Source organism: Paenibacillus sp. 1-18 (assembly GCF_000520755.1).
Taxonomy (GTDB): Bacteria; Bacillota; Bacilli; order Paenibacillales; family Paenibacillaceae; genus Paenibacillus; species Paenibacillus brasilensis.
The window spans coordinates 1-51437 of sequence record NZ_ASSB01000042.1; the positions used below are offsets into that span (position 1 = coordinate 1).

Annotated in this window: 44 protein-coding genes and 7 pseudogenes; 35 read left to right on the forward strand and 16 right to left on the reverse strand. The window is 44.5% G+C overall.

Annotated features, from left to right (window positions below; all coding sequences use genetic code 11):
- A partial coding sequence (locus tag L693_RS0102480; protein ID WP_025715911.1) for a DUF2161 family putative PD-(D/E)XK-type phosphodiesterase occupies positions 1-549 on the reverse strand: 549 nt, incomplete at its 3' end.
- 241 nt (positions 550-790) lie between these two features.
- Between L693_RS0102480 and L693_RS0102485 the strand changes: the two genes are divergently transcribed.
- Positions 791-2686 (forward strand): PrkA family serine protein kinase, encoded by a 1896-nt coding sequence (locus L693_RS0102485; protein ID WP_025715912.1) that lies wholly within the window; start codon positions 791-793, stop codon positions 2684-2686.
- 353 nt (positions 2687-3039) lie between these two features.
- Positions 3040-3243, forward strand: a complete 204-nt coding sequence (locus L693_RS30960) for a hypothetical protein (protein WP_025715913.1) — start codon at positions 3040-3042, stop codon at positions 3241-3243.
- A gap of 81 nt (positions 3244-3324) precedes the next feature.
- Here the strand turns inward: L693_RS30960 and L693_RS0102500 are convergent, their stop codons facing one another.
- The 3 genes from L693_RS0102500 to L693_RS0102510 all read right to left on the reverse strand — a co-directional run bounded on the left by L693_RS0102500 (position 3325) and on the right by L693_RS0102510 (position 6374).
- Positions 3325-4197 (reverse strand): arylamine N-acetyltransferase family protein, encoded by an 873-nt coding sequence (locus L693_RS0102500; protein ID WP_025715914.1) that lies wholly within the window; start codon positions 4195-4197, stop codon positions 3325-3327.
- A gap of 254 nt (positions 4198-4451) precedes the next feature.
- Positions 4452-5348: a phosphotransferase gene (locus tag L693_RS0102505; RefSeq protein WP_025715915.1), complete on the reverse strand. Its 897-nt coding sequence runs from the start codon at positions 5346-5348 to the stop codon at positions 4452-4454.
- Positions 5349-5366: 18 nt separating this feature from the next.
- Positions 5367-6374 (reverse strand): aminoglycoside phosphotransferase family protein, encoded by a 1008-nt coding sequence (locus L693_RS0102510; RefSeq protein WP_025715916.1) that lies wholly within the window; start codon positions 6372-6374, stop codon positions 5367-5369.
- A gap of 374 nt (positions 6375-6748) precedes the next feature.
- On the opposite strand from L693_RS0102510, the pseudogene L693_RS0102515 reads away from it, so the two are divergent.
- From L693_RS0102515 to L693_RS0102555, 9 genes and pseudogenes are all read left to right on the forward strand, one after another.
- Positions 6749-8349: pseudogene (locus L693_RS0102515) on the forward strand (OPT/YSL family transporter).
- Positions 8350-8359: 10 nt separating this feature from the next.
- Positions 8360-9427 (forward strand): DUF917 domain-containing protein, encoded by a 1068-nt coding sequence (locus L693_RS0102520; RefSeq protein WP_025715917.1) that lies wholly within the window; start codon positions 8360-8362, stop codon positions 9425-9427.
- A 22-nt stretch (positions 9428-9449) separates the two neighbouring features.
- Positions 9450-10393, forward strand: a pseudogene (locus L693_RS0102525) (DUF1177 domain-containing protein).
- A gap of 85 nt (positions 10394-10478) precedes the next feature.
- A complete protein-coding gene (locus L693_RS0102530; protein WP_025715918.1) occupies positions 10479-11291 on the forward strand; it encodes an AroM family protein in 813 nt (270 codons plus the stop codon).
- Between the two features lie 14 nt (positions 11292-11305).
- Complete coding sequence (locus L693_RS0102535) at positions 11306-11965, forward strand: aspartate/glutamate racemase family protein (RefSeq protein ID WP_025715919.1); 660 nt, start codon at positions 11306-11308, stop codon at positions 11963-11965.
- A gap of 224 nt (positions 11966-12189) precedes the next feature.
- Positions 12190-13722, forward strand: a complete 1533-nt coding sequence (locus L693_RS0102540; protein ID WP_025715920.1) for a PucR family transcriptional regulator — start codon at positions 12190-12192, stop codon at positions 13720-13722.
- A gap of 35 nt (positions 13723-13757) precedes the next feature.
- Entirely contained in the window at positions 13758-14444 is a 687-nt protein-coding gene (locus L693_RS0102545; RefSeq protein ID WP_025715921.1) for a response regulator transcription factor, read from the forward strand.
- Entirely contained in the window at positions 14441-16015 is a 1575-nt protein-coding gene (locus tag L693_RS0102550; protein WP_025715922.1) for a sensor histidine kinase, read from the forward strand. The genes L693_RS0102545 and L693_RS0102550 overlap by 4 nt, the downstream gene beginning before the upstream one ends.
- 127 nt (positions 16016-16142) lie before the next feature.
- Positions 16143-17324, forward strand: coding sequence for a PD40 domain-containing protein (locus L693_RS0102555; protein WP_025715923.1), 1182 nt, complete (start codon positions 16143-16145; stop codon positions 17322-17324).
- 62 nt (positions 17325-17386) lie between these two features.
- On the opposite strand, the gene L693_RS0102560 is transcribed toward L693_RS0102555, so the two are convergent.
- On the reverse strand, positions 17387-18832 hold the full coding sequence (locus L693_RS0102560) for a SpoVR family protein (protein ID WP_025715924.1): 1446 nt from the start codon (positions 18830-18832) through the stop codon (positions 17387-17389).
- Entirely contained in the window at positions 18829-19995 is a 1167-nt protein-coding gene (gene yhbH / locus L693_RS0102565) for a sporulation protein YhbH (protein ID WP_025715925.1), read from the reverse strand. The genes L693_RS0102560 and yhbH overlap by 4 nt, the downstream gene beginning before the upstream one ends.
- Before the next feature lie 289 nt (positions 19996-20284).
- Between yhbH and L693_RS0102570 the strand changes: the two genes are divergently transcribed.
- The 7 genes and pseudogenes from L693_RS0102570 to L693_RS30965 all read left to right on the forward strand — a co-directional run bounded on the left by L693_RS0102570 (position 20285) and on the right by L693_RS30965 (position 25195).
- Positions 20285-20983, forward strand: coding sequence for an ABC transporter ATP-binding protein (locus L693_RS0102570; protein ID WP_025715926.1), 699 nt, complete (start codon positions 20285-20287; stop codon positions 20981-20983).
- 233 nt (positions 20984-21216) lie between these two features.
- Positions 21217-21807: a radical SAM protein gene (locus L693_RS0102575; RefSeq protein ID WP_231503507.1), complete on the forward strand. Its 591-nt coding sequence runs from the start codon at positions 21217-21219 to the stop codon at positions 21805-21807.
- A gap of 135 nt (positions 21808-21942) precedes the next feature.
- Positions 21943-22305 carry an SPASM domain-containing protein gene (locus L693_RS0102580; protein ID WP_197029824.1) on the forward strand — a complete coding sequence of 121 codons (363 nt, stop codon included), beginning with the start codon at positions 21943-21945 and terminating at the stop codon, positions 22303-22305.
- 152 nt (positions 22306-22457) lie between these two features.
- Positions 22458-23297: a hypothetical protein gene (locus L693_RS0102585; protein ID WP_155983749.1), complete on the forward strand. Its 840-nt coding sequence runs from the start codon at positions 22458-22460 to the stop codon at positions 23295-23297.
- Positions 23298-23474: 177 nt separating this feature from the next.
- Complete coding sequence (locus tag L693_RS0102590; protein ID WP_025715930.1) at positions 23475-23870, forward strand: ABC transporter ATP-binding protein; 396 nt, start codon at positions 23475-23477, stop codon at positions 23868-23870.
- A gap of 21 nt (positions 23871-23891) precedes the next feature.
- Positions 23892-24269, forward strand: a pseudogene (locus tag L693_RS0102595) (ABC transporter transmembrane domain-containing protein); the annotation flags it as partial.
- Between the two features lie 119 nt (positions 24270-24388).
- A pseudogene (locus L693_RS30965) lies at positions 24389-25195 on the forward strand (ABC transporter ATP-binding protein).
- A 35-nt stretch (positions 25196-25230) separates the two neighbouring features.
- Here the strand turns inward: L693_RS30965 and L693_RS0102610 are convergent.
- Complete coding sequence (locus L693_RS0102610; RefSeq protein ID WP_025715934.1) at positions 25231-25560, reverse strand: AzlD domain-containing protein; 330 nt, start codon at positions 25558-25560, stop codon at positions 25231-25233.
- Positions 25557-26282, reverse strand: a complete 726-nt coding sequence (locus tag L693_RS0102615) for an AzlC family ABC transporter permease (RefSeq protein ID WP_025715935.1) — start codon at positions 26280-26282, stop codon at positions 25557-25559. Before L693_RS0102615 ends, L693_RS0102610 begins: the two co-directional genes overlap by 4 nt.
- Positions 26283-26449: 167 nt before the next feature.
- Between L693_RS0102615 and L693_RS0102620 the strand changes: the two genes are divergently transcribed.
- Positions 26450-26998, forward strand: coding sequence for a helix-turn-helix domain-containing protein (locus L693_RS0102620; RefSeq protein WP_025715936.1), 549 nt, complete (start codon positions 26450-26452; stop codon positions 26996-26998).
- Between the two features lie 78 nt (positions 26999-27076).
- On the forward strand, positions 27077-27592 hold the full coding sequence (locus L693_RS0102625) for an acyl-CoA thioesterase (protein WP_025715937.1): 516 nt from the start codon (positions 27077-27079) through the stop codon (positions 27590-27592).
- A gap of 129 nt (positions 27593-27721) precedes the next feature.
- Here L693_RS0102625 and L693_RS0102630 read toward each other — a convergent pair whose 3' ends face one another.
- The gene (locus tag L693_RS0102630; RefSeq protein ID WP_025715938.1) at positions 27722-29047 is read right to left on the reverse strand and encodes an RICIN domain-containing protein; all 1326 of its coding nucleotides are present in this window, start codon (positions 29045-29047) and stop codon (positions 27722-27724) included.
- A 227-nt stretch (positions 29048-29274) separates the two neighbouring features.
- Between L693_RS0102630 and L693_RS0102635 the strand changes: the two genes are divergently transcribed.
- Together L693_RS0102635 and L693_RS0102640 are read left to right on the forward strand one after the other, a co-directional pair.
- Entirely contained in the window at positions 29275-29973 is a 699-nt protein-coding gene (locus tag L693_RS0102635) for a 4'-phosphopantetheinyl transferase family protein (RefSeq protein WP_025715939.1), read from the forward strand.
- Between the two features lie 45 nt (positions 29974-30018).
- A complete protein-coding gene (locus L693_RS0102640) occupies positions 30019-31608 on the forward strand; it encodes an amidohydrolase (protein WP_025715940.1) in 1590 nt (529 codons plus the stop codon).
- A 71-nt stretch (positions 31609-31679) separates the two neighbouring features.
- On the opposite strand, the gene L693_RS0102645 is transcribed toward L693_RS0102640, so the two are convergent.
- The 3 genes from L693_RS0102645 to L693_RS0102655 form a co-directional block, all read right to left on the reverse strand.
- Positions 31680-33305: an S-layer homology domain-containing protein gene (locus tag L693_RS0102645; protein ID WP_025715941.1), complete on the reverse strand. Its 1626-nt coding sequence runs from the start codon at positions 33303-33305 to the stop codon at positions 31680-31682.
- Between the two features lie 155 nt (positions 33306-33460).
- A complete protein-coding gene (locus tag L693_RS0102650) occupies positions 33461-34312 on the reverse strand; it encodes a DegV family protein (protein WP_025715942.1) in 852 nt (283 codons plus the stop codon).
- A 33-nt stretch (positions 34313-34345) separates the two neighbouring features.
- Positions 34346-34819: a hypothetical protein gene (locus L693_RS0102655; RefSeq protein ID WP_025715943.1), complete on the reverse strand. Its 474-nt coding sequence runs from the start codon at positions 34817-34819 to the stop codon at positions 34346-34348.
- Between the two features lie 219 nt (positions 34820-35038).
- Here L693_RS0102655 and L693_RS0102660 point away from each other — a divergent pair, with 219 nt between their 5' ends.
- Entirely contained in the window at positions 35039-35422 is a 384-nt protein-coding gene (locus tag L693_RS0102660) for a DUF423 domain-containing protein (RefSeq protein ID WP_025715944.1), read from the forward strand.
- A 105-nt stretch (positions 35423-35527) separates the two neighbouring features.
- Here the strand turns inward: L693_RS0102660 and L693_RS0102665 are convergent, their stop codons facing one another.
- The 3 genes and pseudogenes from L693_RS0102665 to infC all read right to left on the reverse strand — a co-directional run bounded on the left by L693_RS0102665 (position 35528) and on the right by infC (position 37139).
- Positions 35528-36076 carry a hypothetical protein gene (locus tag L693_RS0102665; protein WP_025715945.1) on the reverse strand — a complete coding sequence of 183 codons (549 nt, stop codon included), beginning with the start codon at positions 36074-36076 and terminating at the stop codon, positions 35528-35530.
- Between the two features lie 414 nt (positions 36077-36490).
- Positions 36491-36586: pseudogene (locus L693_RS32255) on the reverse strand (ANT(4')-I family aminoglycoside nucleotidyltransferase); the annotation flags it as partial.
- Positions 36587-36623: 37 nt separating this feature from the next.
- Positions 36624-37139: a translation initiation factor IF-3 gene (infC, locus tag L693_RS0102670; RefSeq protein ID WP_025715946.1), complete on the reverse strand. Its 516-nt coding sequence runs from the start codon at positions 37137-37139 to the stop codon at positions 36624-36626.
- 229 nt (positions 37140-37368) lie between these two features.
- Here infC and L693_RS0102675 point away from each other — a divergent pair, with 229 nt between their 5' ends.
- The 9 genes and pseudogenes from L693_RS0102675 to L693_RS0102715 all read left to right on the forward strand — a co-directional run bounded on the left by L693_RS0102675 (position 37369) and on the right by L693_RS0102715 (position 47121).
- Positions 37369-38364 carry an ABC transporter substrate-binding protein gene (locus L693_RS0102675; RefSeq protein ID WP_025715947.1) on the forward strand — a complete coding sequence of 332 codons (996 nt, stop codon included), beginning with the start codon at positions 37369-37371 and terminating at the stop codon, positions 38362-38364.
- Complete coding sequence (locus L693_RS0102680) at positions 38361-40409, forward strand: iron ABC transporter permease (protein ID WP_025715948.1); 2049 nt, start codon at positions 38361-38363, stop codon at positions 40407-40409. The genes L693_RS0102675 and L693_RS0102680 overlap by 4 nt, the downstream gene beginning before the upstream one ends.
- Before the next feature lie 131 nt (positions 40410-40540).
- Positions 40541-40852, forward strand: coding sequence for an ArsR/SmtB family transcription factor (locus L693_RS0102685; RefSeq protein ID WP_025715949.1), 312 nt, complete (start codon positions 40541-40543; stop codon positions 40850-40852).
- A gap of 77 nt (positions 40853-40929) precedes the next feature.
- Positions 40930-42105 (forward strand): MFS transporter, encoded by a 1176-nt coding sequence (locus L693_RS0102690; protein WP_025715950.1) that lies wholly within the window; start codon positions 40930-40932, stop codon positions 42103-42105.
- Between the two features lie 377 nt (positions 42106-42482).
- The gene (locus L693_RS0102695; protein WP_025715951.1) at positions 42483-43172 is read left to right on the forward strand and encodes a VOC family protein; all 690 of its coding nucleotides are present in this window, start codon (positions 42483-42485) and stop codon (positions 43170-43172) included.
- A gap of 143 nt (positions 43173-43315) precedes the next feature.
- Complete coding sequence (locus L693_RS0102700; RefSeq protein WP_025715952.1) at positions 43316-43771, forward strand: GNAT family N-acetyltransferase; 456 nt, start codon at positions 43316-43318, stop codon at positions 43769-43771.
- A 178-nt stretch (positions 43772-43949) separates the two neighbouring features.
- Positions 43950-45349, forward strand: a pseudogene (locus L693_RS0102705) (helix-turn-helix domain-containing protein).
- Positions 45350-45885: 536 nt separating this feature from the next.
- On the forward strand, positions 45886-46464 hold the full coding sequence (locus tag L693_RS0102710) for a hypothetical protein (RefSeq protein ID WP_231503506.1): 579 nt from the start codon (positions 45886-45888) through the stop codon (positions 46462-46464).
- 36 nt (positions 46465-46500) lie between these two features.
- On the forward strand, positions 46501-47121 hold the full coding sequence (locus L693_RS0102715; protein ID WP_025715954.1) for a hypothetical protein: 621 nt from the start codon (positions 46501-46503) through the stop codon (positions 47119-47121).
- A 49-nt stretch (positions 47122-47170) separates the two neighbouring features.
- Here L693_RS0102715 and L693_RS0102720 read toward each other — a convergent pair whose 3' ends face one another.
- A complete protein-coding gene (locus tag L693_RS0102720) occupies positions 47171-47590 on the reverse strand; it encodes a hypothetical protein (RefSeq protein WP_155983752.1) in 420 nt (139 codons plus the stop codon).
- Between the two features lie 314 nt (positions 47591-47904).
- On the opposite strand from L693_RS0102720, the pseudogene L693_RS0102725 reads away from it, so the two are divergent.
- The 3 genes and pseudogenes from L693_RS0102725 to L693_RS0102735 all read left to right on the forward strand — a co-directional run bounded on the left by L693_RS0102725 (position 47905) and on the right by L693_RS0102735 (position 51390).
- Positions 47905-49215 (forward strand): annotated as a pseudogene (locus L693_RS0102725) (transcriptional regulator).
- Positions 49216-49389: 174 nt separating this feature from the next.
- The gene (locus L693_RS0102730; protein WP_025715956.1) at positions 49390-50169 is read left to right on the forward strand and encodes a TetR/AcrR family transcriptional regulator; all 780 of its coding nucleotides are present in this window, start codon (positions 49390-49392) and stop codon (positions 50167-50169) included.
- Positions 50170-50226: 57 nt separating this feature from the next.
- A complete protein-coding gene (locus tag L693_RS0102735) occupies positions 50227-51390 on the forward strand; it encodes a glycosyltransferase (protein ID WP_025715957.1) in 1164 nt (387 codons plus the stop codon).
- Positions 51391-51437: the final 47 nt, after the last annotated feature.

Below are 51437 nucleotides of genomic sequence, written 5' to 3' on the forward strand. Positions count from 1 at the left end.
CCCCAGAACCTGCAAGGCTGCGGCTACACGCAGCGCTTTTTCCCGGTAGGCCGTGACCAGCTTGAGCCGGGTGCTGCCGCCTGTGTTGTAGTCACCGCTGCGCGCGTGAAATTCCCGCAGCAGTCTCTCCTTGCGCGAGCCGGGGCGGATCGCTGTCGTTTTGCGCTCATCACGGTTAGGGCCTTCAGGCTTGCACAGTACCTCAACAAGCGGTGGCTTGGTCTTAAACAGGGTGACGGTAAGCAAGCCAAGTCCCAATTGACGGCATAATCCAACCAGCTCGTTCCAGCGTTGATTCACAGCCCCTTTTTTTGCACGATTTCGTTCTACAGCCACATATACATTGCTGGTTAGCTTCAAACGCTGCATGCCTTGCAGCACAAGCGACAGATTAAACGTCTTTTTGATCTCCACAATCAGTGGCTCCTGCTGCTCTGGCTTGATACCCACCAAATCGCAGTTGCGCACCTCTCCTTTAATTTCATATCCCAAGCTTTCAAAAAAGGCTTTGATCGGAGCATATAGCTCCGTCTCATGCCGAACCGCCATTGCTTCTCCCGCTCCTTTATCCCCTTATTCCGAGCTTATATTGTACCATAATGCGTCAGGTCCGCGTTGTTGTTGTATATTTTAGCACACAAAAAATAGGTCAATTCTGAAATCAATCTGCATAGGTATGTATTACACTTTTTTTAGGGGGATTAGATCATATCCTGAAAGTCGTGACGAGTGTAGCCATTACCATCAGGAGTGGAGGATAGTCATTACGCAGTCATGGGAGGAACCGAGCATGAATATTTTTGAACGCGTTGCGGAGTACCGGGCGGAAAACAACCGTCTGGCCTGGAACGGCACTTTTAGAGAGTATATCGAGATACTCAAGAAAGACCCGACGCCGGCGATGACTGCTCATGCACGGGTTTATAAGATGATTGAATCTTTTGGTGTAGAAGAGGTTGGGGGACATAAGCGATATAAGTTTTTTGAGCAGGAGATTTTTGGGCTGGATCGTGCGTTGGAAAAGCTGGTAGAGGAATACTTTCATTCCTCTGCCAGACGGCTCGATGTGCGCAAGCGTATCCTGCTTTTAATGGGACCCGTCAGCGGGGGCAAGTCGACGCTGGTCACTTTGCTGAAACGTGGGCTGGAGAAATTTTCGAGAACGGATCAGGGAGCCGTGTACGCCATAGAGGGCTGCCCTATGCATGAAGATCCGCTTCATCTTATTCCGCATGAGCTGCGCCCTGAATTTGAAAAGGAGTTGGGGGTACGTATTGAAGGTAATCTCTGCCCCTCCTGCCAGATGAGATTGCGTACGGAATTTGATGGCGATATCGAAAAGGTGCGAGTGGAACGGGTATTTATATCGGAAGAAAACCGGATTGGCATAGGTACGTTCAGCCCTTCTGATCCAAAATCTCAGGATATTGCTGATTTGACAGGCAGTATCGACTTTTCCACGATTACGGAGTATGGTTCGGAATCCGATCCGCGTGCTTATCGTTTTGACGGAGAGCTGAACAAAGCGAATCGCGGACTGATGGAGTTTCAGGAAATGCTGAAATGCGATGAGAAATTTTTGTGGAATTTATTGTCTCTGACCCAAGAGGGAAATTTCAAGGCCGGACGGTTTGCACTCATCAGTGCGGATGAATTGATCGTGGCTCACACCAATGAGTCGGAGTATAAAAGCTTTATTGCGAACAAAAAGAACGAGGCATTGCAGTCGCGGATGATTGTAATGCCGATTCCTTATAACCTGAAAGTGTCGGAGGAAGAAAAGATTTATGCCAAGCTCATTGAGCAAAGTGACATGCGGCATGTTCACATCGCTCCTCATGCGCTGCGAACGGCTGCCATTTTCTCCGTGCTTACCCGCTTGAAAGAAACGAAGAAGCAGGGGATGGATTTGGTCAAAAAGATGCACATGTATGACGGTGAAGAGGTCGAAGGCTATAAGGAAGCCGACCTGAAGGAGATGCAAAATGAATTTCTCGAGGAAGGCATGTCCGGGGTAGATCCACGGTACGTCATTAATCGTATTTCCAGCGCACTAATTAAGCAAAATGTGGAGTCCATCAACGCCCTGGATATTTTACGAGCGATCAAGGATGGTCTGGATCAGCATGCTTCCATTACAAAGGAAGAGCGGGAGCGCTATCTGAATTTTATTTCCGTGGCCCGTAAAGAATACGACGAGTTGGCGAAAAAAGAAGTACAGAAGGCCTTTGTATACTCTTTCGAGGAATCAGCCAAGACGCTGTTCGACAACTATTTGGATAACATCGAAGCCTTTTGCAATTGGTCTAAAATCCGTGATCCGCTCACGGATGAGGAGCTCGACCCGGATGAACGGCTTATGCGCTCGATTGAGGAGCAGATCGGGGTGTCCGAAAATGCGAAAAAGGCATTCCGCGAGGAAATATTAATCCGGATTTCTGCGTATTCGCGTAAGGGGCGGAAGTTTGAATATCATCATCATGATCGACTGCGAGAGGCAATTGAGAAGAAGTTGTTTGCGGATTTGAAAGATATTGTGAAGATTACGACCTCGACCAAAACGCCTGATGCGAACCAGCTTAAACGGATGAATGAGGTCATTAAGCGGCTGATTGAGGAGCACGGCTACACAGGGGCCAGCGCTAACGATTTGTTGCGGTATGTAGGCAGTCTCTTAAATCGGTAGCTATTTGAGGTAAGCAAGGACAGCAGACAGCACAGTCCGATCAATGTACATCATATGTGGAAATCCGGTAAGCACAGGAAGTTTCAGGTGCTGCCGGATTTTTTTATCAGAGGGGAGGTATCACAAGGGGCTTTTATGATTGTAATGTGTGAAAAATTACAATTGATTCTCTAACTTTTTAACATTTTGTAAAAAGTAAGCCGATAAATATGATAATGTTAAATCGATGTAAACTATTTTGGTTGGAGGAAATTATGATTCATGTCGATGATACTGGCTTTCTCTTGCAGATGGAAAAATAGATGAGCAGCTTATAGCGCACCGTCTTTTTGTGGGGCAGGTGTATTCCCGAATTGCCCAAAATTTTGACCGGAATGATTGCCGAGCTTAGGGAAAATACAGATAATATCGCGGAGAGTGCGTGTAACACGGCTTCTTCCCAGGAACATACAGAGGAATTGGTACAACAATTGGGCGGCGAGATTAAGCAAATTGAGCGGATGAACAGTACGGTGAAGGAGTTGGAAATGCTTCAACATCCCAGCGAAATAATATAGGTGTAAGAGGATGATAGAATGGTGACAGTGCTCTCCCTCCATGGCGGTCCAATCAGCAGCAACCGAGGAAGAGCGTAGTACCTACAAGGAAATGGTCGATTTCTTCCATTCGGCATGAGCCGCAAATACCCTTTTCCATAAATCGTCCCGTTCCTGGCGACTATAATGAACGAGCGGCTCGCCGAAAACATCTGCCAACACTTCCAGCCACTGCGATTTATGATTCAGCTCTATTTTTTCCAATCCGTTCAGCCCGTGTTTTTTCCATATGCAGCCTCTTAGCTCATTCGTCTCTAAGGCTTGTCTTTGCCGAATCAAAAACAGGTTGAACCATGGAGAATCTGCTGAGCGGCTATAGAAATGATGTTTTGGCATAAACTCCTCCAAATTCTGAACAACTGTAGGATCAAAATCAACCCCAACAAATGAAGCAAGCGAATCATGCTCTAACCGCCAGCCTTTTGCAGCAACCCCGGACTCCGCAACCTTATATTGAAGAGGAGCTTGTTCATAAGTACCCATACGGAGTGGGACAGGTTCATAGGGCATATCGCCTAAACCGACATCAACAATCCATACTTCATCTTCGTGCTGCTCATTTGGCAAGTGCACGGTTAGCCCAAGATGAAATGAATTGATGCGTGGCTCTGCTCCCAGAGGTTGAACCCCGGCTCGATGCAGGCAGACCTTGTAGCCCAGTGAATGTAGTAGGGTGCTGAACGCACCATTCAGATGAAAACAGTAACCACTTCTCCCCTGCAAAATCAGTTGAACAGATTCTTGAAAGCCAATAGCTGCCGGTTTTCTTGCAAAAATGTCCAGCGTTTGCCACGAAAGATGCTTCACATGGGCCTTATGCAGCTCAAATAAAAAGGATGGGGTAGGCGGCAGAATGTCTTGAATTCCGATTCTGTTAAGATAAGCCTTTATTTCTTCTTTTGTCATCAAATACATACCGCATTCACCTCAATGATTAGTTTTCAAATTCCCCTCTTTAGAGCAAAGTCCCTTGAGTTATAGCATCATTGTAGTAAGAGAATGTGCTGAGTACAATGCTATAATCTTCAAGTGTACCGGTACAATCAGCAGATACATCCGGTTTGGTGACATACACTTTTCGCGTATATAGATATCAGAGCATAAAAAAACAGACCGTTTGGTTAGGTCTGTTTCTTGCTCTGTTTCTTGCCTGGCTCCAATTGTGCGAATTATAGCAGCGCTCTAAGCACCCGTCGGTATTTGTATAATTGCGCTAAAGATGGAATAACGTGCTTAGCAGAACGGATGCCGCCTATTCTGATGTTGCGGACCACGTGATAAGGAGAGATTAAAAGCGCGTGAAGCAAATGTAAATCACGGGTACTTAATGGGCGAAATCGCTGATAGTAGTCGATCGAGCGCAGCATCTTTGTCCCGTTCCAAAGACAATTTCGATGAAGAAGATGGGACAGGTCTTTCATTCTTACATGCAGGGAGCAATTTTCAAAATCAATTAAATGGATCCTGAGCTGTCTGTCTTTAACCAGATTGGGATAGTTGTAATCGCCATGTATAAAGGCGGCGGCTTTTTGCTCCGAGTCGATTGCTTCTCGAACCTTGGGCTGCTGTAAATAATTCGACACTTCTTCACAGAGAGCTACGAGATGTGCTGTGCCTCTGTAGGGACTAAGGCGTTTTTTGTATCCAGCAATTTCATCACCTAAAGCTTCGTAACGTATTCTGGCTGCCGGAGCTTCGTCGACAGGAAAGCCTACGGCGCTGGAGTGAAATTTGGCTAAGGTGGAAATTCCCTTTTTGAAATCTATTTTTTTTGTAAATTTTGGTCTTCGTCCATCAACCCAATTGGTTAACGTATACGAAATGCCTTCATGGGTCATATAAGCGGCTCGCTGCACCGTCGGATAAACCTTTTGGCTACGGGTAAACCCGCGCTCATCCAGGAAGGACAACACACGTGTAATAAAACGAATTTCCTCTTCAGGGAAATGGTAGGGTTTTAAACAATAAGTCATGTTGGCGGTCTCAATCTTGAGGATGTCCTTCTTTTGACGACTACGTTTAATTTTGATTCCGTACATCTGCTCAACGTTCGATAAAATCGACATTTTGATCCTCACTTTCTCTTATGCTTGGACCCATTCCTGCAAAACATGAATGATTTGCAAACGAAGGGGCCACGATTGATGCCAATGATCCAGGATCTCGCGGTCTCTTGAGCGATTGGGGTGCAGGGAGGCATGCCACGCTTCTCGTGGCAGTTTATACAGGGCTGTTACTATTTTTCGTTCGGTTCGGCTTAGTGGCTTACGTTTTTGGTATCCCTTCAAAAATGATTTCACAAATTCAGGATTGAACTGGGTTGTATTCATAAGGGCTTTTGCCAGATCCGCATAGACTGAGCCGACCTTAACCCGATCCCAATCAATGATTTTGAGCTGACCACCATCAGAAATAATGACATTAGGGATCGTGATGTCACTGTGTATCAAAGAGGGGGAACGGTTTTCCTTCTGAAGCAGCTTAATAATGGAGGTGTCTTGCAAATCCTTCCATGCCCGCCTGGATAAACGTTTGGAGTCTTTGCCGAAAGCATTGTACCAGTTCCGGTATTTTGTGTCATGACGGCTGATTTGTTTTATTTTTCTTTGAAAAAGACGATCCTGGTTTTTCCATACCCGCAACTGCTGAAGTGTAGGGGATTTCACTCTTCCAATCCGATGCACGCCGATGGACTTGGTATGAAGCGTGGCAAGTGCCCATCCAAGCTTTTCAAAATCTTCAGCAGTCTCCAATCCCCGCCCTTTGATCCACTGACTCACATAAAATGGCGTTCCTTGATGTAAAGTCCATAGCTTCCCGGAATGTGTCGGAAGCCACGTGGGCATGTAGCGATACTTTCTCTTTTTCAACAAATTGATCATGCTTGCAGCCTGCTTCATCTGTTGAATCGTATTTGAACGAACCATCTTAGTGCGGCTGAAGGGTTTTAATGCATAAGTTCCCTTTTTCGTTTTCACTTGGATTACTGCATTTTTGCGGTACAGTGACGAGACTAAGCTAGATTTTAACGGAATCAGGCCAAAACGACGGGTAATGTTGCGAATTTGTGCTTTGGTATAGGATTTCGCCATAAGAACCTCACTTGACTTGAGATTAATGAAAAAGATAATCCTCTGTTAGTTATCAGTCTATTCATAATGAGGTAATAGGTGCGGTTTTAAGGGGCTGCACATACCGAATATATACACTTCCACCACCTTGGTTGATCGCCAAACGAAATCCTTGGAGGGAATGTGAAATTTAAATCATGTCATATTTTGTGACATTTAAAAGGGATATAATTCAATGAAAACGCTCTATACTTGTCTTTTTATCGTTAAAGCACAATAAACAAGACATTGTTTTGGTCAAGATGGACATTGTTTATGGGAGGAAAGTTGCAGTAAGATGAGTTAAACCTATTTAAGGGACGAAATACAACATGTCTAAGCCGTAGGAGGGTCATATGGAAAACGAACAAGAAAAGCGTCACCCGACAACGTTTGAGCCTTTTGCATTTATTCTGATTGTAGCTACAAGCATTTTGGGGGCAATTATCGGGATGCAGATTGTAACCAGCCTGGGTGTGACTCCGAATACGGCCATTATCGGAGCATTAGTGGCGATGTTGATTGCACGTATTCCGGTCAACTGGTTTTTACGGTATAAGTCTGTTCATCGTCAAAATCTGGTACAAACCGCCATTTCCTCAGCTACTTTCGGGGCGGCCAATAGCCTGCTGATTCCTATTGGAATCCCCTATCTTATGGGAACGCCTGATTTGGTTGTACCGATGCTGCTGGGAGCGGCGTTAGCCATGTTCGCAGATGCGACGATACTTTATAAAATTTTTGATTCCAAGCTGTTTCCAGCCTCAGGCACCTGGGCTCCGGGCGTTGCAACGGCGGAGTCCATCAAAGCCGGAGATAAAGGAGGCAAACGTGCCGGTTTGCTAGGCATTGGGGCACTAATCGGGGGAGTCGGCTCCTATTTGAGCATCCCGATGTCTGCCTTTGGGGTCGCATTTATCGGCAATATTTGGGCATGTTTGGGGTCGGTCTATTGATTCGCCAATATTCCATGCCATTATTTCAGATTGATGCTAATGCGCTCTACATCGCCCATGGTGTGATGATCGGGGCAGGGATTGTAGCGTTAATTCAGGCTGCTATACTCGTGTTTGGCTTTTCCGGGAAGAAAAAGGGCGGCACAGCCATACTTGCGGATAAAGCCTCGGATGCGGAATACACTCGTCCAATTGCAGAGGCCCGTCGTACGCTTGGACTCGGTTTTATCGCTTATCTGGTTATTTCGCTGCTGATCGCCATTATCGGTGGATTGGTTACACACATGTCGGTAGGTATGTTGATCGGCTTTATCGTATTTGCAGCCTTTGCTGCGTTTGTGCATGAAATTATCGTCGGTATCGCGGCTATGTATTCTGGTTGGTTTCCTGCCTTTGCAGTTGCTTTTATCACTTTGCTTAGCGGAATGATGATCGGGTTTCCACCCGTGGCGCTGGCGCTTCTGGCCGGGTTTAGCGCAGCTACGGGTCCTGCCTTTGCTGACATGGGATTTGATTTGAAAACAGGCTATATCCTGCGTGGCAATGGCAAGGATAAAGAGCTGGAACGGCAAGGCAGGAAGCAGCAGTATATAACGGCTCTGATCGCTTTTGCGGTTGCGCTGGTGACGATCGCTTTGGCTTACCCAAGCTATTTTGCACAAAATCTGGTGCCGCCGATTGATAAAGTATACGTATCGACGATTCAGGCCGGGGCTACGCCGGGGATTGCAAGCCAGCTTTTGCTGTGGGCGATTCCGGGAGCGATTCTCCAGCTCATCGGTGGTTCCAAACGCCAACTGGGCGTCATGTTTGCAACAGGGCTGTTGATTGCGACAGCAAACGCATGCTGGGCCGTGCTGGTCGGCATAGCGATCCGTTTTCTCGTAACTCGTTTTGGGAAAAAGGAGACTGTCTCTTCTATGACGATTCTGGCTGCCGGTTTTATCGCAGGGGATGCACTTTATAACTTCTTCAACTCTGTATTCAAACTAAAAAAGTGAGATGATGCAGATGGACGCTTTAAAGCTGGATGAAAGGATTGTTGAATATGCCGTTTATGGCGGTGCTGTCTTGGGTGGCGGCGGCGGAGGCTGGATCGAGGAAGGGCTGCGGATCGGAAAGCTGGCTCTTGAAGCAGGACAACCGCTGCTAGTGCCCATAGACTTTTTTTCAGACGACGATCTTTTCGTCACTGTAGCTGTCGTTGGTGCCCCGGCTGCGCCGGACAAATATGTAAAGCCCGTTCATTATGTAAAAGCCCTAAATATGGTGTCCTCTATGACAGGAAAGGGCATCCGGGCTTTGCACACGAATGAAAATGGCGGTGAAACGACGATTAATGGCTGGTTTCAGTCAGCCATGACTGGTATCCCGATAGTGGATTTTGCATGTAATGGACGGGCTCACCCTACAGGAACGATGGGCTCGATGAATTTAACCGAGCTGCCGAATTACGTTAGCCATCAGGCTGCCGTAGGCGGACGCGGGGAGCACTATATAGAATTGGGCATTACAGGTTCCCTGGATCATGCCGCTTCGCTGGTTCGTAAAGCCTCGGTGGAAGCTGGAGGATTGGTAGCAGTCGCAAGGAATCCGGTGACAGCTGCTTATGCGAAAGCCAATGGCGCCCCGGGAGCCATTTCCCGGGCAATCGCTGTCGGAGAAGCGATGCTGACTCACCAGGGTGAGGCTGCGATTGCTGCTGTAACCGCCGAGCTGGGCGGTAAGGTTATCGCTACAGGTGAAGTAGCTGAATGCCGGCTCGAAACATCAGGAGGCTTTGACGCCGGGGTGGTTCGCATAACGGATAGCGGACTGACCTATGAAATGACCTTCTGGAATGAGTACATGTTTCTGGAGCTTGACGGGGAACGATTAGCCACCTTTCCAGACCTGGTCATGACACTGGATATGGATACAGCTAGACCTGTAATCACAGCTGCCGTAGACAAAGGACAGAGGCTAGCTGTCATTGCAGTACCGAAGGAACGACTCTTACTGAGCACGACCATGTTTAACAGCAAATTGCTGCAATTGATTGAGCAAATGATCCATAAACCGATACTGTCCTACTTATAAAAAATACAGGAGGAACGGAACAATGGCACTTCAACAAACATTAACGGTATTCGAAGCGCTGGACAGCGCCTATGTGAATGGAGAGCGAGTGAAGCAGCTTTTTGCTGGATACAAGGATATAGAGGTAACTGTAAAACAGGTGACCGGCATGAAGGGCAGCACGGATTTTATCCATGTGCTTATTCCCGGTACAGAAGGTAAAAGCTCGGGAGGTACGGCACCAACATTCGGTATTGTTGGTCGCCTGGGCGGTATTGGCGCACGTCCCTCCCGAATTGGCCTCGTGTCCGATGCCGATGGAGCGATTGCTGCGGTAGCGGCTGCGCTAAAACTGGCAGATATGCAGATTAAGGGCGATAGACTGAAGGGGGATGTGGTTGTCACCACGCACATTTGCCCGGATGCCCCTACGCGTCCGCATGAGCCGGTTGATTTATGGATTCACCTGTGGATATTGTGGAAATGAATCGCTATGAGATTGATCCGGGGATGGAAGCCATTTTGTCCATAGATACAACCAAAGGAAATCGTGTCATTAATCATAAAGGAATCGCCATTTCACCTACGGTGAAGGAAGGCTATATTTTGCGGGTCAGTGAGGATTTATTGCGCCTGATGGAACAGACTACGGCACAATTGCCTGTTACTTTTCCGGTTACGACGCAGGATATCACGCCGTATGGTAATGACCTGTATCATATTAATTCGATTTTACAGCCTGCTGTAGGGACGGATGCACCTGTAGTCGGTGTTGCGATTACAGCACAGGCGGCTGTACCGGGATGCGGTACAGGGGCAAGTCACGAGATTGATATTGCCACTGCCGTAAGATTTTCGATTGAAACCGCCAAGGAATTTACGAACGGAACGTGTATATTTTATGATCCGCAGGAATTTGCCCGAATCACCGAGTTGTACGGCTCTATGAAAATATTGCAGACAGCAGGCAGTGCTCAAAAGTCATAGCCGATGCATAACAGGGCAGGCCGCAGGCTTGCCCTTTAGCGTCAGGAGCGTAAAATAAAATGAAGCGAGGGCAGGGAGGTCGGATGTGGCCCCTATTGTAGAAAGGGCCTTGGAAGGACGGGCAGAGCTGCTGCAGGCAGGTGCGCTGGACGGGCTTTCATTAGACTATATACAACAGCACCTAGCGCCGTCGCCGGGAGAATATGTATTGACCTCGCGTCTGACAACCGGGGAGTCGGTGGTCATTTCACGTGAAAAAATCCTGCCGCTGCTTCAGGACAAAATCACACGTATGGAGGAGCAGGGGGTACGTACTATTTTACTGCTTTGTACCGGTGTATTTCCCGGATTGCATACCCGAACGGCTTTTTTAATCGAGCCGGATCATGTGCTTCCGCCTGTACTTAAAGCCATGTCCAGCGGCAGAAGACTTGGACTGATTGGACCGCTCGAAGAGCAAAAGAATAACCTCAAGTTGAAATTCAGTCCTTACGGATTGAATCCCAAGTTTGCAGCGGCCTCGCCTTACAGTGGCAGTGCGGAGGAATTTCGGCAGGCTGCCTTACAATTCAAAGATCATGCTGATCTTATTGTACTGGATTGCAGATTAATCGCCGCAGAAGGAGAAGCCGGGCAGCCTCTGCTGGATATGCTGGGCGAGGGTAATGGCAGAATGCTGGCCGAGTTCGGTATTGGAACGAATGATAAAGCCCGCATTACGGGCGTTGTATTAGAGGACGAGAAAGTTTACGGCACGATCCATGTCGCTTTTGGCAGCAATAATACCTTTGGCGGAACTGTTGCTGCGGGTGTGCATATTGACGGGGTCGTTCAAAAAACCGATGTATATCTGGATGATCGTCTGATTATGAAGGCTGGTCAATTGCTGGAGAGATAAAGGAGGGAATTATTATGCTTGGAATGATTAGAGTGCTCACCATGCAGGACGAAGCAGCTATCGGCCTCCACGGCCGAGTCATCGAGCAGCGCTACGGGCTGCCTGTTACCAGTGTATGTATCCCCGATCAGCCGAACGGAATCTACGATGATATCACGGACCGGGAGGCCGTGCCCAAAATTGTGCTAGCCGCGCAACAGCTCGTTCAACAGGGCTGTACGTCTATCGGTATTAGCTGCGCGGCTGATCCGGCGCTAGAGGAAACTCGTCAGGCAGTAGCGGTCCCTGTCTATGGACCCGGGTCCTGCGCGGCACATCTGGCACTGACATCGGCCAGCCGTGTCGGCGTATTGACCATTTTGGCCGAGGCTCCACCATTAATTCGCCATATACTGGGCGAGTCCTATATCGGTACGGAGCGTCCCGAGGGTGTACGGACGACGCTGGACTTGAACACTCCTCAAGGCAAAGAGGCTGCCATGGCAGCGGCGCTGCGGCTTCAAGAGAAGGGAGCTGAGGTCATTGTGCTGGCCTGCACCGGTTTTGTAACAATGAACTTTGCACCAGAGCTGGAGCGTACGCTGGGGATTCGAGCCATTGATCCGATTGTAGCGCTTGGTGCGGCTGCTTCGATACGGTGGCAGTCCCATCATGATGAGGCACAGGCAGGATAGATTCTTTAGCTTGTCATAAATAGCTTAATATCGAAACAAACCGTCTTTTAAAAAAGGGCGGTTTATTTGTGTTCCACTAAGCTCTAAAAATAGGAATGGTCTGGATTGGAGACACATGAACCAGTGGTAAAAGGTTCTGTTTTGTAAGCTTTTTTGGTACACTATCCTGAAAAATTAGATGAAGCAAGGATTATGCAAAATAAATAGCAGGGTGGTCTGTCATTATGAAAATACCGGGTGTAACAGTTCAGGAACTCATGGCAATCCCCGAGTTGAAGGAGGCAAAGGTATTAAGTGGAGAACAAGGGCTAAACCGGGTTGTCCGTTTTATTGACATTATGGAGGTACCCGATCTGAAAGGCTGGATTCGGGAAGGTGTATTGTTGATGACAACCGCTTATTCCATTCGTCATGAACCTGAGGTATTGTGTCAAATCATTCAATTGCTGCATCAGGGCGGCGCGGCTGCGCTTGCGATTAAGCCGACCCGCTTTCTCACGGAAATCCCCCGCAGTGCGCTGGAGGCAAGCAACGCCTGCGGTCTTCCTATGATTGAAATTCCAGCCGATATCCCATATACGGATATTACACAGCGTGTCATGGATATGGTGCTCAACCGACAAGTAGAGCTGCTGCGACGCTCGGAAGGAATCTATCGAACCCTAACCACAATGGTTCTGGAGAACAGTGGCATACAGGCTGTTAGTGACAATATAGCGGAATTGCTGAAAGCTCCGGTTGCCTTTGATAATGGAGGTCAAGCTATTATCACTTCACCCCAAGGATGGGATTGGATGAAGGCACAAGATTCTCGTTATTTTCCTATCAATGTGGATAAACGCACGGTCGCCAGGCTGGTCATTGCACGCAATGAGCTGGATGATATGGAGCAGGTTGGCATTGAGCAGGCACGGCTGGTGATGGCGTTGGAATTAATGCGTGAAAAGGCGGTAGAAGATACGGAGAATCGGCTTCGGGGGAATTTCATAGACGAGCTAATGACACCTCCGGTACCGGTGCGCCATGAGGTTGAGCGAAGAGGGCGTCAATTGGGATTTAACCCGGCTTATGATTGGGAGGTTGCTGTCCTGGAAAGTGCGACGGCCCCGCCAGAAGAGATCCTTTCCGGCTTGCTGAGCTTGGAATCGACCCGACGGCGGTTGGTATCTCATATTGAGTTTCGTTCCAATCGGGCGGTATTATTTTTGCCTACGCTGAATTCAAGTGATTATTATGACGGGACTAGCGCTGATCAGGAACGATCCTGGGCTGAAACGCTGAAGCAATGGGTAAGTGAAAAAGCTTTGGGCACGGGTGATTATTATATAGGCATCGGAAGTGCCAAAAAGCTGTGGGAGCTGCTCCAAAGCTACAATGAGGCACGACGTGCAATTACGGTATCGCAGCGGCTGTATCCCGATCAACGTGTATGCACATACGGTGATATAGAGATGCATTATATGCTTGGTGAAGCGATGGACACAGAGGAATTTTCCAATGTATTCGAACGTAAGCTGGGAAAGCTTCAGCAATATGATCGGTCACATGGCAGCGATCTACTTAAAACATTATTTTATTATTTGGAGAGCAGGGGCAGTCTGATAGATACGGCGAATTATCTTTTTATACATCGTAATTCAGTAAAATATAGACTGGAGCGGATTCGCGACATGACAGATTTTGATCTTAACGATCCACGTGAGCAGTTTATATGCCATGCCTGTCTGATTCATTATTATTTGCGGGAACATAAGTAGACGGACGCTTTGCCTTGGGGCGGGGAGGGAAGAGCATGGATAAAAAAATACTGGTAGCGGACGATGAGTCTAGTATTCGGAATGCATTGGCCTATGCGTTAAAAAGGGAAGGCTTTTTGGTGGAAACCGCCGTTGATGGGGAGGACGCATTGGAAAAAGTGCGTTTGTTCCATCCGGATGTGCTGGTATTGGATGTGATGATGCCCAAATTGGGCGGATACGAGGTGTGTCGCCGTTTGGAAAGTCGGAAGGGCATCGGTATTTTATTACTGACTGCCAAAAACGACATCGTGGACAAAGTATTGGGGCTGGAGCTGGGTGCGGACGATTTTATGAGCAAGCCGTTTGACCTGAGAGAACTGCTTGCACGCATCAAGGCGCTGGTACGGAGGCTGGAGCGAGAGGGAGCGCCTGCACCAGAAGGAGCGGAAACGGTGCTTGGCCCGTTACGGGTACGTCCGTCCAGCCGAACGGCTGAAATCGGGGTAACGGCGCTGGATCTTACTCCCAAGGAATTTGATGTTTTGGCGCTGTTGGTGTCTCATGCCGGAAGAGTGTACACCCGGGACGAGCTGCTGGAGCAGGTGTGGGGCTTCGATTATGCGGGCGGAACACGGACGGTGGATATCCATATCCAGCGTCTGCGCAAGAAGCTTGAACCACATCAGGCGATATTGCAGACCGTGTATGGTATCGGCTATAAGGCAGAGAAGATGACGTGAACGAGCCTGCATCCAATCAACGAGGAAGCTTGCCCTCCACTGACCAGCAGAAGCGCAAACGCAAGCGTACAGGCTTGAGTCTGCGTTGGAAATTTCCACTGGTGCTGGCAGCTTTGCTGCTGTTTACGGTCGGTGTGCTGAGCTGGCTGGTCCTTACCGGGATTCGCACCAGCCAGACAAATCAAATGGAGCGTGGGCTAAAGCGTCAGGCTGAAATTGTGGAAATGCGCGTAAAGCAGTCCTATCTGCTGGGAGTAAGCAAATCGCCTGAAGCGTTTATGAAGAAGCAGGCCCCCCAACTCGCAGTCGAGCTGGGCGTATCCAGCAATATGCGCGTTATTTTATATGATCGTAAGGGACATGAGGCTGGCAATTCGCTGCCGCTGGCTTTTAGAACGGATGTCAGTCAGGCGCTTTCTTATGCGCTCCAAGGCAAGATTGCTTACATTACGGAAGGCAGCACCATTATCTATTTGGCCCCGCTCCAAGGCCCGGAAGGCTTGTTGGGAGTGGCGCAGCTTCATAGCTCAATCGAAGCACAGCAGCAGCTCTATCAGGCCATTGCCCGCTTGTTTGTATGGACGGGCGGTGCGGTGCTGGTTTTGAGCTTTATTTTGGGCTTGGGCTATGTCATTCGCCAAACGAGGGACATCGGGCGATTGACTCGCGCTTCCGAGCAGATATCGGAAGGGCATTATCTTGAAACGAGATTACTTCGACGGCAGGACGAGCTGGGAAGATTGGATGAAGGAATGCTCCAGATGAGTCATGTGATCCGGGAGAGCATTACCGCGCTGGAGAACGAAAAGCTCCGGCTGGAAGAAGCAGTTCAGCGTTTGAGGGAGTTGGAGCAGCAGCAAAAATCTTTTATCGGCAATATTAGCCATGAGCTGAAAACCCCGTTAACCTCTATCCAGGCTTACGCTGATTTGTTGGATATGTATGGGGACGACCCTGAACTGGTGCGTGTAGCCAGAGAAAGTATCCATAAAGAAACGAAACGCTTGTACGAGCTTGTAGAGGACTCGCTGCAACTATCTGTGCTGGATAAATATGATTTTGAATTGCATACGGAGGAAGTGGAGTTGCACTCGCTGCTCAAAGATGCTGGGAGCCGAATCCGGGGAAAAGCGGCGAAGCGTGGACTTCGTTTTTCGATAGATACTGTTCCGGCCAAGGTATGGGGCGATCCCAAGCATCTGATGCATATTGTACTGAATTTGCTGGATAATGCGGTGAAGTACAATCGGGACGGAGGCTGGATGACGTTATCGAGTCGGGTGGAACGGGATACCGTGGTCGTGTATGTACGCAATTCCGGTCCGTTGATTCCCAGGGAAAAATGGGAGATGATTTTCGAGCCGTTTGCTACCTTGAGCCGTGATCGTTCCCGTCAGGATAGCGGTACGGGGCTTGGACTTCCTCTGGCGCGCAGACTGGCGGAGCGCATGGGTGGAGAGCTGCATCTTACGGCCTCGGGCGATGGTGCGATAGAGGATGCCAACGAAAATGGGCAAGGGAATGAATTTTCGCTTAAGCTGCCTTTGTTGGTTTCCGATAGCTCGCTGTAAACGGACTAATTGTTAGCTATAAAGATAGAAATGCATTTTGTTTACAACTTGGAAACAATCCGATGTATTCATGAGACGATAAGGTATTAAGCTGGGGATATCGTGAACAAGGAGGTCGTATGACGACATGATAAAGAAAAACAGAATGAACCACGTTCAAAAGAACGGCGTCCCTTGTGGCGATCATCCCCGAGCATGGCTTTTCCGACACAGAATCACGGGACTGCTCACGACGAGCGCAATAGCTCTTGTATTGCTCAGTGCTTGCGGAATGAACGACGCAGGGGAAGCCAAACCATCGTCTGGTACGAAGCCGGAACAACAGCTAACGGTGATTGACACCGATGCAGCCCGGCAACAGGTAACGGACGAACTGGTGGTATCGTCCATCGACAAACTGGGAGATGTCTACGCGAGGTCTTGGTTAAGCGACGAAGAACTGATTGTGGAGAGACAGACCCGGCTGTTGATTCATAATGTAAAGACAGGCAAGGAACGGGCTTTGCTACCGGATCGCAAGGCTCCGCAATTGCTGGTTGTGGTATCACCGGATCAGCGCCATGTCTTTTTTACCGAGGGCAGCACCAGCAGTAAATATGTTATCCGGGGCTATATACTTGAATTAAGCAGCGGTAAGGTTACACCGGTAGGTAAGCTGGATATGTCTAACGAAGTAAGCTGGGGGGATAAAGAACATCTGATTACAGGTGCACCGGACGGCAAAATATATCTGATCGGTCTGGACGGCAAGGCCAAAAAAATGAATTTTCAAGACCCGAACCGCTCTGAGCTGATCGCTCATGTCGAAAAAGTAGGGAACGCCATATTTTATACAGGCCATGATAAGCAAGGGTATCCGGTGCTGAATCGGTTCACCATCGACCACCCTCAAGCTGTAACCATTGCGAATGACGCTATGTCCTTTGCCGTGTCTCCCGACGGTAAATGGATTGCAATTGAAAAGCGAAAATGGAACACATCCGAACCTGCCCGCATGGTCATTTTGAATGGACAGGGTCAAGAGAAGGGGACTGTCGGTCAAGGGACTTTAATGAGCCGTGGAAGCTGGTCCAGCGACGGGTCCAAACTGGCTTTTTCCATTTACGATGAGGATCAGCAGGGGATGAGAGGGTTGTATGTGTTTGATCAGTCTACGGGGAAAACAACTCCGGTCACGACCAACATCCAATCCTATGACAGTCCTACAGTATGGAGCCCGTCAGCTCGGTTCTTATCCATGTACCAGAATATTTCAGAAGGTGGAAAACAGCTGAATCAAAGCTACATCGTTCAATTTAAGGAAAAGTAATAAAAAAAGGTGCACATCCGCTGTCCCGGACTGCACCTTATCTTTAAATCATACCAAACTGGCTACACAAACTTGCGATGATGCTTTTTGCCATCGTATGAAAATAGGGCAAGCTTGCCCTCAACCATCGTTTCCAGATGAACGGCACGGCCCCACAGTTGATACACATATGGGAGTGTGCGCTCCATATATTTTAAATCCAGCTCAATGCCCTCATACTGGTGCTTCAGCTTCAGCTCGCCTGTATGCTGATAATCGCCGTCCTCGACGACGATATAAGGGGAACCCCCATTCACACGCGAAAATACTAGCTGATCCCGTATGTTTTCCCAGGACTTATCGGTGATTTTCCAATCTGGTCCGCGTTTCTCAAACACATATAGATCCAAATCCTCCGTCAGTTTTTTGGTCATGTAATTGCGTATAAAAGAGGTGTCTGAGTCAAACTCCCGTACCTCGAACATTTTAGCGCGTCCTTCGCCCGGTTTGCACCCTTGTCGCTCCTGTTCTTCACGGGTTGGGTTATCCCATCGCTTTTCAATATCCTCAAATATTTTAAGCCCCAAATAGTACGGATTCAGGCTTTGCTTGGAGGGCTGTACGACAGAAGCATTCAGCATCGCAAATTCAACGGTTTCATCCCCGGTCAAATCCAGTTCCCTGACAATTCGTTGATGCCAATAGGAGGCCCAGCCTTCATTCATGATTTTTGTCTCCATTTGCGGCCAAAAATATAGCATTTCGTCCCGCAGCATCGTCATAATATCCCGCTGCCAGTCCTCCAGCACCTCTGAAAATTCCTGAATAAACCAGACGATATCCTTCTCCGGTTCTGGTGGGAACTGTCGAATCTGGATGCCTTCGCTTTCCGTCGAATCCGGCTGTGGCTTCACCGTATCCAGTGACCACAGATCATCATAAGGCCCAGGGGGACGCTGGTGCTTTCCAGGTTCTTTCTGCTCGCGGATTTTGAGCTCCATGTAGCGTTGTTTATCCAGATGCCTTGGTTTGATGAGCTGTGGATCAACATGCTCTTGTATCGCCAGTACAGAGTCAATGAAGGATTCCACGGCCTTTGAGCCGTATTCCATTTCATAGCTGCTGATTCGATCTGCGGTGGCGGACATACTCTCCACCATATTGCGGTTGGAAGCTGAGAAGCGGGCGTTATGCTTGAAAAAATCACAGTGTGCCAGCACATGGGCGACAATCAATTTATTTTGCACCAAAGAATTTCCTTCCAGCAGGAAGGCATAGCAGGGATTGGAGTTGATGACCAGCTCATAGATTTTGCTCAATCCAAAATCGTACTGCATCTTCATCTTGTGAAATGTTTTTCCAAAACTCCAGTGGCTGAAGCGTGTGGGCATCCCATAGGCCCCGAACGTGTATACAATATCCGCCGGACAAATCTCATACCGCATCGGATAGTAGTCGAGCCCGAATCCATCTGCAATCTCCATTATTTCTGATATCGCATATTCCAGCTCCTTCTGGTTGGTGCTCATCCCACCGTTCCCCCTTCCCGTTTGCGAAAAAAGGTACGTAAGGCTTGGTATACCTCACCTTTTTCCTTAATGACATAGTACATAAACTGATCCTTTTTAATGTTCTTGTAGGCTGACATCAGCGTGCTGCTGCGGTTATATTGATTCACTTCTCCATAACCAAACATATTGCTCCGCTTTATAAGTTCCTCGATTAGCTTTACACACCGTTCGTTGTCCGAGGTCAGGTTATCACCATCCGAGAAATGGAAGGGATAAATATTATAACTGGAAGGAGGATACCGCTTGTCAATAATCTCCAGCGCCTTCAAATAGGCAGAAGAGCAGATCGTGCCGCCACTTTCTCCGCGGGTAAAAAATTCTTCCTCCGTAACCTCCTTAGCCTCGGTATGATGCGCGAGAAAGACTATTTCCACCTTTTCATACTGACGACGCAAAAAGCGGGTCATCCAGAAAAAGAAGCTGCGGGCGCAATACTTTTCAAAAGATCCCATCGAGCCTGATGTATCCATCATGGCTATAATCACTGCATTGGATTGGGGAATTGTTTTCTCTTCCCATGTTTTATAGCGGAGATCGTCCGGACTGATATGATGTATGCCTGGATTGCCCTCGCGAGCATTGCGACGCAAATTTTCGAGAATGGTTCGCTTCTTGTCAATGTTCGCCTGCATACCTTTTTTACGTATATCATTGAACACGATAGATTTAACCTCGATTTGATCCTTATCTTTTTGCTGCAAATGCGGCAATTCCATTTCCTCAAACAGCATATCTTCCAGTTCTTCTATACTAACTTCCGTTTCCACAATATCGTGTCCTGGCTGATCGCCAGCTTTCTCGCCTTTGCCTGGCTTCTGGGATGCAGGATCACGTCCGATGACATCTCCCACCTGACTGTCGCCATCCCCTTGGCCCACATGCTTCTGCTTTTGATAATTATAAATGAAACGATATTCGTCCAGACTGCGAATCGGCACTTTAATAATCTGCTGACCGTCCGACATAATAATATTTTCTTCCGTAATCAGATCAGGCAGATTTTGCTTAATCACATCTTTGACCTTCTGCTGATGACGTTGCTGGTCCTGGTACCCTTTGCGATGCAGCGACCAATCTTCGCGGGATACGACGAATGAATATGGCTGACGTGGTTCCGGCATTGTTAGGCACCCCCCAAGTGGATACACGGCACAGTTTGGCCTTGTTGGTTATTAAGTATATTCACGGGGATGTACGATATGTGATGGAACTCGATTTTAAATCGTGAATGTCATGGAATAAGTAAAGCACAGAATTTACGACAAAATTCTGCCAAAAAATCGATATGTTGATTTTTTTAAACAAATAGTACAATACAGTCATAAAGATACTTGTTTTGTTAAATATGAGAGGAAAGGATATCTTATAAGGATTATTGTAAGGATATGATTTAATGAAGGGGTTGAGATATTGGAACACATACTGGATTGTCACGGTGTTATAAAAAAATATGGGAAGAAAAAGGCTCTGGATTCGTTGACGCTTTCCATTAAGCCCGGCACTATTTTAGGACTTCTTGGTCCAAATGGCGCTGGGAAAACAACACTAATGAAATTAATTGTCTCTCTGCTTAGAAATTATAAAGGTGATATACGTATTAATGGTTCCAAACCTAGTTTTGAAACGAAGAAGATCGTTTCTTACCTTCCTGACAGGGAATTTCTTTATCAATGGATGAACGTTGAGCAATCCATTGCGTTTTTTGATCATTCATTCGTTGATTTTGAACGTGATAAAGCCTACCACATGGTAAAGTCATTGGGCTTGAATGTGAATGACAAAATTAAATCTTTATCCAAAGGAATGCAAGAAAGGTTAAGTATTTCCTTGGCTTTTGCAAGAAAAGCGAAGCTGTATGTCCTTGATGAACCCTTGGCCGCTGTAGATCCTTCAACACGGGATAAGATTATACAAATTATAATTGAAAATTTTGATCCAACCAGCGCGATTATTATCAGTACTCATCTCATTAATGATGTTGAAAAATTATTTACTGATGTAGCGTTTGTGAATGATGGGAAAGTTCTGTTACAGGGGAATGTACAAGAAATAAAAAGTGAATATAAACAATCTATAGAAGAAATATTTAAATCCATGGTCAAATTATAAGGGAGGATTAATCTTGCAAATTTCATCTTACAACGAGTACTTGCTATTGGATAAACTGATGGAGAAAAATATTTAATTTACAACAGCTTATCAAGTGGTTTTGGAGAAATACATAAAGAGTTATATAATGCTTTTGTCCAAAAAGACCTTAATTATCTTGCCAATTGTATTGAAAAGATCAGTTATTGCAAGGTAAGTTCATATATAATGAGCCCATAAATGAATTGGATCAAATGGAGAATAGATTCAATGAAACAAGATACCAGAATCAAACGTTGAACCTTACGATTTTACCCACCTTCAGCTGTAATTTTAGATGTCCATATTGTTTTGAAAATTTGACTTCTAAATCAGGTAAGAGTTCCTTTTCTCAAAAAATACAAAATGAAATTTTGACTTTTATAGAAGAGTCTATTAAAAAGCTAAATATTAAACGCATTGTTGTGAACTGGACAGGTGGAGAGCCATTACTTGAATTTAAAAAAATCACTATTCTTATGGAACGGATTAACTTGATTGCCGATGAAAATAAAATAAATGTTGCTCACTTCATGGTAAGCAATGGTTACTTGCTCACTGTCGAACGAGCTAAGATATTAAGTGAGTTAGGTGTTAAGAGAATTCAAATCACAATAGATGGTTCAAAAGCAAGTCACGATCAAAGGAGAATACTGGCTAATCAAGAGGGGACTTTTGATAAAATAATGAGAAATATCGAAGATTCATGTGATTTTATTCACATTACGCTTCGAACAAATGTAGATTTGAATAATATTCAATCTATGGATGAGTATATGGAGTATATGGGAGGACAAATATTTTAAAAAAAGGTGAGTATTTATTTTTCTGCAACTACTGAATATAGCGCGGGTGGGTGTGTCAGCAATAGTTCTTGTTATGCAAATAAAGATTTTTCAAAAGTGATATTGAAACTATACGAGAAGGCATTAGAAAAAAACTTGAATATTTCTTATTATCCTCAATATGAGCCTGTGGCTTGTGCTGCAATTGCAGCTAATTCTATTGTTATTCAGCCTGACGGCGACATTCAGAAGTGCTGGAATACCGTTGGAAATAATGAGTATTTAGAAGGTCATATTAGTGGGAGTTTTAGTATGGATCAGCTTAATTCTAATAGATGGCTTGATTATTCGCCTTATAAATTTGAGAAATGTAGAAGCTGCAATGTTCTACCATTATGTGGTGGCGGGTGTGCTCAACAGGCATTTGAAAGTGAAGAGAAGCAGCCTGTATGCAGGGAATTTAAATATAATTTAGAAGAGATGCTTGAGTTTAACTTTAATCACCAGTCTAATTTATGAATTAAAATGATTTGATAGAACACTATAATAAAAGGAGGCGAGCTACTATGCGGTGGATCGTACAACCCCAACAGGTTAAAAATTCAGTAACTCCTGCGTATTGTCTTGTAGATAATTGGCGTTCTTGTGTTTGGTTTGGCTAAAGTTCTTATGTGTTTACCGCCTGTTTCTTTATTGGACAGGCGGCTAAATTATTTGAAAAGGGGATCATTATGTTACTTTCTCATATATTCAAAGTGGAAGTCAAAAGGCATTTCACAGTGTTTGCGATATTAACGATCTTAAGTGGTATATCTAGCCTTCATTTTTTATTAAATCATAATCAGGAACTTGCCTTTACTTATTTGCTAATCAATATGGTTATTGGAATATTGTTGCCCATCTATATCTTTATGGATTACTATAATGAGTTTTTTATAGGTAAAATGACACTTAATCATATGTTACCGATTAAAACATCCCATCTTTTCTTGATTAAATCAATCGTTTTTTTAATAGGAATTATGATGGTATGGGGCGCGACTCTTATTGAAATTTTCTTCAACCCTCAGGGCTTATATCATGCGCGTGTTATGCATTCAACTAATCTTTTGGAATGTATTTTGTATTTATTTGCTTCCAAGTTTTTTGGTATGTTAAGTGGATTAGCATTGATGGGATTTGCTATTTCTTTAGCAAAATGGATGAGTAAAAAGGTCGCTACAGGTCATGTATTAATGGCGGGGACTATTATTGCTGTCATCGGGATTCAATTTACTCTTATTAGAAAAGGGGCATGGCATTACGCTCTTGGTACCTCCTCATTGGAATCGTTTAAACAGTATGCTAATATGCTCTCGGTCAGTATCTTTTCCAATCAACCAACTTTTCCTGATATCAGTGAAACCATTAATTGGAATTCAGTTGTAATGAATCTCATAGTTTTCATAATTACAGGCAGTTTAGCCGCATTGATGTTGAATTCTAAAAAATATGAAGTGTACGGTAAATAGTTATGATTTTTTATTTGTAGTAGGCAACCTGATAGATATAAAAAAACTATCCTAATCATAGAAAATCAATCTGCTTGGCACATTATACACTGAATTTATTGAAAAAAGCACACAAATAGATTGGAGCCATCTAAGGTATAATTCATGTGGAACATGCTAAAAAATGGAGGCAGGGGAATGACTTCGTATTTATTTAAACATAAGTATAAGTTATGTGCCGCTATTTTTATGATCAGTCTCGCTAGTCTGCTCGATATCTATTTGGCCTTTATATTTAAAAGTTTAATAGACAGCGTGATATCACAGGCTGAAAAACAATTTATTTCCGTTGCTCTGATTGCTCTAGGTTTTATTATTATAAATTCTTTTATAAAGCTGTTGTCTAATTTATTACAAGCTTCTTATCTTCGCAAAACCATGTTGTTTTTAAAAGAAAGCGTTTTTCAACATATTTTATACAAGAGTCATACTCAATTCACTTCCAGTCACAGTGCAAAATACATTTCAATCATGAATAATGACATTAAAATGATTGAAGATGATTTTTTTGAAAAATATGTTTTCTTTAATTAACACAGCAGTTTCGTTTTAGCAGCACTTTTTGCGATGTTTGTTTTGAGTCCTAGTATTGTTATTATGTTACTCGTCATGGCATTAATCTCTTTTTTTATCCCACGTATGTTTGAAAAAAGAATTAGGTCTGATAAAAAAAATATCGCGAATGCTCTAGAGAAGTTTACGATTAAAATGAATGATATTTTTTCTGGGTTTGCAGTTATCAAAAGTTATGGAGTAGAACACCACGTAGAGCAACAATTTCAGCAGAGTAATAAGGCTGTTGAAGATAATAAATACTTATTTTTTAAATTAAATGCTTTTGTCAGCTCGTTGAGTGATATATTTGGAGGGATTATGTTTATTTCTGTATTTTTAATTGGCAGTTTTTATCTATCCAAGGAGCTATTACATTAGGTAATATGATTGCTTGTGTACAGTTAACTAATAAAATTGTTAATCCAGTATATATGAGCATTCAATATATTACTCAAATCAGATCATTGCGTGATATTTCGATCAAAGTGTTAAAGATTATGGATGTTGAACACGTAAGTATCGAATACATAAATAAAACATCAATTGGTCATTCTGTTTGTCTAACTGATGTATCCTTTGGTTATGCTGAGAACCATCTGAACTTACGTAATATTAGCATTAAACTAAATAAAGGAGAAAAGTATGCTCTTGTGGGACCCAGTGGATCTGGAAAATCAACTTTGCTGAAGCTCCTAATGAAACAATATGATAATTATAAAGGAACTATTAATGTAGATGATTTGGATTTAAAGTTCATTTCTGCTGAGAATTGGTGTCAGTAAGAATCGGTTGTGCATCAGGATGTATTTTTATTTGATGGTAGTATAAGAGAAAATATTACAATGTATCAATCATTTCCAGATGAAGTGCTTTCCAATGTGATACGTGCAGCTGGACTTGATGAGCTAATCGACAAGTTACCTTATGGTTTGGATACACAGGTTGGGGAAAAAGGAGGGATGCTATCAGGTGGGGAAAAACAAAGAATTTCGATTGCCAGGACCTTAATTAGGCAAACTCCGTTATTACTTCTCGATGAAGCAACTTCATCTTTGGATAGTGAAACGGCGAATGCCATTGAAGAGGCAATACTAAGTCTGGAAGCTACTACATGCTTGATAGTGACACATCGTTTGTCTAAAGCTACATTACAGCACTATGACAAGATATTTGTTATGGCCGATGGAAAAGTAGTAGAAAAAGGTTCTTTTAATCATTTGATAGAGAATGAAGGTTATTTTTATTATTTATATAAAATTGTAAATGATACTTCGACAAACCAGGCACATCTTATATACACTTGATTTGGTTGTATTTAGTTTTTCACGGTCTTTAACATCTAACCTCCCCACAATAGTCGAACTACAGCCATACTCACAATACCGACAACGACGGTAGCCAGCAGATTTTTGCTCCACAAGGCGGTCACCAGCGTAGGAAGGACAGCTATGAGCACTTGCCCGTTAAGAATAACCGAGTTTTCGGTTCGGACGAGCAGATTTTCCATCACGAGTGCTGTGAAAATACAAATGGGGATATAGGAAAGCCATTGTAGCACTGGCCTGGGCAGCGCCAGCTTTTGCAGCACGACGAAGGGAATGATTCTTGGGATCGCCGTGACGATCATGCCGCCGATAATAATATACAGGACACTTGGATGAATGTTCATTTGTCGGTTAACACTCCAATCGTTGCAGTGATCATCGTAGCTACAATGACCGCGATATGTGATGGCACCCACCAAGACAAAAGGTACATCAGAACAGCCATACACACCACGAGCAGCAGACGGTGCTTGAGCTTGGAGGTCTGTACACTTTGGAGCTGGGAAATAAGCAGGGCAAGAAACATTGCTGGCAGGGCAAAATCCAGACCAAAGGCCTCCGGCCTGGAAATCCAGTTCCCGAGTATCCCTCCCGCCACGCAGGAAGCGATCCAGACAAGATATGCCGTTATATTAAGCCCGTTCATCCAGCGATCGCTTACCTGCCCGCCTTTAGCCAATTTGTCCGACGCTACCCCAAAGGATTCGTCTGTCAAAAGAACGCCGATGCCTATGTTTTTCCACAGTGAATATTTAGTAAAGTAAGGAGCCAGCGACGCACTTAATAGCAGGTGGCGGGCATTCACAATGAAGGTCGTTAAAATAATGACGGATGGAGGACTACCTGTAGCCAGCATGGAACACATAATAAACTGAGACGCTCCTGCGTATACAAGTGCTGACATCAAAGCAATTTCCATCGTGCTAACCCCGGATGAGGCCCCCACAATGCCTGCTGCGAACCCAATGCATACATACCCGAGCAGTGTAGGAATACAATCTTTAATCCCTTGTAAAAAGCTGAGTGAATCGGGCTCCGTTCTGCTCAACTCCGATGCTATGGACATTTCAACCTTACCCCCAGTGTATAAATTTATAACAGTATACAACGGAAGCTCAAAACTAATCAATATATTATACGTATGTATGTTATAGTGAATATCTCCTGTGGCGAACAAGCCGTCTTTTGTGTATTCTTCTTATATAGACTTTTCGATACGAGGAGGCACAGTCTGTGGATTCAATGCAGTATATTATCGGCTCTAATTTAGCTCAAATCAGGAAGACTAGAGGACTTAGTCTGGATAAGGTGGCTGAATTGACAGGGGTCAGTAAAGGCATGCTGGCTCAGATTGAGAAGGGGAAGTCCAATCCTACAGTGACAACACTTTGGAAAATTGCGAACGGCCTACATGTATCCTTTTCCTCCTTTCTCAAAGAGGACCCGCCGCAAATCACGAAAATTAGTAGAAGTGACCTGTATCCGGTTATTGATGAGGACGGTAACTATTTTGTTTACCCTGTATTCCCGTATCATTCGGAAAAAAAGTTCGAGGTGTTCACGGTAAGTCTGAAGCCGGGCTTTACACACCAGGCAGAGAAGCATCTGGGAGAAGAATCGATTCTCATGATCCGCGGGGAAATGTGCTTTGAAATGCAGGGGCAGCAGCTTAGGCTGAGCGCAGGGGATGCTATACAATTTCAAGTGTCTGACATACATACCTACCGCAATGATTCGGATGAGGATGCAGATTTTTATGTATTGATTTATTATGCGGATTAGTGGGATGATGAGCATAGCCGCAAACAGGCTTCCACATATAAAAAGATAGCCACAAGGAAAAGTGAGGAAAGAGAACCCATGGAAAGCAAGTACATTCGAGAAACCTACTGCTTCAAGACGTCCCGTGTATTTCCCAACGATGTTAACAATCACAACACACTTTTCGGGGGCAAGCTGATGTCGTATATCGACGATATCGCATCGATCGCCGCTGCCAAGCTGTGTCGAGTAAACACGGTTACGGCTTCGACGGACTCGGTGGATTTTTTACTGCCTATCCATCCGAGCGATTCTGTCACGCTGGAGGCATTTGTTACCTGGACAGGCCGCAGCTCGATGGAGGTGTTCGTAAAGGTGATTCGCGAAGGGCTAATGACCGGTGATCGTAAAATTGCCGCTACGGCCTTTCTGACCTTTGTGGCACTGGACGAGCATAACCGTAAAGTAACCGTGCCACAGGTGATTCCGGAAACAGAAGAGCAAATGCAATTGCACCAGACGGCTCCATCGCGCGCAGCCATACGGCGCCAGCGCAGGGAAGAAAGCAAGCAGCTTGCGAGTTTCCTGACGACAGATTACCCGTGGGAAGTGTAACATACCAGAGATCACCAATTTCATCATTCTTCATCATTTTGATGTAAAAAGGAGCCGTTTTTCCGTTGCAATCAGCTATGATCTGCTCGGAATACGGCTCCTTTTGAATGAACTGCTGAAATAACGGGGCTATTCTGTTTTAACTACACGAAAATGCTGATTCGTCCCGCCATTATCGCCCCATTGAATGGCTTTAGCTCCATCGGCAGTGGCGCCCTCGGAAATGTCAATCAATTTGCCGGTCGCCCGATTTTTTAGCTTGTAATACCCCCCGGTTACGGATACCAGCTGCCACTGCTGGCTTGCTGCTCCGGAATCTGCACGCTGCTCCAGGTCGGCACCGTCCGTCGTCGCATTGCCAATGATGCCCAGCGGTTTGTTGCTCTTGCGGCTTACCAGTTGGTAATAGGCATCCGGGTCAATGACCATTGGCGTGGTTACACCCTCTATGATACCACTGGCGGTGTCGATATTAATGCTGTCGAACCAGTCCATGGCTAATGAAGTCGCAGTTGGAAAACGCAGCGGCAGCCACACATATTGAGAATCCTGCACAGGACCACTCCACGCCCCCGCCCAACGGTCACCCAAATACAGATACGAAGTCGTCTGCGTACCTTCAACAGGAATGACGTAGGCCGACTGTGAACCATAGGTTGTACTGTCCCCGAAGTTCATCGTATTGCTCCAGGTTCCTTCAATGCTGGATGCCGTAGCATACTTGGCCTGATTGGGATTCCAGCCGGTTGCCCCGGATGTAATCAGGAAGTAGACATCTCCTTTTTTGAACATCGCCGGAGCTTCACGATATTGTCCCGGCCACAGTGTGGTCACCAGTGATTCAACTTGCAGAAAATCCGGTGCCAGACGATAAATATTCAAATCGGCATTCACACGGGTCGCCGAGATCAGGTAAGCCGTTCCGTTGTCATTGTATACCGTCATATCGCGGGAATCGTGATCCAGAGGACGGAAGCTGCCTTGATACGTATAATCGCCATCCACAGTATCGGAGGTGGCAACTGCAACTCGGGCCTCGTTGTAATTCACCCCGTTTTCCTTGTGCATCCACAATACATATTTGCGTGTTTTTTCATTGTAAATCACCTTTGGACGTTCGATATTCGACACATTCAGCTCTGCTGCCGAGCTGCTGATTAACACGTTTTTGCGAAACTCCCAGTTTTTTAAATCTGAGGAACGGTAGGCGGATACCGCCTTGAACGTGCCGCCCAGATTGCGATTTTCACCAAACCAATAATAGTAACCGTCCACTTTAATCATACCGCCCCCATGGGCATGAACCACGTTTCCAGCAGTGTCTTTAAATTGAATGCCATTCAAAACATTCGCTGAAGCCGCAGAAGCTATCTTAGGTGAAAACATCTGGAATATGCTCAACGTCAGTAAAATAGAAAGCATTATACACAGCAAGCGGGCAAAATCATATTTCATTGTTTCGTCCTCCTCTATGCGTATTTTCTAAAGCGCTTTCATAACTTAGTTCTATACATAGCTTTAATAGGATTACTTATCCCAATTGTATCCATATTGAATTGAAAGTGCTAGAGTAGTATATTGACCATGTACACGGCACACGCCATCCATAGCTGACAGACTTCAATCGAACGGTGAGTGTTGCGAACTGGCTGATATCCATTTACGGCATACAGGAGGCGACCATGGAAATATACGCGATTGATACAAGCAAGCCAGAGGCTGAGACTTACTATGAGTTACTGTTAAATCGGGTTTCACTGGAAAAGCGGCAGAAGCTGGATCGTTTTTTACACCGAGAGGACGCCTTGAGGGGATTATACGCCGATGTGCTGTTAAGGTGGTTGGCTTGTCGGCAATTGAAGGTACCTAATGCCAGCCTTCAGTTTACATACAATGCTTTTGGTAAGCCTTCCTTGTTGAATGCGCCCGGCTTCCATTTTAATGTTTCTCATTCGGGAAAATGGGTGGTATGTGCCCTTGATGAGCAACCGCTTGGAATCGACATCGAACAGCTCCGTCCTATTGATTTTGAGGTAGGCAAGGTATGCTTTTCGGACACAGAGTATGATGCGTTAATGCGTCAGGACGCAGACAGTCGCTTATCGTATTTTTATGATCTATGGACGCTTAAGGAAAGCTTTGTGAAGGCCGAGGGGCAGGGATTAACACTACCGCTGAAGTCTTTTTCATTTGAGTTGAGGGCACATTCGTTCATAGGCTTCACGACAGAGGGCTTTACCACCGAATATTGCCATTTTAAACAGTATGCGCTGGATCAAGATTATAAAATGTCTGTCTGTGCAGCCCATGATCACTTTGCCCGGCAGATACAGCAGGTAGATATAACTACACTACAATTAGAAGTAGCGACTCAGGCGTAACATGTAGGGGATAACGTTATTGCTGAAAAAGGGAGATGAATAGCGTTGACGTTCGTTTTGTTCAAGCACGGCCGGTTGTATGGGGATTGGGCTTCGAAAGGGGATTCAATCGTGGTACAGCATGGCCGTATACAGGCCATCGGATATGCGCGGGAGCTTGAATTGCAGCTGTCCGGTAAGGAATATAAAACCGTGGATTGGGAGGATGCTTATGTGCTGCCAGGCTTAACCGATTCACATATGCATTTGTCCATGCACGGCATGAAGCTGGCGATGCTGGACCTGACATCAGCTACCTCCAAGCAGGAGATGCTGGACATGCTGCGCAAGCGGGTCGCTGTAACACCGCCGGGAGAGTGGATTTTGGGACTCAACTGGAACGAAAATGCGTTTATTCCGGTTGAAATTCCGGGTATAGACGAGCTGGATGCCATTACAGACCAGCACCCGGTCTATTTGACCCGTACGTGCTTTCATACGTTCCTGGCTAATTCAGAGGCATTTCGACGTGCGGGTGTTCATGATAACACCCCTGACCCGTCCTCGGGAGCCTATGGACGAGACGCTGAGGGACGATTGAACGGATTGCTTTATGAGGAAGCATCCTTCGCCTTTACAAATGTGCAGCCAGAGCCGGATTATGCGGTAAAAAAGGATACGATTCGACGGGCATGCCTGGATGCGCTACGTCTCGGTCTGACTGCTGCGCATACGGAGGATTTACGTTTTTTGGGCAGCGTGGAGACGATGCAGCGGATTTACAACGAGCTGAGGGAGGAAGGCCTTGCTTTTCGTACACACCAGCTCATCTATCATCCATTTTTGAAGGAAGCTCAAGCGCAAGGGCTACGTGCAGGGGCTGGAAATGAGTGGTATAAAATCGGCGCTATAAAAATGTTTGCCGATGGCGCCATTGGCGGAAGAACTGCGTTATTGTCCGAGCCATACAGTGACGCTCCACATACCTGCGGAATGGCGATTCAACCGCAGCCAGAGCTGAATCAGATGGTGGCAGCAGCCAGAGCCGCAGGCTTTCCGGTGGCTGTACATGCCATCGGCGATGGGGCGGCACACATGATTTTGACAGCGATGGAGACTCATGCGCTCACAGAGAAAAGCGGTTTGCCGGATCGCCTGATCCACGGACAGGTGCTTACGGCTAATTTGGTCAAGAGAATGGCGAAGCTGCCGCTGATTGCTGACATTCAGCCGCGTTTTGTCGCGAGCGATTTTCCATGGGTACTGGATCGGGTTGGGAAAGAACGGACCGAATATTTATATGCCTGGAAAAAGCTGCTGAATGCGGGTATTCCGTGTGCAGGCGGCAGTGACGCGCCGATTGAACCGCTGAGTCCTTTTCTCGGGATGCATGCGGCTGTAACTCGTGCCAAGCCGGAAGAAATGCATGAGGGTTATCTTCCCGCTGAAAAGCTGGATGTTCATGAAGCCATTCATCTGTTTACCACGGGAAGCACAGTAGCAGCCGGGGAGACGGATGAGAGGGGATGGATTGCTGCAGGTAAAGCGGCTGACTTTACGGTCATTGACCGCGATGTAACGGAAAGCCCGCAAGCTTTACTGGATGTTAAGGTACGAATGACGGTCGTGAACGGGAAAATCGCATATCAGTCGTAGGCTGGGCATATGAAGGTATACCAAAAACCTTCAACTTCGCTTTTTTATGTGAGGTTGAAGGTTTTTCGCTTTTACAAGCCACGCTGTAGGAATCGGTCTGCATTTTTTATACTGGACCACAGATCAGAGCTTGCGCCGCCCGGATACCAGTAGGCGAAGCCTGCAAATCCTTCCTCCTGCCCCAATTGATACTTAAGGGTTAAGGATCGTCCTTCCTCCAGCCATAGCTTATGCAGCTGTGTGTCTTTGTAAGACACAGTATACTGCTGAACATCCTCATTCCACTTCGGTTTGGAGGAGGAACGGGACACTAGCTGATTTTGCTCATCTAGTGAAATATCAGAGGAAGCGACCGATTGGCCACTCGCATTGAGCGTCCAATTCCTTGTAAATAAAGGCAACGCCAATATGGCCTTACTGGGATCGGCAGTTTGCTCAAAGCGTCTCACGCTTTCACGGAGCCACGGTAATGAGGACACGGAGCCGGGTATCGAGCTGCCTCCCCAATGCTCGTCATATCCCATAAGGATCATATAGTCTGCCGCAGCACCTAGCTGCTTATAATCAAAGGCGGCTGTCCAATCCGTGCCGTAATCAGGAGATACGCAAATCGCCAGTACACCATTCAGACTTTTTAATTTGGCCTTTAATTGCTGGATGAATAATGTGAGATTGGAGCGATCCTGACCATCCACATTTTCAAAATCAATAACAAGCCCATCCAGGCCATGCACAGATACAGCATTGGCAAGCTGAGTTATGGTTTGGCTCCGTAAAGCAGCACTCGACAGAATTTGGTGTGTCATCGTTGAATTGGAACGATTTCCTACCATAGCCCATATTTTTTTTTGATGCTGCTTGGACCAGGTGATCAGCGACGAATTTGTATAGTTGCTAATGGTTCCTGTCTCGTTCAGAAAAAACCAGCGTGGTGACAGGGTGTTAATGTTGGATTGTAGTACGGTGCTTTCAAACTGCTGAACGGTTTGATCATATTGCCAGCCTAGCCGGATGGACGGGGTCGCGGAAATAGTTTGGCGAGCATGCTGCGTTGAATATGTCAGCAGGCGTTCCAGCATTGATGCTGTTTCTTCCCGGGTGAGGGAAGATGCAGGGCGAAAATGGTTATTTTCACCTTTCATAAAGCCGTAACGATTCACGGTGGTTACAGCTTCAAGCGCCCAATCTGCAATCTCATCAGCATCTGTGAAAGAGGAAGTGGCTTCTCCTGATTCTCCCGAAGAGCGGATAAGACGTGCGATCATCAAGGCCGCTTCTTGCCGGGTTACAGGACTGTTGGGCTGGAATGTGGCGGACGTTCCTCCCTGAACGATATCAAGCTGGGAAGCAGCTTCGATCCAACCGTAATACCACGCCTGTTTGGATACATCCCGATAGGAAGCAACGGCTGCCTTTACAGGCTCCAGACTGAGCATACGATCCAGTGCGGTAACCCACTCGGCTCTCGTAACTGCCTTCTTGGGGGAGAAGTAGCCGGGTTGTGTACCTGTCAAAATCCCTTTAGCGTGCAGGGAAATGATAGACTGATAGGCATAGCTGTGTGAAATATCCTGAAACGCTACGCCAGATGCTGCTGCCGGGGCAGCCAAATATGAAGTTGATGTAGTAAATATCGTTATGGCTGTCGTTGCTGCCAAGGTGAGCCGGGTTAAGCAACGTGATCGCTTGGAACTCATACCAAATAACCTTCTTTTTTATGATAGATTGTAGATGCATTTGTCGTTACTCGACGAATAATACTATCAAAAATAGTAAAGTTATTCATTGCTAAATTGCTGGAAACACACCAAAAAACCCGCTACCTGTACGGTAAGCGGGGCTAGAATTGAATCTATGCTTTTTTGGCAAACATAATACCGATGGTCTGAGGTCCGCAATGACTCGATATGACGCACCCGGCTGTGGTTAACAGCACCTCTTGTGCATTTGTTTCTTCCTTCAAACGAGCTTGCAGCATGAGCGCATCCTGCTCAGCCAAGGCATGTACGATAATGATGATGTCGTTATCCATCTGATCGCGCTGGTTCAGGGCATTTTGCAGCATCTGATCCAGTGCTTTTTCACGTTTGCCACGGACTTTGTATGCAGGTGTCATTTTTCCGTCAATGACTTTGATGACCGGACGAATTTTGAGCAGACTGCCGATCAGGTTTTGCATTCCTGAGCATCTGCCGCCTTTGTACAGGTATTCGAGTGTATCAATGACAAATTCCGTATCTATTAATGGTCGTGTTTTCGTCAGCATCTCTACAATTTGCTCTATCGTGCTGCCACTTGCAGCCGCACGGGCAGCTTTCATCACAAGCAGGCCAAAGCCGCATGATAAATTCAGAGAATCAAAGACCGTGATGCGACCTTCCGGGAATTCAGAGGCAGCGAGCAGTGCATTTTGGTACGTCGAGGACAGCTCAGAAGACAGACTGATATATAGAATGTCGTCCCCTTGTTCTATGTAGGGAGCAAAGGCTTGAATAAAATCCGCTGGAGAAGGTGCGGCGGTGCGCGGCAATTGTCCCTCGCGGCTTACACGCTGAAATAATTGTTCCGGGTGAATGTTTACCCCGTCCTGTAATGCTTCATCACCAAACACGGTATACAATGGTACAATGCTAATCTCATATTGCTCGCGCCAATCGGAAGGAATATCACTGGTACTGTCCGCAAAAATTTTAATTTTGTTCATGACATAGAATCCTCTCTGCGTGATGCGGAAAAATTATAAAGATTGCACGGAGGAAGGATAAATATCCGCAGTGCTGTTCGGAATGGAAAGACCGATGGCAAGAAGTGCAATAAAACCCACAATAATGAGTGCATTAATGATTAATCCTGTGATAGCAAAGGCCTTCTTACGGTTTTTCAACGCGATTCCAATAATACCGATCACAAGTCCGCTACAATTCAACAACAGGCTGCCTAAAAAAATAAAAGGAAGCAGCGCCGTTCCGGTTTGTTGCAGAACAACTTCCGGATTCATCGTTTGATACTGGCTGAAATGAGCAAGCAGATTAATGATCATAATAGCCATAATAATATATCCGATCAGACTGACGAGCGACATAATAAAAGAAGCAATTCCGGGACCGGAATGCTTGAGCTTGACCGGAGGCTGGAACACAGGAGCTTCTGAAAAAACAGGATGCTCCTCAGACGCAGTAGGCTTTTGCAAATTAGGATCTTGATAATTCATTTTTTCAACTCCTTGAACATAGTCCGAACAGGTACTAATTTTCCACAAAATAAACAAAAAAGCAAGCCGCATTACACATTACCCTTCAAAAGACAGGGTTTAAACATCAAATTTTGTAGGAGATCTAACCATACGGGTTGGCTGGTAAACTTCAACCCGATTCGATAAAATAAGAAGAACATTCGGGTTAAAGAATAAGAAGCAAAGGAGTACATAAACATGCAACGTAGATGGATCATTGTGGGATCTATAATGATGCTGTTGGCAGTAGCCATTGGAGCGTTTGGAGCACATATTGTGAAAGCGCGAATCGACGCGGACGCTTTGGCCGTGTATGAAACAGGTGTAAAATATCATATGATTCACGCTGTCGGCTTGCTGATCATTGCATTGGCTGCCGGACAATGGGGGGCCTCGACCCGTTTAAGATGGGCAGCACGTCTGCTGTTGACGGGTATTATTTTGTTTTCCGGCAGCTTGTATGTGCTAAGTTTGACCGGAATCCGTATTTTGGGTGCTATCACCCCATTGGGGGGGATTTGTTTTATTGCAGGCTGGTTATTTCTGGCATGGGCTGCAATGGGGCTGAAGAAAGAGGGCTAGAGACTCGATTCTGGAATACGAAAAAAGAGAATTGGTGGAAAGACGTAACATTTTCCACCGATTCTCTTTTTTTCATACTTACTTTTTACTGCAAGGGATGTACAATTACGTTGTGATTTCATCAATTTCATTCATTTTAAAGGAGTACACCTGCTTCTCATCCACATGATACACACTCAGCAAGCTATTATCATGATCCAGGTTGAGTATGCGGCAGGGGATGCTGCGCTGTCCGCCATAACGATTCACAATTAAACGTACAAGCGTATTATCTTGTATATAGCGTTTGATCCATTCATATGTGCTAAGTTCTTGCTGTATTGCAGGCTTCGGCTGTGCATGGGTTTGTTTGATCTCTTGAACGGCAGCAGTTGACTTAGTCATAACTGCGGCAGACTTCCTTTTAGAGAACTTTTCTGCAAGCTTAGCGGCAGGGTCCGAGGAGTCGCTAGCAGACTGTTTTTTTAGATACAAAGCAGCTTCAATTAAATTACCAAGTTCAATGCCAGATTGAATCCGACTATCGGCAATTTGATCATGTTGGCTTAAGAGGTTAAGCAAGAACTGAAGGGCCTCTACGTTCGAACGACCTTTAACTAATACATCAACATTAAATAAATAACTGGTTTCGTCTTGATTTGATTCCTTTTTCATACATCCTCCAGCCCAAGCCCTGGGTATATAGTCTTTTGTAGTATCTATCAATATATCATTAAAATGCAATATGTCATAGTACCTTAGGCCCTGTTATTGGATATTAACAAAAATTCACTCTATATAAAGCCTCATACATCATTTAAAGCCCTATGCATAAAAATTTCTTGAGTAGGCCCCCGAATTATAGGCTCCTGTATGTGTGAGCAACCAGATATAAATCAACCAAGTCCATTGTATACATATATTGAGAATAAATGAGGCGGAGGGTGAAATCAAGATATTTAAATTTTAAATATTTTACAGTTGGAAAAATAGGAAAAGACCCCTCAACAAAGGGGTCTTCAGCATATCCAAAATGTGGTGATATGATTGTGGTTGCTATCAAAGCGGAGTCGAATGTTATTCAAAACGGGATTCGTTTGATCCATATAGCACGCAGAACATTTCAATGTCCGAAAAAGGGCCGTCTGTACCCTTTGAAACAGACCCATAGACTCCTATATCCAGGAATTTGTCTTTACTCCCTAATATATCCATCTACACTTCAGCGTGGATTCAGTTTCACCTGTGAGCCCTTGCCGCCCGTCTGGATTCCAGTTTCCTTCATTCCGGCTTCCTTTAGGTCGACCAGCAGGCGCTCCAGCACTGCTTTGGCGACAGGAGCTTCCTTCGCGCCCGATGATTTGACAACCAACTGCACCGGCTTGCCGGAACGCAGATATTTGTCCGCCTGACGCAGCTTCGTATCGTAATCATGCTCCTCAATATAAGCAGTGAAGCGCAGTTCCTTGACCTTTTCTTTTCCGCTCTTTCCAACGACTCTTCCGACATTCGTTTTGCGTGTTGCGGACTCTTTTTGCACGAGTGCTTTCCCTTTGCCCTTCGGAACAAGGCTGCAAGGAGGCGGACTGCTCATCAGTGAGGTACAGACCAGGTCCGCCCCTTTGGAGCGGGCCATAGCCAAGGCTTCTGCCTTGGAGACTATACCCAACTGCTCCCCTCCGAGCCCAGTGAGCATCACCTCATCAGCCTTAATTTGCTCGTTGATTAATACTGCCACGTCAATGCAGCCTCCCTTAAAAACAATGATAAAGCTATCATATACGGAACCTGTTTACGATTCAATTTGGATTTTTGGCTCATGAGTAGCTGCACTTTTGCAAAAATATGCAGCTTATACTATTCGATAGAATCCTTATTGACAAAAAATCACTAACCCCTATACTCTTTTATTGATAATGATAATCATTTTCTAATGAAACATATACATGCAGGGGTGAATAAGAGAGATGAAGAAGATGATGGATGGCTTATTGCTATTTATGGTTTTTGCTATTGTACTGGCAGGCTGCGGTCAGGCGGGGGATACCTCAAAAACGGGAGCCAGTTCCGGATCGGAGCAGACAACCCAAGCAGCTGGCTCGGTAACGGTGCAGGACGATCATGGAGAAGTCAAGCTGGACAAGCCGGCGGAGCGTGTCATTGTGCTTGAATGGACGTTTACCGAAGATCTGATTGCACTTGGGGTACAGCCTGTCGGCAATGCGGACAATGCAAACTACAAGCTGTGGGTGACGCCAGAGGCCAAACTGGCGGATTCCGCTACGGATATAGGTACACGGAGCGAGCCGAACCTGGAAGCAATCGCAGCGCTCAAGCCGGATCTTATTATCTCTAATGCAGACAATAATGCAGCCATCTATGCACAGCTTAAGGGGATCGCACCAACGATAGAATACGATCCTTATAAAGGGAACGGCTATGATTATGACCGCATGGTCGAAATCTTCAAGCAGATCGCTGTTGCTACCGGAAAAACCGAGCAGGCTGATAAAGTTCTAAGCGAACTTGACCAGCATTATGTGGAGGCAAAGGCTACATTGGAAAAAGCGGGAAAAGCGAACTTCCACTATGCGTTGACACAGGCCTTTACGGCTCAAAATGCTGCCAGTCTGCGAATGTTCAAGGATAATTCGGTTGTAGCGGGGACGCTGGCGAAAATCGGCATGGTGAACGACTGGCAGTCGGACAAGACCGAGAAATACGGCTTTAGCACCGTTGGCATTGAAGCTCTTCCAGCTGTACAGGACAGCAATTTTATCTATATTACGCAAAAAACGGACGATGTATTTGGAGCCGCCATGAAGACCAACTCGGTATGGAACGGACTGGATTTTGTCAAAGAAAAACGGACCTACCCACTGGACGGTACAACATGGACGTTCGGTGGCCCAATCTCATCCAAAGTGCTGGTTGATCAGGTAGTCGGAGCGCTGACGAAATGACCCGAGCAGGCGCAGGCGGTTTGTCGAAGACTTGGCGTGTAGCAAGCATCTTTGGGGGCGGCTTGGCCGTCCTTATTGTGCTTTTTTTTGTAAGCTTATGTTATGGAGAGACGTCAATACCGTTGCCTACGGTCATCGAGGCCTTGACCCAGCGTCAGAATACGCTGGACCATAATATGATTTGGGATCTGCGAATGCCACGCACGGTCATTGGAATCCTGGCTGGTGGTGCACTGGCAATTGCGGGTGCATTGCTACAGGCGATTACCAAAAATCCGTTGGCAGCTTCTGATACACTCGGAATCAACGCAGGTGCCTACTTTGTAGTTGTGCTGGGCACGGTGATGTTCCCTGGACTGCTGCATCAAGCGCCGTTTCTGTTCGCTGCTCTGGGCGGCCTGCTGGCGGCAGTGCTCGCTTACTTTATGGGTGGGGGGCGAACGGGGAGTCCGATTCGGCTGGCGCTTGCGGGCTTGATTGTATCTATGGTTCTCGGCTCGTTCACCGGAGCACTGCATATTTTTTATTCCTTTGTAACACAGGGGCTGTTTCTTTGGGGTTCCGGCTCGCTGGTGCAAAACGACTGGAGCGGCACGGCTTACGCTTGTCCCTGGGTCGTAGGGCTTTCAATGATTGCAGTTCTGCTGTCAAGGCAATTCGATGTGCTCGATCTGGATGAGTCCACATCCACGTCCCTTGGGCAAAAAGTGAGCTTGACACGGGCGGTGGGTATTGTATTGGCGGTACTGCTGTCGACAGTTACGGTAAGCGTCATCGGGCCTATCGGGTTTGTGGGGCTGGTTGCTCCGCATTTGGTACGTTTAAGCGGCCTGAAAATGCACCGTTGGATACTGCCGGGCTCTTTCCTGTGGGGAGCGCTGCTGTTAACGGGCGCTGACGTCCTGGCAAAAATGGTTCACCAATCAAGTATGAATCTGCCGACTGGAGCGATCATGGCATTGATTGGGGCTCCATGGCTAATTTGGCTGATTCTCTGGAAGATGAAGCTGCCTTCTGGCAGTGGCGGACATTCTTCTATGAATATAGGTGTCCGCTCACGGAAATTGCCGTTTGGCAGGCTGGCCACACTGTTCGCGTGCGGAGCTGTGCTGCTGACCGTATTCAGTCTGATGTTTGGGGGAATGCGTATTCCGGTAGGTGATCTGCTGTCCGGTCTGCTTGGCGGTGAGAATGCCAATTCGGCCTTGCTTCAGTTCCGTATTCCACGCACACTGGTGGCGGCTGGGGCTGGCATCGCGATTGCGGTCAGCGGCGTCTTGATTCAATTGGCTGTGCGCAATCCGTTAGCCGATGCCTCGATCATCGGGGTTTCTTCAGGAGCCGGATTCGGCGCACTTGCAGTGATTATCGTCTGGCCGGGTTTGCCCGTGTATATGCTGCCAATCGCGGCAATCGTCGGAGCGACAGTCTCGGCGGCGGTGATTTTCTTTCTGTCCTGGAACAAGCAACTGAACCCATCTGTTGTAATATTACTTGGCATTGCCGTATCGGCGATCGGATCAGCCGGAATCCAGGTGTTGATTATCCAGGGCTCACTGTGGGGCAGCACGGGTTATATCTGGCTGACGGGAAGTACCTACGCCCGAAGCTGGGGACAGGTGACGACGATTCTGAGCTTTCTACTTGCGCTGCTGCCAGTAGCCTGGTGGCTGGCTCGTCGCTTCGATCTTTTGGTATTTGACGATAGCAGCGCCATGGGGCTGGGGCTTCCAGTGCGCCGCACTCGGCTGCTGGCGATGGCAGTAGGCGTACTGCTGGCAGGGGGAGCGGTAGCCTGCGTGGGTACGATCGGCTTCATCGGGTTGATTGCTCCGCATATCGTGCGCACGCTGATCGGGCACCATGTACGCCGATCCATTATTTTATCAAGCATTTTGGGAGCGGTAATGCTGGTGCTGGCAGACACGATTGGACGGACGGTGCTCGCACCGACGGAGATTCCTTCTGGACTGCTGATCGCCCTGATTGGTGCGCCTTATTTCCTGTACTTGATGTATCGCTCCAATAAGAGTAAGTCATTGTAATGGAAGATGTACATGAACAGGCTGTTTCCAAGCGGATTTTCCGTAGGGAAGCAGCCTTCATTATTTATTTTCCTATGGAATCATCTGAATTTTATATTTACAAATCTAATAAAGTAGATATAATGTGGTTTATGGAACCGTCATTGATTTATAAAGCATTGTCAAACGAAACTCGTCGTCTAATTATGCTGTGGTTAAAAAAACCAGAAGAGTTTTTTGATGAACAGGCTTATCTAAAACAAGGGCTTAATTTTCAAATTGGCGTATGTGTGGGAGATATTCAGGCTAAAGCGGGACTTGCTCAGTCTGTGATTTCAAGTTATTTATTAACGATGCAAAAATCCGGTTTGTTAGAGTCTGAGCGTATTGGGAAGTGGACGTACTATCGTCGGAATGAAAAAACAATACAGCAATTTGCCGAGTACATCCAAAAGGAACTATAAACAAAAAGGAGGTTTTTTTTTCACATAATATATCTACAAATCTATATATATAATTTAATTGGAGGCTTATACTTAAAATGAAAAAGGTTAACCCGTTACTTATTATCATTCTGGCTTTAGGCGTATTTGGCATTATAACAACGGAAATGGGAATTATAGGTGTCCTCCCCCAAGTAACTCAAAAATTTAATGTATCAACTTCCCAGGCTGGCTGGCTCGTCAGTATATTTTCTTTCGTTGTTGCCATTTCAGGTCCGTTTTTGACCTTACTTGTTTCTGGCATGAATCGTAAAGTCATTCTATTAACCGCTGTATTCTGTTTTGTCATTTCCAATATAGTCTATGCCTATACCACTCATTTTGAGGTAATGCTTATTTTTCGTGTTCTCCCTGCTATTTTTCATCCTGTCTTTTTTTCGGTTGCCCTCGTGACCGCATCTAATCTTGTCCCCCCTGAAAATAGCAGTAAAGCCGTCACGAAGGTTTTCGCTGGAATTACGGTAGGATTTGCTTTTGGCGTGCCGTTGACTTCTTATCTTGCCGAAAGGATATCGTTACAGGCTGCTTTTTTGTTTGGAGCTGTCGTAAGCTTGATTGCATTTGTAGGAATCCTCGTTTGGCTTCCTTCCCTGCCTGTTCAGGAAAAGATGTCTTATGGAAAGCAGCTTGGTATACTACGTAAACCTCAATTGTGGTTCAACATTATGACTGTTATTTTTATCTTTGCAGCTATGTTTTCGGTGTATAGCTTCTTTGCTGAATATCTTGGACAAGTAACCCTAATGAACGGGGCATGGATCAGTATCATGTTAATGGTTTTTGGAATCATCATGATTTTTGGAAACTTTTTATTTGGAGGATTCTTACATAAAGATTTGACAAAGACCGTCATCATCTTCCCTTTGCTATATATGGTCATTTACATATTCACTTATGCTCTGGGTGCTTCTTTCCTACCGATGATTGTGGTTGTGCTCATTTGGGGGGCCGTGCATTCCGGGGGGCTTATTATTAGTCAAACATGGTTAACTACAGAAGCGAAGGAAGCTCCGGAGTTCGGTAACAGCCTGTTTGTCTCGTTTTCTAATCTTGGTATTACGGTAGGGGCTGCTCTGGGTGGGTGGTTTATTTCTCACTTGGGAATACACCAGCTCATCTGGAGCGGAATGATGTTTGCATTACTAGCCTTCTTATCCATTATTATAAAAATAAAAATGTTCAATTCGAATGCAGAGGAAGTTAACGTGCGTTAAAATATGGAGAGACATTAGAAGAGTACTCTACATTATGACCATAAAATGATGGATGGGGTGATGTTGATTGCATTTCGTATGGAGTAATATTGTAATTACCCTCTTAATCTTCGGTGGCATTTTGGCGTTGTTCATCTGGGGAGTGATTTCCTTTATAAAGCGTTTTCGCTGATCGTAATGAATGCTCCAATGACCATTGGAATGGACATGGATGTGTTACTTCGATTCAAGACATTAGATGTAAATGCCAAACTTCGGAGCGATTTAAAGGCTGATCAATAACAACTGCATTCATCTCATTCAGGCTGGGATGAATGCTAAATTGAACATGAACTGGGAAGCAAAATAAATTATTTTTATATGGGAGGATGAATGAATTGAAATTAAGAGAAGTGCTTTTAGGCACACACAGTTTCGAAGCGATGAAAGCTTTTTACGGTTCTCTCTTGGATATGGAAATTGTGGAGGAGAGCCCTTTACGTTTATCGTTTCGAGTAGGAGAATCAGTTCTTGCTTTTCAGGAATCCCCCCACATGAAAAATGAGTTCTATCACGTTGCGTTTATGATTCCAACCAATAAGTTCATAGAGGCAAAACAATGGCTCATTAGCCGGGGAATCCCGTTGGTTTCAAGAAGCGGAGAAGATGAATTTTTCTTCGAACACTGGAATGCCACTGCAATGTATTTCTATGATCCCGATCATAATCTTGTCGAGTTCATCGCTCACCATACACTCGACAATGCGGCCGTTGAAGCTTTCGGGCCCGATTCCCTGCTTCGAATAAGCGAGATTGGTCTGCCGGTCGATAATGTCCCGGAAGTATCCAGAAAAATCACAGAAATGTTTCAGCTTGAATCTTGGGGAGGGGCCGGACAGCAATTCGCCCCACTAGGGGAAGTGGACGGTTTATTTATAGTTGTTGACAAGCAGCGGCCTTGGTTTCCTGATGATCGGATTCCGACCGTTTCCAGCATCAGTATCTTGTTTGAAGGACCATGTTCTGCCGGTCTTTCACTTCATAATGGTTTGTATGAATTGAGATCAAACCGAGTTAGGGCTTCGTAATATATATAAGCTGAACTTAAGAGCTTCATATAGTGCACTGCGCAGACGGATAGTGCTTCCCATCGCCACCACCCTCGGATTTCTGGAATAAAGCCTGCGATAGGCGGAAATCCGGGGAACATAATACATTCAGGAGAGAATAAATGAATATTAGACTGCTTAATTCAAATGAAAATTATCCGATAGAGCTTTTGTTACTAGCTGATCCTTCTCGCCAACTAGTTGAGGAATATTCAAAAAAAGGGGATTGTTTTGTAGCAGAGATTGACCGTCATATTGTTGGAGTCTATGTTCTATTACCCACAAGACCTGAAACAGTTGAGCTAGTGAATATAGCAGTATCAGAAGGAATGCATGGTCAAGGAATAGGCAGACAATTAGTGACACATGCAATTGAAACAGCTAGAACTCAAGGTTATAAAACGATAGAAATTGGTACAGGAAACTCTAGCATTGGGCAGTTAGCCCTCTATCAAAAATGTGGCTTTAGAATTGTCGGTGTGGATCTAGATTTCTTTATCAGACACAATTATCCAGAGGAAATTTATGAGAATGGTATACAGTGTAGAGATATGATCCGTATGTCTCAAGATTTATAAAGCCAATTTCTATGTTAACCATCCAAAAAGGGGGCTTAAGTAAGGTTCTGAAAGGTATATGATGATGTTCCAAATGATGGTACAATGAATTGCGAAAAGGCTATACAATCATCGGATTGGAATAGTCCTTTTTTAATGAGTTGATGTCCTAACAAGTTCCTGATAAGGGGTGGTTATTTTGTACAATTCAACCACGATACTCACCGAGATAATGAAGCATATGAAAGATCATGAATTAATTCTAAGCGAGCTGGCCCGAGAAGCAGGAATGAATCCGGGTACCATGAGCAGTGTTATTAATGGGAATCGCACTCTGTCAGTGGATCGGCTAGATCGAATTACAAAAGCGATGGGGTATCCTGTCGGCTATTACTACGACGTTATGTGTCAGAGTATTTAACAGAGGCTAATCCAAATTGGCGTCGAATGAGTCCTTTTCTACATAATTGTGCGAAATTAAATAAACTGGATTGTATTCATGAAGTTGTAAATTTATTGATGGATAAACTGGGTTATTCAGAATCCTTATTTGAGCTTGCAGAAGAACTATTTTATGAAAAGATGTATCAGGCAGCAGCCATACTGTATGAAAATGTGGCTTTAAGTGAAAAGAAACAATACTCAGAACGTTTGGCTATGTGTCAGTATCGTTTGTTCCAAACGAGACAAGGAGACAACCAAGAGAAAAACTATGAAGCGGCGGTTCAATTTGAAATATATGTTGAACGGTTAGATGAGATAGATCAGCTAGAGGCGTTAAAAGATTTGGCGAATACATATCGTTCGTTAAGAAAATGGGACAAAGTAGAACTATTCGCTAAAGCTCTAGGAGATAAGGCTAAAATTCAATACAAAATCGAGCAACAACGGCAGCATGTGAAAAAAGAGAATTCGAGGAAACCGAATTTTCCTTTGTTTGCTTATTGGGCATTCTCGCATTTACTTCGTGCACAAGCCTGTGACGAGAGGAAAGACTATGAAAAGGGACTGCAGCATATTAAAAAATATGCTGATTTAAGCTGGGTAACGGATACAGATGAGGAAACTTTGAAGTGGAAAAATAAATATGAAGACTGGGCGGTAGTAAATGCATATGTAAATAAGCTTCTTTCTGGTGAAAAGAGTGTACTTCCCAATTACGTAGCTTATATTTCTTCAAGAAAAGACGAAGTGCTTCCCGCACTTGATAATATCCTTGAGGCGGCTAACCGATACCATTTTGATGTGGACGAGATTCTACAACAATTCGAGGCGGACATTTCATTTTATCTGGAGGAACAGAAAGTTGAAAGTTTTTATACCCAACGCTTTATAACAGAACGTTTTATGCATTTTTCAATGGAATTAACAGTTTACTATTTGACCAAAGGAAGATTTTTTGATGGCTTTCGATTTTTATTAAATTGCTTGGAAAAATCTACATTAAGTAATAATAAATCGTACATAATTAAATGTATGAGGCTGTATGAGTTTTATCAGGAATATGCATCATCTGAGACGAAGACAGCTTACAGAAATTTGATTCATAAGGTGGATGCAGATGAAGCCAAGAATAATTCTGACCTTTTAAGCAAGTAGCTTAATGCTGATAACGATAGTGACTGTCCCTTTACATTTTCACAATCAAGGATCTGGCTATCATCCGAGTCACCATGGCGAAATGTAAGTATGCCTAAAGGGAGTAAAATGTTTTAATTTCAACTCAATTATTGGAGCAGAAAGCAAAGCAACAAACCATATAATCATGGAGAAGGCTAGATGGAATGATCCGTCTAGGCTTTTTTTATACCGTTTGTTTTCCTGTACATGCACCATAAAGTAGCCGGGAATACATAGGGCAAGTATAGGAATAAAGAATCAAATTCATGTCGTATTGTGGAATATATTGTTTTTATTGTAGATAATAAGCAAAATAGTCGGTATATTGATAGGGGGATATTCCCAATGAAAAGGAGGAGTCGTTGAGAACAAAACGAAACCTGCAATGTCTCTGTTGGCCCTTTAAGTCTGGTGAATGCGTTTGAACTTGTCGGGCATCAAAATACGGACAATGATTATAGCAATTTTCTATTAGTTCAGGATGGATTATAAGATTTCCAAATTTCTTAAAAGGGGTGTTAACCTTGAAAAAACTATTAGCTTCCAAGAAAAAACTTTTTTCTATGGTCGGAATATTATCTATTGCCGTGATTTCTATTAGTTCAACTTCTTTTGCAACTAGTTTTACCGGAGGGAGAAGCTCAGCCAATTTTAATGCCTATTATGATTCCTCTGTTTCTACGAATGGCTATACGGGTGCCTATGATACCGCCCGTTCTGATTGGAACGCTGCGTCTGGGTCAGTAAATATTGGCAAAACGACATCGACGAGTGGGAACCCGGACAGATATTATGTCGGTTCTACAGCTACTTCTGGTTTATTGGGATTGACAACTCCGTATAAAACATCTGGTGGCGTAGCAGGTGTAAGCGATCAATGGGCATATGCTACGGTGGTGATTTATCATAACCAGATGCAGGCTTACGGTATGAATTCCGTACAGAAAACCTCCAACGCGACGCATGAGATCGGTCATACGTTATCTCAGGCGCATCCATCAACCTCTAGTGGTTCTGTTATGAAACAAGGTATACAGTCTATCGGTGTTCAACCCTATGACAAGCAATCCTTAATTGCTAAGTGGGGAAACTAATGAGCGTAAACACTAATTTGGGGAAGGGGTACTGTTATGACTTTTAATAAAAAAATAAAGTTGGGTATTTCTGTATTAGCGATAGGAGGATTCATTGCTTCTGGGAGTCTTATTTTTACATCTACGAACGCGGCTCCAAAACTTTCAGAACTGAATACGCCAAAAATCTCATTGGAAGCTTCTTATATTGATTACAAAACGGTAAGCGAATTGGACTCAAATGCAGAGCTTATTGTGATTGGGACTCCTTTACAAGGGTTTGATGATCGACAACATATCGTTACAAGCTTTGATGATGGTACTCTACAAGACTTTTATACGCTTACGAATATAAAAATGGATAAAGTGATTAAATCACCCGAAGGGTCTTCATTAAACCTAGATGAGCCTTTGTCTATCGTGGAACCGATTTCTTATATTGATGACGCTGGAGGCAAGAAAAAAATAGCATATGAGGATTATACAGAATTAAAGCAAAATGAAAAAAGCATTATTTTTCTCAAAAAAAATACACAAGGACAGTATAGCGTAATAAATATGGATCTTGGAAAGTTTGCTATAGAACCTACATCTCAATCTCCTAATTCTTCGGCGGAAAAACAAGACTCAAATGAACAATTTAGAGAATCTGTGTTGGAAAAATACGGTTTGAAATAAAATCCAAAAGAGACCTGTCCTTTGAAATCCAAAGAACAGGTCTTTTTAGTTAATCTTTTTTCATAAGTAATTTTTTTACCGAATTTGTGGAGTTGACTGATAATTTATATGCAGTATGGGGATCATCCTTATTTATATACATAGCATTGCTGGTCGGATCGTTAGGGTTAATCCATAAGTAATAAGACTTTTCAGTTCCATCCTTTTGGAAAGTAAGTTCGTAATTTGGAGAAACTATATTAACAATACCTGATATTTTTTCTGATGTATTCATTGCATTGATAAAGATATTAGTGTCAGTTTTATCCTTGAATATAGCAAGTACATCTTTTTTAGTTAGCTGTTGTAGTGTTGTGTCCTTTTGTAGTTTATAAACGATTAGCGTCTCCTGTTCCTGCGCGCTTTGAGCAATAACTTCTTTTTCTGCGTTAGAGCTGTAAGTGGTTATTAACAACAGCACGATAGTCAAAAATAAGATTCTACTTTTCCGCATAATAAGAGCTACCCCCCTTCTTGACTTTACCTATTTGCTTTATAGACGATCTATATTGGAAAAATGTTTCAGTTTGAAAAAATAGAAGGGCCTATAGCCCCGAAAAGGTATCTAAAGTAAATAACTGAAAGGTATATGGCTTTGTTCCAAAAGATGGTACAATTATGGGGGATAGAATGATTTATTCAACTACATATGGCGAGTCTACGTTGAAAGGGTGGTTTATTCATGGGAATCACACTTACGATAGAGCAGAATTAGAACAATATCTAAAACAAAATCGCTTGAGTATGACCGAGTTTGGACACATCATTGGTTTAAATGTAGGTACGGTTAGCAGTATCGTTACTGGAAATCGTATTTTATCCGTTAACCAATTGGATCGCATTACTGCCGGGATGCAATTACCACCAGACTATTTTTATGATAGTTACATTGAAGAATGTATCGTAGGAGAACCGCTCAATTGGCGAAGAATTAGCCCTTTTTTGTACGGATGCGTGGAGCATGACCGACTTGATTGCTTGCAGCGCGTTGTATTTCTGCTATTGGATAATCCTAAATATTTGCCATCGCTCTTTGAAGTTGCTGAAAATGTATACAAAGACGGTTACAATGAAGCAGCGGCGTTCCTGTACGAAAATGTAGCAGTAAGCGAGAAGAACCAACATTCGGATAATTTTGCAGTTTGCCAGTATCGATTGTTTACGATTCGTATTGGAGGCGATCAAGAGAAAAACTATGATGCAGCTGTTCAATTTGAGCCTTACGTTGAACGGTTAGATGAGATAGATCAGTTAGAGGCGTTAAAAGATTTGGCGAATACATACCGTTCGTTACGAAAATGGGACAAAGTAGAACTATTCGCTAAAGCTATGGGAGACAAGGCTAAAATTCAATACAAACTGGAGCAGCAGCGACACCCTGTGAACAAAGACAATTCGAAGAAACCCAATTTTCCGTTGTTTGCTTATTGGGCATTCTCCCATTTACTTCGTGCAGAAGCTTGTGAAGGGAGGAAAGACTACGAGCAAGCACTTCAGCACACTTATGCTTACGCCGATTTGAGTTGGGTGAATGCTACGGATGAAACTGCTTTGAAGTGGAAGAGGCAATATGAAGACTGGGCAGTAGTGAATACGTTTTTAATTAAGCTTCTTTCTGGCGACAAGAGCGTTCTTCCCAATTATGTAAATTATATTTCTTCAAGAAAAGATGAAGTTCTTCCTGCACTTGATATTATTCTTAGGGCGGCAAATCGGTATCATTTTGATGTAGATGTTATTTTAAAGCAATTTGAAGGAGATATTGTCTCTTTTCTGGAGCAGAAAAAAGTGGAAGGGTTGTATACTCAACGATTCACAACGGAGCGATATACTCATTTCTCAAGGGAATTGGCAATCTATCTTTTGCGTAAGGGGAGGTTTTCAGACGGCTTCGCATTTTTGTTCAGCTGTTTGGAAAGGTCTGCTGAAGCTAATAATAAAATACAAGAAATCGATGTATGAGGTTGTTTTACACATTTTAAAGAACATGCATCAGCTCATACGAAGGCAGTCTATGGAAATCTGATTAAAGTGGTTAACGAAGATGAAGAGTAAGTTTATCAAAAGGTTAGATGGGATTACCCATCTAGCCTTTTTAGTGTGTTTAACAGGGGAAATGGTTATATGTAGTAACTCTGGCCCATTGAATAACGAAAAAAAAGCGTTATAATGTGAATGAATAATAAATAACCAATCAGAAAATATTCACAATAAGAGGACGTCATTCATATGAAGAATAACACTAAGGCAAAAATTAAAAAAGTTGCAGAGGAGCTGATTATAAAGAAGGGTTATAGGGATACTACCGTTCAGGATATTGCGACAAGCGCAAAAGTGGCTGTGGGGACAATTTACCGCTATTACAAAAGCAAGGATGACATCCTCATGGACATCGGCCGATTGGATTTGAAGGATGTCTCCTATTCTCAGGACATCCGGCGGAAGGAAATCATAGAGGCTGCTCTTAATGTTTTTGGGACAAAAGGGTACAGTCGTACAAACATTGAGGATATAACCAATGAAATAGGTATGTCCAAAGGAGCTATTTATCAATATTTCAAAAACAAAGAGGAACTGTTCATATCCACGATCAGGGAAACTTCACAGATGCAGCTGCTTTTTAAGCTCACAAAGCTGGAGCAAGAAACGGCAAGTATAGAGGAATTTCTAGTTGAAATTGGAATGGTGTTTTTATCTGTGTTCGAAGACCCACGAAAAATCAAGCTTATGCGGATTATCATTGGAGAAACGCCTAACTTCCCGGAAATAGGGGAACTGTTTTACCATGAAGTCGTCGAAAAAGCCTCCGAGCAGATCGGCAAAATGTTAAAGCCCCATGTATCTAGCGAGATAGATCCTGTCCTTTCGATTAGGCTGTTTATTGGTTCAATTTGGTCGTTTGTGATTTTCCAAGAGATGGTTCCCATAAAAGATAGAAAATATGAGAATGAAGCCATTATTCAACACGCCATACGTGTTTTTCAGCATGGCATCATACCAACAGCATAGCTCTAGCGTCCAGGTATTGATGATTATGTAACTCCAAGCCGATAAGGAGAGAGTATTATGAAAGTTCTAATTTCACCCATGTCAGCTATGGTAGAAACAAAAGGACCTTTTTCAAGAACAACCTTATTAGCAAACGAATGTATCAAAAGAGGCCATGAAGTAGCATTATGCGCGCCAGAAGATGCAAATTATCATAGTATTCATAAAGTGAAAAATTATTATGCGCCTGTTCCTTCACCCTTAGGGACACCTGTATTTATCGGCAAGAGTATGTTTAAAATATTTCAATCATTGGGAATTCAGCCCAAAAAGAAAGCTAACAGCTTTGAAGATGTTTTACATTTTATAGGAGCCATCAATAGACGATATTTTCTAAAAGATGTGTCTTCCATTAGAAAAGCAATTCAAGAATTTAAACCCGACGTTATGTATTCAGAATTTAGAATATCAGCTATTGTCGCCGCCCGGTTGGAAAAAGTGAAAATTGCCACGGGATTCAGTTATCCAGTTCAAAAAAGCTTTGCTTCCAACCCTGAATATAGTAAGGGCGTTAATAAGTACTTGAAAGACAATGGCTTAAATAAAGTGGAATCGGTTTTAGAAATCTTCGATTGGGCAGATGTAAAGATTATTCCGAGTTCTTATGAGTTGGAACCTGTGGGTGGGGAGGATATAGCTTTTGTGGGGCCTCTTTCCGCACCAGAGGGTACAGACGCTAAAACCGAAAAGAATAAAATCATAGCCTATATGGGGAATGGTGTGATTTCTCCAAAGCAGGTTATAAAAGAGTTAACTAAAGCTTTTGAAGGATCTGACTATGAAGTATATATTGCATCCGAGCAAGTAAAACCCTTTGAGAAAAACAACATCATTGTCAACAAAAAATTTGATTTTAGCAAGCTTATGCCGGAAGCCAGAGTTTATATAAATCACGGTGGGCAAAATAGTATTATGACTGGCTTGATCTATGGAGTACCTCAAATCGTATGTCCTGGTGGCGTGTTTGAACGGCGCTACAACGCCTCTTCAGTAGCCAAGTTAAACGCAGGTGTATTGCTTGAAGCACATCATTTCAACTATGAAACAATAAGAAGAATCGTTGATGATTTTAATGAGAATCCCATATTTGCTAGCAGTGCTAATATAGCCGGAGAAAAGTTATTAAGTCTCGGAGGCGTAAGAAATGCCGTTCAGGTTATAGAAAATCTTGTATTGAAATGATTTATGATATTTCACGCCTGTTGAATAACCACAAAATGGTAGAAAAA

What these genes read in the sequence shown, in the direction of transcription:
- L693_RS0102485 (WP_025715912.1), top strand. Translation starts at nt 791, where the DNA reads ATGAATATTTTTGAACGCGTTGCGGAGTACCGGGCGGAAAACAACCGT.
- L693_RS0102500 (WP_025715914.1), bottom strand. Translation starts at nt 4,197, where the DNA reads ATGTATTTGATGACAAAAGAAGAAATAAAGGCTTATCTTAACAGAATC.
- L693_RS0102505 (WP_025715915.1), bottom strand. Translation starts at nt 5,348, where the DNA reads ATGTCGATTTTATCGAACGTTGAGCAGATGTACGGAATCAAAATTAAA.
- L693_RS0102510 (WP_025715916.1), bottom strand. Translation starts at nt 6,374, where the DNA reads ATGGCGAAATCCTATACCAAAGCACAAATTCGCAACATTACCCGTCGT.
- L693_RS0102520 (WP_025715917.1), top strand. Translation starts at nt 8,360, where the DNA reads ATGGACGCTTTAAAGCTGGATGAAAGGATTGTTGAATATGCCGTTTAT.
- L693_RS0102535 (WP_025715919.1), top strand. Translation starts at nt 11,306, where the DNA reads ATGCTTGGAATGATTAGAGTGCTCACCATGCAGGACGAAGCAGCTATC.
- L693_RS0102540 (WP_025715920.1), top strand. Translation starts at nt 12,190, where the DNA reads ATGAAAATACCGGGTGTAACAGTTCAGGAACTCATGGCAATCCCCGAG.
- L693_RS0102545 (WP_025715921.1), top strand. Translation starts at nt 13,758, where the DNA reads ATGGATAAAAAAATACTGGTAGCGGACGATGAGTCTAGTATTCGGAAT.
- L693_RS0102555 (WP_025715923.1), top strand. Translation starts at nt 16,143, where the DNA reads ATGATAAAGAAAAACAGAATGAACCACGTTCAAAAGAACGGCGTCCCT.
- L693_RS0102560 (WP_025715924.1), bottom strand. Translation starts at nt 18,832, where the DNA reads ATGAGCACCAACCAGAAGGAGCTGGAATATGCGATATCAGAAATAATG.
- yhbH (WP_025715925.1), bottom strand. Translation starts at nt 19,995, where the DNA reads ATGCCGGAACCACGTCAGCCATATTCATTCGTCGTATCCCGCGAAGAT.
- L693_RS0102575 (WP_231503507.1), top strand. Translation starts at nt 21,217, where the DNA reads ATGGAGAATAGATTCAATGAAACAAGATACCAGAATCAAACGTTGAAC.
- L693_RS0102590 (WP_025715930.1), top strand. Translation starts at nt 23,475, where the DNA reads ATGACTTCGTATTTATTTAAACATAAGTATAAGTTATGTGCCGCTATT.
- L693_RS0102610 (WP_025715934.1), bottom strand. Translation starts at nt 25,560, where the DNA reads ATGAACATTCATCCAAGTGTCCTGTATATTATTATCGGCGGCATGATC.
- L693_RS0102615 (WP_025715935.1), bottom strand. Translation starts at nt 26,282, where the DNA reads ATGTCCATAGCATCGGAGTTGAGCAGAACGGAGCCCGATTCACTCAGC.
- L693_RS0102625 (WP_025715937.1), top strand. Translation starts at nt 27,077, where the DNA reads ATGGAAAGCAAGTACATTCGAGAAACCTACTGCTTCAAGACGTCCCGT.
- L693_RS0102630 (WP_025715938.1), bottom strand. Translation starts at nt 29,047, where the DNA reads ATGAAATATGATTTTGCCCGCTTGCTGTGTATAATGCTTTCTATTTTA.
- L693_RS0102635 (WP_025715939.1), top strand. Translation starts at nt 29,275, where the DNA reads ATGGAAATATACGCGATTGATACAAGCAAGCCAGAGGCTGAGACTTAC.
- L693_RS0102645 (WP_025715941.1), bottom strand. Translation starts at nt 33,305, where the DNA reads ATGAGTTCCAAGCGATCACGTTGCTTAACCCGGCTCACCTTGGCAGCA.
- L693_RS0102650 (WP_025715942.1), bottom strand. Translation starts at nt 34,312, where the DNA reads ATGAACAAAATTAAAATTTTTGCGGACAGTACCAGTGATATTCCTTCC.
- L693_RS0102655 (WP_025715943.1), bottom strand. Translation starts at nt 34,819, where the DNA reads ATGAATTATCAAGATCCTAATTTGCAAAAGCCTACTGCGTCTGAGGAG.
- L693_RS0102660 (WP_025715944.1), top strand. Translation starts at nt 35,039, where the DNA reads ATGCAACGTAGATGGATCATTGTGGGATCTATAATGATGCTGTTGGCA.
- L693_RS0102665 (WP_025715945.1), bottom strand. Translation starts at nt 36,076, where the DNA reads ATGAAAAAGGAATCAAATCAAGACGAAACCAGTTATTTATTTAATGTT.
- L693_RS0102675 (WP_025715947.1), top strand. Translation starts at nt 37,369, where the DNA reads ATGAAGAAGATGATGGATGGCTTATTGCTATTTATGGTTTTTGCTATT.
- L693_RS0102680 (WP_025715948.1), top strand. Translation starts at nt 38,361, where the DNA reads ATGACCCGAGCAGGCGCAGGCGGTTTGTCGAAGACTTGGCGTGTAGCA.
- L693_RS0102685 (WP_025715949.1), top strand. Translation starts at nt 40,541, where the DNA reads ATGGAACCGTCATTGATTTATAAAGCATTGTCAAACGAAACTCGTCGT.
- L693_RS0102690 (WP_025715950.1), top strand. Translation starts at nt 40,930, where the DNA reads ATGAAAAAGGTTAACCCGTTACTTATTATCATTCTGGCTTTAGGCGTA.
- L693_RS0102700 (WP_025715952.1), top strand. Translation starts at nt 43,316, where the DNA reads ATGAATATTAGACTGCTTAATTCAAATGAAAATTATCCGATAGAGCTT.
- L693_RS0102715 (WP_025715954.1), top strand. Translation starts at nt 46,501, where the DNA reads ATGACTTTTAATAAAAAAATAAAGTTGGGTATTTCTGTATTAGCGATA.
- L693_RS0102730 (WP_025715956.1), top strand. Translation starts at nt 49,390, where the DNA reads ATGAAGAATAACACTAAGGCAAAAATTAAAAAAGTTGCAGAGGAGCTG.
- L693_RS0102735 (WP_025715957.1), top strand. Translation starts at nt 50,227, where the DNA reads ATGAAAGTTCTAATTTCACCCATGTCAGCTATGGTAGAAACAAAAGGA.